A 57,671-nucleotide genomic window follows, 5' to 3' on the forward strand; every position below is an offset into this window, starting at 1 on the left:
CATCTAACGCTTTTTTACGTTCTTCTTTCTTCATATCAGAATGGAGCGTGACAATCGGTGCTGAACGGTATTGTAGTTTTGTTTCCTTCATTAATAATTGATCGATATTATTAACAAAAGCCAACGCTCTTAAACCCTCTGTATGGGAAAGTCGGCGCAGGAAATCCGTTTTATCACGTTCTTCTACCTTCACAAAAGAATGGACAACTTTACCGACCTTTAACATGTCCTCAGGCTTAATTTTAAAACGCAGTGGCTCAAACATCATACGACTTGCCACTAATTCAATTTCCTCTGTAATCGTAGCCGACACAACAACAACTTGTCGGCCATAGGCAGAACCTTCGATAAAGGATTTGATAACAACACGGTATTCACGACTTAGTAATTGATCACATTCATCTAAAATAACTGTTTCGACTTCTTTGAGTTTTAATTTTCCTGCTCGTGCTAATTCGTTTAAACGACCAGGTGTGCCAACAACAATCGTTGGCTTTTTCTTCAACTTTTCAATTTGACGAGCAGAATTGGCACCACCAATCAGCTGTTGAACAGTAATGTCTGTTCCAGCTGTCCACTCACGAATAACTTCTACGATTTGCATAGCGAGCTCTTGCGAGGGAGCTACGATCAGTCCTTGTGTTTGCTTTTTTGCCCCATTCACTTTATTTAATAATGGTAAGACATATGCTAACGTTTTACCTGATCCTGTTGGTGATTCCGCCACAATATCTTTGCCTTCAAGCATAGCTGGTATCATTTCATCTTGAATTTTCATGGGTGTTTCAAAGTTCCATTTTGCTTGTAGTTCTTCTTTTAATAAATTTATGACTGACATGTTATTTCCCACCTTCTATCTACTTGACACTAGTTTAACACACTCCGTAGGTTCCTACTTTATATGTACGTAAGCAATTTTCTAATCGTTTCAAGAGAACATTGCTTCCTTTCATAAAAAATCTGCTTCACTCAACACGGAAAGTAAGCCTGTCCACAACTCTTTCAAGAATTGTAGCTTACCCGTGAAAAGCAAGCAGATTCTTTTCAATTCAACTAATCGACTAATTCATAACCACAAGCTAAAATGGCACATTCAGCTAAAACGATTAATGAATCAATATAAATGTCACTTAGCTTTAAATCTCTGTTTACAACAGATAGCTCTGTACAACCTAATACAATTCGATCACAATTTAGTGCTAGCATCGCCTCTTCTATCGGTTGCCAATCTTCTAGCGTAACATCCTTCCCAGCCTTGACATAATCATAAATGATCGACATCACATAGGATCTCATTTCATTATCTGGAACAACTGGTGTAATACCAAACTCCTCAAGTGCTTCCTGATACATCCGTGATGTTAACGTGCCTGTTGTTGCTAAAATACCTACTCGCTTTGCTCCTAAATCAGCAGCACGCTTCGCTGTTTCGCGAATCATATGCAAGATAGGTATAGGAGAACCCTCTTCAATTTCTTGATAAAACGTATGCGCCGTATTACATGGGATCGCTATTATGTCTGCTCCTACCGAAGCTAGTTTTTTTGCATCCTCAATAATGACTGGAACTGGATTGTCCTTTGTATTATCTAAAATAAAGGCCGTACGGTCAGGAATATTTGTATCATTATCAATAATGGTATGTAAATGATCCTGATCTTTTTGTGCTTTCGTACGTCTTACAATCATTTCTCCTATAAACATTGTTGCAAGTGGACCAACGCCACCAATTATACCTAAAGTTTGTTTTTTCATGTGTTAGACATACCTTTGTTATTAAAATATTTCTTATAGCTACGATAAAAGCTTAAATTATCAAGCGTGACATTCAACCAACGTTTTGCATTCATATCCTTATAATTAAAAATAGAATCTGTAGCCATACCTTGACGAATTAAACTTTTCGCCTCCATTACTAGTTGTTCATTTTGCACATATTTGAACAGCACACCATTCGGTACAATTGTCCAAAGATGCTTGTTCCTCACATATGTTAGTTGTTGTTTACTTCCTCGAACATAATCGTTCGCTACATACTGCATTAAATTAAAGCCACTGGCCGTCACATAATAATTGGAAAGTTCATTATGTAATTCAATACTCAACAATTTATATTGACCATCACGATCATCATATTTCATATCAAATGTGGCAAAGCCTTGAAATTGTATCGCTTCAAGGAATAGCTTAACATTATCCATTAATTCCTGATGATAGGTTGTCATAATCGCTACATAACGTCCTATCCCTTCTGGAGAATGCTCTTCTAAAATAGGGTTTCCTACGGCAAGAAGTTTTGCCTTCCCATCTTGTCCTATATATGCATTAACAACACGCATGTTAGCGTCTTCACCTGGTATATATTGTTGAATCATCAGATCATCACGATAAGCTGATTCTTTATAGATAGCACGTAATATACTGTCCTTTTCGTCCTTATCATATGCAATATATACTTTTTTCTTACCAGGAAAAATACAATTAGCATATTTTGTCATATTCATGGGCTTAATGACAACTGGATAATCAAACGGCATGTTGTAATCTTCATAATCATTCACCGTGCATACATGTGTAGCAGGGTATTGAAAACCAAATTGTGCACATAGCTCATACATGCTTTCACGAGTTAAAAGTTGATGCGCAAGTGTGGCGTCTACATAGGGAACTAGAAAATTCTCTGCTAACTCTTCTTTGTGTTCTACGATTCTTTTGACATAAAATTCATCACAGGCTAATAGCAGTAATTTTTTGTCTCGGAACTCCTCCGCTATGGCTTTTAGGGCGGTCACAAATCTTTCTTCGATATGAAGTCGCGGTATCTCACGAAAAGTCCATAAATCACTTTGTTGAATTTTTTCCATGTTCGTATGGTTTAGTGCAAGTGGCTTCACACCATAGGCTTCGTAAAATGCTCGGGCCATGCCATAAGCATTCATTTCATCTCCAAGTAAAACAGGTAAAAAAACGTGCTCAATGGCCATTCTACTCAACTCACTTTTACTTTTTTATTAGTGTAACATACTAATGATTTATAGCTTATTTATGAACAGCTACAGCTTGTTTGCCTAATTCCTGATAACTTTTGAAAAATTGATCGACATTGTAAGTAACATACCCTTTTAAAGGATCCATTACGACTACCTTATCACCTAAATGTCCCGTTAAGACGACTGCATGTAAGTTCATAAAAGCATCATGTCGAGTCGTTTCCCCTGTATAAATCCAGCCTCTTTCTGCTTTTCGTTTAGGCTTTGATAAATCTAGCGTTACCCATGTCACGACAGGAATACCTTCACGCACAAGCTGTAAAATGTCATCCTGTGAGGCGTTACTCATATTTTTGACATGTAAGTCAGCTTGTTTATCTGTAATAACTGCCTCAGCTGCTTTGACAATTGGAGCAGCAAAAACATACATGCCACGAGCTTTATCACGAGGATTACCTGCAAAAGCTTCATTGGGATTTGGTCCAAAACGTTGATTGCCTACTGTTCGTATTTCTTGCTTTGGTAAATACTTGTCAGTCATTTCGAGTTTTGACACATTCATTCCAAAATAATTTAATACGGCTGTAAGTGAAGTAATTTCACAGCCATGTGGCAGCTCGGGGTTTTGCATGACAACAGGGACATCTAACTCCTGATCGTCTCTTAAAAAGTGTGTTTGCAATCGATAATAGGGCTTTGTTGTATCGTAAGTGAAATTCTCGATTGTTGTATACCCATTATTTGTCGTACTATTTTCAAGTGTCGTTGCCGCAATTGCATATTCTCTCCCTGCCTTTAGCTTCGAAAATATAGCTTCTCCCTCTTCTGAACCAATCGCTTCTTCCACTACATCACCTGTTTGTACATCTGTAACCGTAAGGAAAAGATTTGGAATAGGTGCCCCGCTATTAAATTCTACTGTTAAAACCGTTAATTGATTTTTTTGTTCAGCATCTTGCTGAGAAAATGGCTGACAGCCTGAAAGTAACATAATAATCAAAATGCCAATAAGTAAAAAGCGTTTATACCCCGTCCACAAGACAAATTCCGCTCCTATTCTAAGGCGAAGAGCAGCCCCTTCGCCATTCTCATTATTCAATTTGTCGTAGACTCTATTATACGATACTTTCATAGCCGTTCCTATTTTATCTTGATTTAGTAACTATTTTTTGTACTAATAACGAGTTACACAAGACAGTGAACCCCAAAAATCTGGATAGCAATTATGCCAAAGGATAATTGAACTGTCTTAAATTGTTGTCACTTTCGGCCGTAATGTATGCTTTAGTACCTTCCCAGAGGCATTTCGTGGCAATTCTATTAAAAATTCAATTTCATAAGGTACTTTGTATTTGGCAAGTCGTGTTTGACAATAGGATAGTATCGAATTTTCATCAAGAGACTTCCCTTCCTTTAACACAACAAATGCTTTTGGTACTTCTCCATATACTTCATGTGGCAATCCAACCACTGCTGCTTCTAAAATTTCCGGCATTTGATATAGAACTTCTTCTATTTCGATTGGGTAAATATTTTCTCCACCACGAATAATCATATCTTTTTTTCGATCTACAATATATAAATAGCCTTCCTCATCAAAGCGTCCTAAATCGCCTGAGTACAGCCAGCCATCCCTAATCGCTCTTGCTGTTTCCTCTGGATTGCGTAAATAGCCCTTCATTACTTGTGGTCCTCTTACGCATATTTCGCCCACCTCTCCAGCTGGTACGGTCTTTCCTTCACTATTAACTACGCAAACCTCTGTCTGTGCTAATGGTTTTCCAACTGAGCCAATTTTCGTCAATGCATCCGTATCTAATAAAGAGGTAGCTGCAGGTGAATTTTCAGTTTGACCATAAAGATTTTGAACCTTTACATTCGGAAATGCTTCTTTCACTTGCTTTACAAGCTCATAAGGCATCGGGGCAGCACCGTAACATAATAAACGTAAATGATTAAAGCTATGTTCCTTGAATCCAGGAGTATTTAATATAATGGTATACATAGATGGAACACCAAAGAAAATTGTCGCCTCAGTAGCTACAATTTGAGCTAACGTTTTAGTTGGTGAAAATGCTTCTTCAATGACCACTGTTCCCCCTCTATAAAACATAGGCATAGCAAATACATGAAGACCTGCACAATGAAACAAAGGCGTACAAATAAACATTTTGTCCTTGCTAGACATATTCATAGAAGAAGACCAAATATCTGCTGTAGCCACGATATTCTGATGCGTTAGCATGACGCCTTTGGGTTTACCTGTTGTTCCCGACGTATACATGACCACTGCCGTATCGTCAGCCTCTAATTGCACAATTTTTCTAGCACGATTATCATATTCAATTATGTTTTTCATTTCTTGAAATCCGATTGTATGTTGGAATGAATAAGAAACGTCCTCTAATACCTCTGTTAATCTTTCATCAAAAATTAAGCCCCTTGCTTGTGAATGATTAAAAATAAAATCAACCTCAGGAGCAGCTAATTTAGTGTTAATTGGCATCACAATAAATCCAGCTAATTGGACACCTAAATATGCGATTAAAAATAAATCTGAATTGAGCGTATATAGGGCAATCACATCATCCTTTTTAAAATCTTGTTCCTGCAAGTAAGTCGCAAATCTTTCTACACGTTGGTAAAAATCATGATAGTTTATTGCCTTTCCATCATACAATGTTGCAATTGCATTTGGTTGCTGCCCTGCATAGTCTTCCAGAATATCTGTCATAAACTTCGTCATTATAAGCCCTCCATACTTTCATTTTATTATTATTGAATAAACAAGAATGGGAAACTATTAAACTTCTTAAAATTCTGAAAATTACGATTATATTTTATCAAGCAATGTATTTCTTGGCAATTTTTCCACACATTCAAAATATGTAGCTGAAGTAACGAAATATTCACAGACATTTTACTTTTCTAGTAATTTCTATTAGGTGTATGATACTTGTACGATTATTATTAGGAAAGGCCGGGTTTAAATGCTTTATGCACTTTTAGGAGATTTACATTCTAATATAGAAGACACTAAAGCTGTTCTAGCTCATATTCAACAAACAGCAGAGGAAGCAACAATCATTGGGTTAGGGGATTTATATGAATGCACTGTTAGTAAGAAAAAGGCACAAACCATATCTGGCTTACCTTTGCAAAAGGCGGCCATAGTAGAAAGTGAATTTGAAAAACTGCTAACCTTCCCCTCTATTCGAGGCAATCAAGAAGAACGTATTACTCAGGTCACTGGCATTGAACGTTTTAAAGCTTTACCAGAGACAATAGAGATTGATGGAGCCACGCTTATGCACGGACATCAATTTAGGTGGAATGTAAGCTGGCAACCGACTTTCCCACACTTTCAAAAACCATTATTTTTCTTCGGGCATAGTCACGAATCAGGTCTTTATCATCAACAAAAAAAGCTGCCGATTCGTATTCGCTACGGGCAACCAATTGCGTTACAAGACAAACAATATGGTGTGAATGTAGGCTCTGTTATCAATCACCGTGAATGGTGTCTTTATGATAGCCAAAAGCGTACAGTGACATTTATGTGTGTTCCACCTATTAATCTATAAAAGAGCAAGCTAGTATGTAGACTAGCTTGCTTTCCATTTTTTAATGAATATATTGCTTTTTCTCACTCAATAAAATTTCCTTTAACTCTTTTAATTTTTCAATTACAACATACGATTCATCCGTAATTTCTTTCAGGTATTTTTCAGCGCCCGTTTTATTGCCTACATTGTACTCACGCACTGCTTTTTTTGCTATATCATGCACGTGAATAAATGGTTGTTCTAACTCTGCGTAGACACGCTCATCACCTAACAGTTTCTTTCCTGTGCCGTAGTACCATTCGCCAAGGCGTGATTCTTTTGGAGACCCTACATCCTGCTCCGTCATCGTTTCAAAGCCTAGTAGCAAATTGTAGATTTTCCATCTCCACAATAGGTGATCGGTAATAGCTAATTCAATAATATCCTCTTGGCTAATAATAAAGTTTTTAGAAATTGTTGTGGATCGGTATCCATCAATCATTTTACTTAATTTATAAATGGCGGAGCCCATATCAAAAACGATTACCTTACTTTTTTGCATGCTCTCTGTAATTGTATGGTTACGTTCAGAAATAGTAGTAGCAGATTGTGCCTGTACCTTTGTCGTTGTAGCTATTTCCTCAAAGCGCGCCCCCTGCTGCTGTAAGTTTTTATTTAGCTCAGCTAGCGTCTGTGATATATATAAGGTATCTGTAACACCTTGATGTAAATCTTGGGAAAATTGAGTCGTTAATGAACTAATATTATGGGTAATATGAAGTAGCTCCTGTATATCTGTATGTATAGATTTGACAGATGTACTTGTATCATCAGCAAGTTTCCGAACTTCCTCTGCAACAACCGCAAAACCTTTTCCTGCTTCTCCAGCACGAGCGGCCTCTATTGATGCATTTAAAGCCAACAAATTTGTTTGATCTGCTATTTTTTTTATTAATTCCATTAATTTCGCTACACTATTTACACGCTCAACTAAACGCCTAATATCTTCCTGCATTGATTTATGGCCTTCATCGGTTGTCTGTAAAATAGATGATACTTGTTGTAATGATTCCAAATCCTGATTTAATTTTTTAAAGGCATGCTTTGTTTGCTCTGAAATATCACCCACTGATGTGGCAATTTCTTCAATACTTTCGTCTAACTCATGCATTAATTGATCTGCTGCAACAATCTCCTGTTGCTGAATCTCCTGAAATTCAATCAGTTCCTTAATGGTGTCTAACTGTGTATTATAAGTAATTATTTCACCTAATCCATTTACTACAGATCCTGCTTGAATTTCAATATAGGTCTCCAAAATAATTTGTTGATCAATTGTTACTAAGCTATCGTAAGACAATAAAACATCCAGCATTTTTTCTTCATCACGAGATAGTTCTTTGACAATAAGTGGAATGATTAATTGATTAATCAGTGTATAGGCAGATATCATCCAATTCGGTAGTACACCAATTCTTGCATGAACATAAGCAATTTTACGACGCTTAAAGACATAATCTAAATCTAATTCATCATCAAATAAGCTAATAAAATGTGTATCAAATAATCCTTTTAAGCGCTCTACTGTCGAATGTGTATTGATGACATGATTAAACTCTGGGATTTCCAGTAGACGAGCATAAAAATTATCGAGTATATGCTGTCGATTATTCTCATAAATTTTACGTAAAAACCCAACAGATTCTCTTCTAATTCTAGATAAAGCAAGGAAATCCAATTTTTCTTTAAAGCGTTCATTTGTTTCGATGTCTGAATTTTTCGTAGCCGAAAAATAATCATAACTTTGATTAATCTTCTTCCTTTTGAACATAGCTCCCACTCCTAGTTGTATTCAAGTAAATTAAAATTACCAATATTTTAAAGCCAATTATAGATTTCTCTTCATTACCTTCAACTAATAAAACATATATATTTTACCAACAATAGAATGACAAAAATAGATTCTCATTTAATTCTTTACACTTTATTATTTTTTCGTCCACTTTATTGACAATTTCTTATTTTCTTAGTTAAACACTGTCTTTACGCAGAAAAAGCGCTAAAATCCTGATTGATTTAGCGCCTTCTTCCCATATAAACTTCTCGTTAGTGCTAGCACTCGCAATCGCAATTTTGTAAACTATCCAGTAGCTTTTCCATGGCTTCTAGTTGCTCACACAGCGTTTGAATCATGCAACGTAGGATTGGAATTAACTCTTGACAGATGCAGAATCTAAGCACATTTTGTGCCAGTCGTATACCACCCTGATGATGGACAATCATTTCCCGAAGATAATTGATATTAATGCTATTAGAGACTGGTGGAGCACACATTGCATTGAACATAGCTTCTGTAATTTCTTTGTAAGCACACATATACTCGTATAATTCATACTCTGAATTTTGTACGACACAACATCGATTTTGTATCGCTTCAAGACTCTCAACCATTTCTGTATGTGTGCGAATGATTTCTAAGGCGAGATTTTGCACAGGTATATTCGTTGTATAACGTAAAACATTTTCAGACATTTGTATTGCTGCAACTTGATGAGGGATGATTTGCTTAATAAAATTTTCTGAGATACTACAAGTAATGGTTACATAGGTCATACCCTGCATCATTTTTTTGAGGATTCGCTGATATTCCTCTAAATATGCCTTTGTCACATTACTGAGTTCAATTGGTTTAGCCATTAGACACACTCCTTTCAGAGTAATGTATGCCTGCTAGGTTGTTGTGCGATAGACAATTGTACCAATTGCTCAATTTTTACCAACCTTTATCATCGTAAAAAACTATACTTGCTCTTTCTTATATGTAGCTATGCATGTTGAACAAATGCATAGATTTGGCTCTCTTTGCACTGTAGTTAACAGGGTTTCTGGAATGCTAACTGTCATACACCAGCACTCTTTTTCACCTTTTGCCACGCCACAATGGTTTTCGCCTCCGCATAATGGACATTTTATTTCTCCAGTTGACATGCTTTTACAACTCCTTTATTTTTCATCATTGTAAAATAAAAAGGGAAGAGCGCTCAATACCTTGCTCCTCCCAAAACTTTAATGTTGATGCTTGTGTATATCTTGTTTTACTTCTTCAATGTCAGTGTCACTATAAATAGATGTTCCACGTCCGCCACTTTTTGCTAACAGGGCCTTCACTTCATTATAGGATAATCCTGCCTCTGCATTTTTTTGCTTCACTTCGTTAATATTTGTGCCTGCAGATGTAAACTGGATGTCTTTTTCACGATTCATCATTTTTACCTCCTATAATTCATCTGGCTGCATTTCAATTAATTCGTCGCCTTCTCTTTTTACACGCTTATTGAGTTCCTCTATCGGAATGGCATCTACAGTTTGCATATCCTCATGCAGATCGAAAAGACTAATCGTATCTGATTCAACCATGTCAGGCTTGTCCTTACTATTTAAATTCATGAACATTTTCTTTTCATGTGGTATTTTTTCGATGTCCATTCTGTCACACTCCTTTTCCTATAATGTGTGTAATGCTGAACAGATTATGTGTCTTTCTCTTTCGTACTTTTATCAATTCGATGATACTCAGCTATTTGAATAACTCGTACATGTTTTGTGTGCAGTTCATGGTATATCCCCCTACTATCCGTAAAGGAGATATATTGATCACGTTCATTTTTCACTAATTTTTCTGCCTCTTGTTGCGATTCAATAAAAATGAATCTTCGTACATAATGTACCTCATCAAAAAAATACGTAATTTTAAATTCCTTCATCTTTATGCCCCTTAATCCTGCAATGTCACCGCTTATTCTGTCCAGAAACTGAAAAACCTTGCATTCCTAAAATTACATAAAACATCTGATGCATATAGTAGAGCAATAAACCTTTGCATTGGAGGGAACAATAATTGATTCATACTGTCAAAGCTGGTGAAACCCTTACTCAAATTTCTCAAGATTACCGTACATCTTTGGCATCCATTCTCGCTGCTAATCCAGGAATTCAGCCTGATCATCTTTTCATGGGTCAACAAATCGTCATCCCTGGCTTGCCTGAGCCCGACACAATTCCTTACCGTATTGAGATATCTACCAACAATCGCTGGCTCCGTTTATATAGAGATAATATCCTTCAAAAACAATACCCAATTGCAGTTGGACGCATGCTTCACGAAACACCAGTAGGTAGTTTTATGATCATCAATAAAGCGCCAAACCCTGGTGGTCCTTTTGGCACGATGTGGATGAGTCTTTCTAAACAACACTACGGAATTCATGGCACAAATGATCCTAGCTCTATTGGGCATGCTGTTTCACATGGGTGTATCCGCATGCAAAATCGAGATGTTGAAGAGCTAGCCAGTATTGTGCCAATAGGTACAGAAGTAGTGATTCATCCCTAACTTAAAAGGCTATCTAGTTAGTTTAGATAGCCTCTTGTTTTACTTATCTTGTTCTCTAGCCTGTGCGAGCTTCGTTAAATAGTATTGCTCCTCACGCCACATATGATCCGCCATAGGAGCTGTAAATGAACCTAGCACCTCTGCACTTAGCTCCATTTCTTCTAGTTCTCTTAAAAATGTTTTAAATAATGTCATTTCAAGCTCAACATCTTTACTAAAGCGTTTTAAAGCAGGAAAGGAATTCATATTCGTACGTAAATAGCCTGTTAATTCAACAGCCTTTAAATAAAATTGCTCAAAGTGTTGAGCAAACTCATGGCTCTTTTGCTTCAAACGCTTCTCAACACCATCTAAATCATCATTAATAATGCCTGCATGACCGGAGGCATCTAAAAGCCAAACTAAATGATGATGAAGCTCATGAAAAATAGGTGGTGCTTCTCCTTTTTTTAAATAACCCAGCACATTTTGATATTCTTCTAATTCATTAACCATATGATTGACAAACGTAGGCGTTAAATGAATCCCAATATCCCCCAATAGTTGATGTCTGAGTAGACGAAGCTTGAACTGCTTAAATTGCTCAACATTGTCGTCCACGGACACTGAAAAGGATACAGCATTTGAATCATCGAGTGAAGGGACATAGGTAAGTAGCTGCGAGAATTGATAAATATACGTATGGGCTCTTTGAATATCTTCTTCTTCTGAGGGATAAAGGGCGTCATGAATAAATTGAGCGTGGTTTTGCATGATTTCTAGCCAAAATCTATGCTCGAAAATGGCATGTTGCACAAAATTTGACAAAGGTCTACCTCCTCTTATCTTGATTTTAGAGAAATAAACTAAAAAACTTCCCTCGAGCTGTCTTTGCTTTCTGTTATCTCCCCATTCTATTCTTCGTGCTATACAATTAGTCTTACTGTAAATTTCGTATAGGATGAAATGCTAAAAGCTATACTATCTATGGCAAAACCATTTAGATGGCTTTATTTAAAACTATAGGAGGGAAATACGTTGTCAACAAGTAAACAGCTATTATCCATATTCGCCCTAGGTGGGATAAATGAAATTGGTAAAAATATGTATGTAGTACAATATGCAGATGACATAATTATTATTGATTGTGGAGCAAAATTTCCGGATGAAACCCTGCTCGGAATTGATTTAATCATTCCTGATATTACATTTTTACTTGATAATAAGGAGAAAATTAAGGCATTAATTGTCACACATGGACATGAGGATCATATTGGTGGAATTCCCTATTTACTAAAAAAATTAAATGTCCCTGTGTATGCTACCCGATTCACCCTCGGACTTATTGAGTTAAAGCTTAAGGAACATAAACTTTTAAGAGAAACGGATTTAATTGAAATTCATGCTGATTCAGCACTACATTTAGGACAAATCGATATTAGTTTCTTTAGAACCAATCATAGTATACCCGATTGTTTAGGAATCGTTTTAGCTACCCCTGAAGGAAATGTTGTCCATACGGGAGACTTTAAATTTGATCTAACGCCCGTTAACAACCAGTTTGCTGATATTCATAAAATGGCTGAAATCGGTTCAAAGGGTGTGCTTGTCCTTATTTCTGAAAGTACAAATGCAGAAAGACCAGGTTTGACCCCTTCTGAGCAACTTGTAGGGCATCATATAGAGGAAGCCTTTTTACATGCTGAACGAAAAGTAATCATCTCAACCTTTGCTTCAAATGTTAATCGCATCCAACAAATCGTACATGCTGCAATTGCCACCAATAGGAAGCTAGCTTTAGTAGGGCGTAGCATGGTCAATGTCGTTGATGTCGCGATTGAACGAGGTTATTTATTTGTACCAGAAGATCTGTTAATTGATGCACGAGAGGTCAAATACCTCCCACCAGAAGAGGTCGTGGTCCTCTGCACAGGTAGCCAAGGTGAGCCTCTAGCTGCACTAGCAAGAATAGCAAATGGTAATCATCGCGAAATTAAAGTTTTACCAGACGATACAGTCATTCTTGCGGCTTCACCAATCCCAGGTAATGAAAAGGGCGTTTCTCGCATTGTAGACAATTTGTTTCAGCTTGGTGCTAAGGTTATTTATGGTTCTTCCAGTCATACAGGTATGCATGTATCAGGACATGGTCATCAAGAGGACTTGAAACTTATGCTGACGTTTATGAAGCCTAAATTCTTCATCCCTATTCATGGTGAGTATCGTATGTTACATCAACATCGTTTATTAGCAGAATCTATTGGCGTTCAAAAGGGACATACATTTATTATGAAAAATGGTGATGTAGTTGATATTGAAAATTCAAAGGCAAGGCAGACACGGAAAATTCCTGCTGGGGATACCTATGTAGATGGGATTGGCATTGGTGAGGTGGAAGGTATTGTCCTCCGTGATCGCAAGCAACTTTCAGAAGACGGAATGCTTGTTATTGTATTGACACTCAATAAAGCAGACGGTGCTTTTATTTCAGAACCCGATACCATTTCACGTGGTTTTGTTTATGCTAAAGATTTCGAGGCACTGTTAACTAAAGTCAATGTGCTTACCAAAGAAATCGTCAATGAGCTTCAAGAAGAGGGCAGACAGCAAATACATGTCCTTCGCCGAGAAATTAAAAGAGCTGTTGGACAATATTTATTTACCCAAACAAAAAGAAAGCCCATGATTTTACCAATTATTATTGAAATTTAACAAGTCGGTGCAAGGATTGCCCAATCCATTTGCACCGACTTATGTTAATTGCTCAACCTTTGAAAGGAATCATTTAAGAAATCTCCATTATAAACCTTATGTAACATATCAGCATATAAATATTGGAGCTGTTCAAAGCTATGATGTAAGTTTTTTGAATGCTGATTTACTTGTTTTGACACATTATCGAAATACTGTGGAAGTTTTTCTACCGCTGTGACTAAAGAATCTTTATTCATTAATAAATGTTGAATAGCGTTTAATAGTTGTGCTGCTCTATGTTGTATATCAAGAGGAGGTAATTCAATTATTAAACGAAGGATATGACGCCTCTCTTTATTTATTTGATACCATTTAAAAAAGTGAAATAAATAGTCACTAACAACAATGGATTCATTTGGAATAATGGCAATGATATCATGACCGATGCACACAGCTTTTTTACATTGATAAATAATGGTTTCCTTTAAATTTAATTTGTTGAGAAGAATGCTTTTTGCAGGTACCAGTGACAAATTTAATGAATCAACCGTGTGATCAATCTTTGGCACTTGACTAGCATCATCATCTACCAATAATTTCAATAGTGTTGCTTTGGTGATAAAAGGAGTACCTTCCCTAGTAAAACATTGATCGTTCACAATTAAATGACCAATTTGGACTTTTGCTATTTCTTCTAAAAAAAACTGCTTCACCATGTATGAACCCTCCAATCCTCTGTCCCAATTAATACCCTAAATACAATCTTCATTAACGCATACCTAGTTATTTATTTAGGTCATTTGTCTGGATAAAAGTATTACTCTAAAGATTGTACCATTTTAATGTAACTTTTTCTCTATTATACCACTATAATAGTATAGTCATTTCCATTGTTTTTCACTAGCTTTTAACATAGAGGTGAATCATATGTCAGATTTTTTAAAGCTAGTAGGTGAACAACTTCGGATTATTCGATTATCTAAAGGACTTAGCCAAGAAGAAGTGGCTGAAAGAACAGGGAAGTTAGGTTTCAGTAAAGGAAGAGTTTCCAATATTGAGCATGGACAATCTAATATTACCTTAAGTACTTTGGAAACAATCATGAAGGCATTAGACATTACCCCTGAGGAGCTATTTAATTTTCAAAAATTATCTGGCGTTACTGATATTGAGGAGAAAAACCTCATGCTAGACATTCATCGCTCATTATTAAGAGAACGAAATTTAGACGAGGTAAAATATGTAGTTCGTATAACGAAGGATTTTTTAGATACGATTGATTCTCAATCAAAGAAAAACAGCTCTAACGGTCAATGACCATTGGAGCTGCTTTTTTATTTCAAAGTAACTTTTAGTAGCTACATACCAAACTTTTGACGATAGCCGCATTTTCTACATAATTCTTCCACAGCTTCTCTTCTTGAGAAGCCTTCAACAATCTTATTGGCACGCTCCCCTTCAACAATGTCGGAAAAGGATTTTTCATGTACATTTCCTAAATTAATGACACCTTCCCCATCCAAACAGCAAGGTACTACGGTACCATCCACCAATATAGCTGCTTGACTACGCAGTGCATGGCAAAAACCCTTACCTTCATCCTCTGGCTCTAGGAGACTTGGCCATCTAAACTCATGATCCTGATTTAAATATACATGAGGGGCAATTTTTACACCTTTACCAGGTTCTACTTTTTCTTCTATACGATAATCAAGATGATACTCATTTTCTAATATTTCTAAAGTCTCGCGGTTGCGACGAGCTGCAACATCCGAAACATGATCCTGTTGTAGATTCCATAAACGATAGGAAATAATCGTATTGTATTCCCTAGAATCTCGCACAAAATCCAATATATCCTCTAAATATTTTTCACGATTTTCAGAGCCTTCATGCCCATCAAAGCTATGCAACGAGAAATTAATTTGACGTAATGCTGGCTTTCCTAATATTTTCTCGCGATTTTTTTTGATTAGCGTACCATTCGTTGTAATATTGACTTTGAATCCTTTTGCATGGGCAGCGTCTAATAGCTGATCAATTCTTGGATGTAGTAATGGCTCTCCTTTCACATGCAAATAAATATATTTTGTATGTGGACGAATTTCATCTAATATTTTATTAAATTGTTCGACTTTTATAAGCCCCTTTGCACGCGCTGTAGGTGGACAAAAACTGCATGCTAAATTACAAACACTCGTAATTTCTATATAAACCTTTTTAAATGTTCTCAATGTTGCTTCTCCGTTCCCATTCACTAAATAATCAAATCTCATTCATTTTAACAAATTTATTGGATAGATAGCAAAAATCGTTGAGCTTTCCCTAGACACACCTACCTTTTCTCTAGGTAACATGGCTACACGTACAGGTGGGTTCAAGAAGCGCTAATATCTTAATAGTAATAGGAAAGGAAGGGAGGAGAAACGATGTCTGGTTTTAATTCTAAAAAATTTTATGGACCTGACGAACCTGAGCAGGAATCCTCTAACAAACAAGGGAAAAATCATATAACAATAAACTTCACATTCAATATAGGAAATACAGATTTTCACTTTGAGCAACGTGCAGAAGGCGGAGGCCAAATCAATCATGATGTAGGCACAAATGCCAACCAAGGTGGACAAAATGCTAGTAACGGTAGTCACACACGCAACGTCAATTCGCAATTTGCTGACGGTAATGGAAGAAGTGGTATTGCTGGTAATAATAATGACGAAGCTGGTGGGCAACAAGGCATTAAAGTACGGGATAGTCTTGTCATTGAAAGTGATATTCATTCATCCTCTAACCATAGTGAAAGTAATGAAGAAACTGATGTATTAACTGAAGAAGATGAGTAGATTGGTTTCAAAAAGATCATGTCAGTAGCAAAAAAAAGGCCATTTTACACGAAGAGGCTCTGTGCTCTGCCACTGGAAAGCAAGTAGCCTGCAACCGATTGTTGACCTTTCAAAAAAAATACTATTGATGGTTTTGTTTTTCAACACGATGAAAAAACTTCTATCTGCTTGATGGTACCCTCAACAGATAGAAGTTTTTTTATTATACATTGCGTTTATAATTTTTTGTGCCGTCATATGAATAGAGCATCGGCTTTTTATCGACATAGGTTTCTAAATGAACAGGACGTCCCCATAGCTGGTAAATATAAGGTAATACATTTTCTAAATAGTGTGGATCTAACTCCATCCCTTCATAGCCATGAACTAAATATAGCTCGCCATTCCGCAAATAATCGCCATTTTTTACCACAATATATGGGAAGCCTCCGTTTACACGCATGGATACGAGTTGATCGCGAACTATCTCATGATCCTTATCCGTTATACGGTATTCATTCCCTTTCTTTTGGAACAAGTACAAATCTTCACGCTTCGCTAAATCCTTTGTTAAATAGTTTCGAATAAAGGAAATATCTGATTCTACCTCTCTTACCTCAAAAATCTTTTCACGTCCCGTATTTGGCAAAACACCTAACCGTTTCATTTCCTCGGTAGGATTATTATAGCGATTTTCAATATCCTCGAAAATTTTAATCCCAAGATAATATGGATTAATCGATGTTTTGGAGGGCTGCACAACCCCCGCATTTAATTTGGCATATTCGATAGTTTCAGCAGTAGTTAACTTTAGCTCCCTCATGATTCGTTGATGCCAGAATGAGGCCCAACCCTCGTTCATTATTTTAGTCTCTAATTGAGGCCAAAAATAAAGCATTTCCTCTCGCATCATTGTTAATATATCTCGTTGCCAGTCTTCCAATTCACGGCTATGTTCCTCTAAGAATAACAACAGGTCCTTTTCTGGCTGAGGAGGAAATTGCTTTAATCTGCGTCGAATTGGTTTATAAACTTTTTCTTTTTCTTCTATACTCCATAAATCATCATACGGTGATTTTGTTGGTGGTTTTTCCTCCTCAAGCTCATCCTCTTCACTCCAGGATAGCTTCGGTCTTAAAATTGACGGATCAATATGTTCTTGAATAGCTAAAACAGCATCTAAAAACTGCTCCACCTCATCCTTGCCATACTCTCTCTCATAGCCAGCTATTCGCTCCGCAGTTGCGGTCATACTTTCTACCATATCTCTTCTTGTATTAGAAAAACGTATATTATTTTTGAAGAAATCGCAGTGTGCTAGAACATGGGCAATAATCAATTTATTTTGGGTTAAAGTATTGGTATCGAGTAAAAATGCATAGCAAGGATTTGAATTAATGACAAGCTCATAAATCTGACTAAGTCCTAAATCATATTGAAGCTTCATTTTATGAAATTGTTTTCCAAAGCTCCAATGGGAAAAGCGCGTGGGCATACCGTAGGCGCCAAATGTATAAATAATATCTGCTGGACAAATTTCATAACGCATTGGATAAAAATCTAAGCCAAAGCTTGAGGCAATTTCGGTAATTTCATCTATTGCACGATGAAGCTCTTTTGTGTCCATTTTACGCCCCCTCCTTTGAACGTGGTGCTGAGGATATTTCCATGTTACTCTTCACTTTTCTTGAAAAAGCTCTTTAAGGCGTCATACACATCGCCTTTTTTTCTCAAAATATGGTATCTGAATTTAGGATCATCAATTTTTTTATACGTATACATAAGCGTTGAGAAACGGTTATGCTGATTCACCTCACCATAGCCAAACATGCTGGATACATCCATTAACTCTCCTACTAACTTCAAGCACTTTTCATTGTCCATCGATATATTTTCACCATCTGAAAAATGGACAGGATAAATATTGTAGCGAGACGGATGATATTTATCCTGAATTAATTCCAATGCCTTTTTATAAGCTGAAGAACAAATGGTTCCACCACTTTCGCCCTTTGTAAAAAACTCCTCTTCTGTGACAACCTTTGCCTCAGTATGATGAGCAATAAATTCAATTTCTACTGTTTCATATTTTGACCGTAAAAACTTCGTCATCCAAAAGAAGAAGCTTCTCGCACAATATTTTTCAAATGCGCCCATTGAGCCACTTGTATCCATCATGGCGAGCACTACTGCTTTGGATTCTGGCTTCTCCACTTCATCCCATGTTTTAAAACGTAAATCGTCATTGTGGATTGGCGTTATTTCTGCTTTCCCATGCATCGCATTGCGCTTTAATGCATTTAAAATGGTACGCTTTTTATCGACATTACCCATGAGTCCTTTTTTACGAATATCATTAAACTCTATTTTTTCTGTTTTAATATCTGCCTTTTCTTTTTGCTGTAAATTAGGTAACTCTAGTTCATGAAATAAAACATTTTGAATTTCCTCAATACTGACTTCCGCTTCATAATAATCTTGGCCAGGCTTGTCACCCGCTTCTTTTCCTTTACCTGGAGCCTGATTGGCCTTACTGCCATCCCGCGCTACTACATCTCCAACACTACTATCCCCTTGTCCCTGCCCTACATGCTTAGAGTTATCATAGTTATATCGAATTTTATATTCATCAAGTGACCGAATTGGTATCTTAATAACCTCGCGACCATTGGACATCACAATACTTTCTTCGCTAACTAAATCAGGTAAATTATTTTTAATCGCATCTTTCACTTTTTCCATATGGCGTTGTTGGTCCTGGTGCCCTTTACGATGGAGGGACCAATTTTCCTGAGAAATGACAAAGCGTTTATTTTCGTGTTCAGTCATTTTTATCCTCACCCATCTATCAAATTCGCTTTTTCTATACTATGCTTGTGAGCTAAATTTTTGAACTTTTTTCATAAAATCAATTGTATATTTATCAATCACGCCTCAAACGTCCAGATTTTTTTCGACCATGCTCTAAAGTATCTCTTCAAAGTCTCGGACATCTTCTCCTCCTGATAATAAAAGGAGTGCCCTAAAAATGGGACACTCCTATCTTACTTGGAACAATGAACATCAAGTTATCGATTGAGCAAACTTCCTACATACTGTAGCAACTCATTTGCTGATGTTGTATTATAGCCATGTTCATCAACAAGCCTTGCCACAACCTCATTAATCTTCTTCAGTTGAGATTCATCTGGCATTTTAGAAGAAGTAGTAATTTTAACGATATCTTTCAAATCTGCAAATAATTTCTTCTGAATGGCTTCTCGCAATCTTTCATGAGAATTATAATCAAAACGTTTACCTTTTCGTGCATAGGCAGAAATTCGAATGAGAATCTCTTCACGGAATGCCTTTTTAGCATTTTCTGAAATGCCAATTTGCTCCTCAATCGAGCGCATTAATTTTTCATCTGGATTCATTTCTTCCCCAGTAAGTGGATCATAAATTTTATTTTTATTACAGAATGCCTCTACATTATCAAGGTAGTTATTCATCAATGTTTTTGCTGATTCCTCATAGGAGTACACAAAAGCCTTTTGTACTTCATTTTTAGCAATTTCATCATATTCTCTACGAGCAACCGCAATGTAATTCATGTATTTTTCACGATCCTCTTGAGAAATCGATGCATGCTGATCTAACCCATCCTTCAATGCTCGTAAAACGTCTAATGCATTTATCGATGGTATCTCTTTGCGGATAATAGCAGAAGAAATACGGTTAATAATATAGCGTGGATCAATACCGTTCATGCCTTCATTCGGGAACTCTTTCTTCAGCTCCTCTAAGTCAACGGAATTAAATCCCTCCACATTTTCTCCGTCGTACAAGCGCATTTTTTTAATTAGATCCACACCTTGTTTTTTCGGAACTTCCAAACGAGTGAGAACCGAAAAGATTGCTGCGGCCTTTAAAGCATGCGGTGCAATATGGACATGGGACATATCGCTCTCTTTTATCATCTTTTCATAAATATGCTCTTCCTGACTAACTTTGAGGTTGTAGGGAATTGGCATAACGATAATTCGAGAATGTAATGCCTCATTCTTTTTGTTCGAAATAAATGAACGATACTCTGTTTCATTTGTATGAGCAACGATTAACTCATCTGCACTAATTAAAGCAAATCTTCCTGCTTTGAAATTTCCTTCCTGCGTTAATGATAATAAATTCCATAAGAATTTTTCATCTAGTTTTAGCATCTCCTGGAATTCCATCATTCCTCTATTGGCCTTATTCAGCTCCCCATCAAAGCGGTAAGCACGAGGATCCGACTCTGAACCAAATTCACCAATTGTAGAAAAATCAATACTTCCTGTTAAATCTGCAATATCCTGTGATTTAGGGTCTGATGGTGTAAATGTCCCTATACCCACACGTTTATCTTCTGAAAAAGTAATACGTTCAATCATTACATTTTCAATGCGTCCATCGTATTCCTTTTCAAGACGCATTGTATTTAAAGGCGATAAACTTCCTTCAATTCTAATCCCATATTCCTCAAAGAACTCATTACGCAAATGATGTGGAATTAAATGGAGCGGATCTTCATGCATTGGACATCCCTTAATTGCGTAAACTGCACCTTCATCTGTTCGCGAATATTGCTCTAATCCGCGTTTTAGTAAGGTAACGATAGTTGATTTACCACCACTAACTGGTCCCATTAATAATAAAATACGTTTTCTAACATCTAACCTGCGTGCTGCTGGATGGAAATATTCCTCCACCAGTCTTTCAATTGCTGTTTCAAGCCCAAAAATTTCTTGTCCGAAAAATTTGTACATTTTTTGCCCATCGCGTTCCTCTACACCAGAACTTTTTATCATATTGTAGACGCGTGAATGGGCTGTTTGAGCAACTTCAGGTCTTTCCCTAATGATGTTTAAATAATCTGCAAATGTCCCTTCCCACTTCAGCCTGTTTTCTTCTTCGCGATAGTTTTTCACTTTATCTAAAATGTTAATAGCCTTCCCTCCATTCAGGGCTTGATTTATAACATAGTATGAAGTTAATGGCATGATGATACCATTACTTTTTCTTTGATGAAGTTTCTTCTTATTATTTCTATTTTTGGGGGCAAAAAAATTGCCGATATATCAACTGTTTTCATACATAGAACCTTACTGAATGAAGATAAAAATTTCGGTTATTCTAACGTTAGAAAGGAGGTCCATCATTGCATCGCCATTTTATATTTCTTTTCACATTTTTATTTTTAGGGATTATGCTGTACCCTTCTGCCTCTTTTGCAAAGGAGGATCTTACAGAAGAAGAAATTTTACAGCAGCGTATGTCCTATTATGTACAATTCGATGAATTACTCATTCCCTGGCATTTTTTAGCTGCTATCGATCAGTATGAGAGAAACCTACAATCAGTTCGTAAAGACATCCCTAAACGAGAAGGCTATTTGGCTATCCAATTTTCTGATGAATACTGGTCAGGTGCATTAAATCCTGTAAAGGAAGACACTTCTCCTGAGACAATTAGCTATTTCGGAGGAATGGGCCTTGACGGTAATCATGATGGAATCGCTAGTCCAAAGGATGATGAGGATGTCATTTTTTCGATGGCTAGTTATTTAGGGAAATTTGGAACAACAGATGAGGATTTTAAATTAGCATTATGGGAATATTACGGAAGCGAAGAAGCAGTCAATCAAATATTTACCATCTCCACATTGTACAGACATTTTAAAACTATAGAACTTGATGCACATACCTTCCCGCTAAATATCCGCTCTGATTACAGTTACAGGGGCACTTGGGGCGCCAATCGTGGTTGGGGTGGACGCCGTATTCATGAGGGAACTGATATTTTTGCCAGCTATGGAACGCCTGTATTATCTACCTCTTTTGGAATTGTTGAGGTAAAAGGATGGAATCAATTTGGTGGCTGGCGTATTGGTATTCGGGACAATCATAATTCCTACCACTATTATGCCCACCTCGGTAGCTATCATAAGGAAATTGAAGTAGGTACAATTGTAAAACCTGGTACTGTTCTTGGCTATGTTGGAAGCTCTGGCTATGGAAAAGAAGGTACATCGGGCAAATTCCCTCCACATCTTCATTATGGTATTTATAAATTTAATGGAAAAACGGAATGGGCTTTTGACCCTTATCCTTCCCTTCTACAGTGGGAACGCCAGGCGAAAAATCAAAAACAATAGAGAATCCTTTACTTATGGCACTTGAAGCATTTTGCTTCAGGTGTATTTTCTTTCTATATAGGAAATTCTACATAAACATATAAATTAGTTGTTAGACATCTGTATATATTTAACTATTAAGAAAAGGAAAATAATTATATCATTGTACTAAAAAACTATTTTTAAATATTTCTATCGAAAGGCTTATTAATACGCATAATTAGTTATAAAATAATACTTGTGTTGAAAAAATTTCTCAATGAGATAGTAAAGGGATGGGAAAATGAAAGGCATTATCAAGTTTAAAACACTTAAAACACGAATTTTAAGTGCATTTATTCTTTTGTTAGTTTTAGTAGTTAGCTTTACAACCTACACTTACAATTCCAATACAAATATGGAAAAACAAGCAAAAGATTTAGTGAAAGAAGATTTAGTTGTTTTAGATGCAAGTAAAAATTTAGCACTCTCTATGAGTGTCCGCCTATCTGCAGCGTTAAATTATGTGTTGACAGGTGACGAAAAATACAAAGAATCATTTGATGAGTATCGCAAAATGGCTGAGGAAAATAACGCTATTCTAGACAAATATGAAAAATCAGATGAACGCGATCAACTTGTAGCAATTGCCCGAGATTGGAGTACCCTTGTCAATACAGAGGTATTTGATATCTACCAAAAGGGCAATAAAGAATTAGCTTTAGAAAATTTAATGGATACACATGAACTCGTAACGAAAGTGCGATATGGTTACGAAAAACTGGCAGATGAACGCGCTAAAGCCATTACAGATGTCGGTAATGATGTTGTATCAACTAGCTCTGAGAATCGAACAATTGGTATCGTCTTTAGCTTGATTCTAACTATAGCTGGTATTCTAATTGCCATTATCACAGCCAGTACCATCTCTAAACCTGTTACAGTAGTAGCCGACCGGATGAAAGAATTAGCAGATGGAAATTTGCAACTAGAGCCTTTGCCTGTAAAAACACGAGATGAAATTGGAACGTTAATGGTAGCAGCCAATGACATGAACGAAAAATTAAAACAAACGATCCAATCTATCTACTCGGTTTCTGAAACAGTAGCAGCTAGTAGTGAAGAACTTGCTCAATCATCGAATGAGGTACAAGCAGGTACTGAGCAAATTACAGTAACGATGCAAGAGCTGGCATCTGGTACAGAAACACAAGCATCTACCACAGGTGATTTGGCAGAAACAATGACAGCATTTAAGCGTAGCATTCATGAAACTACACAAGAGGGCATTGAATTAAGCGAACATTCTAGTCATGTTCAAAAATTAACGGTTTCAGGGAAAAGTTTAATGGTGCAATCTACCAAACAAATGGCTACAATAAATGAAATTGTATTAGACTCTGTGAAAAAGGTAGAAAATTTAAATGAACAGTCTGCTGAAATATCCAAGCTAGTGTCAGTTATCGATGATATTTCAAACCAAACAAATTTACTTGCATTAAATGCAGCAATCGAAGCAGCACGAGCAGGTGAGCATGGCAAGGGCTTTGCTGTTGTGGCAGATGAAGTCCGAAAGCTTGCTGAGCAAGTACAGTTCTCTGTCACGGATATTGCAACAATTGTCCAGCGTATTCAAGGTGAGACTGGCAATGTAACATCTGCCCTTCAGACTGGCTATGAGGAAGTAAAAAGAGGAACCACACAGCTCGATGAAACTAATGAAACATTTGAAAAAATTTCTGATGCTGTTGGGGATATGATAGTTAATATTTCAACGATTACAACGAATTTAAATCAGCTTGCTCAAAATTCGGAAACCATTAATGCTTCTATTGATGATATGGCCTCCATTTCACAGGAATCCGCTGCTGGCGTTGAGCAAACAACAGCAACTGTTGAGGAAACCGCCGCTACAATGGATGAAATCGCTAGAAGTGCAAATCAGCTTGCTGGAATGGCCGAAGAGTTAAATACGCAGCTACAGCAATTTAAAATTTAATCATCTAAACAACAAAGGCTATCTCAAATTTTTCTATTTTGAGATAGCCTTCTCTCTTATTGCCAATGACTTATTGGCACTCGTTCCAGTTCATGACGTTTAATAATAACACTTATCTTTTGAAACCATTTCTCACAAAGCTCTATGGCTTCTTTATAGTCGTCCTCCTCTTTTGATATTGGATCTTCACTATTATCCATGAACATATATTCTTGAATAGGCTCTGATAAATGATCTACTACTAACTTTAGCGATAGCTGTGAAATTGTATCTTCTTCTACCTCCTCTTCTTCTATTTCATCTGCTTCAGCAAGTAAGGAACCACTCATTAGATGATTCTTTGTTCTAACCGTAAATACTTCATCTTCCATGATGGCAACCTCATATATTCTGTTAAATGGAACCTCTATAATTTTTAGTTCTTCGTCTAAAGCTTCTCTTCGGGCGAAAATAAGCATGTTTGTCTGTTCATTTAACAGTAAAGCATTTAAAGCATCATTGGAAACTGTACATTGTGTATGAGGAATAGCCATTATCTCCTCCTCACTAGCTTCCGTCATGGCTGTCAAAGTTTGTATGGAAATATAACGCTCTTTTAAATAACGGATACTCCCTAGACCGACTAAAGCCAGCCCGATTAAAAAAAATAGTTGCTTAATAATGACTAATTCAATGGCATTTGCTAGATAAAGATAGACAATCCCTAATAAAATGAAGAAAATATTTTTCATCCAATTCCCGCCTTTATCAAGATAATCACTAGAAAAATTCAGATGATGTACTAGCAATAGTATTCTTGATTCTATCGTTTCATTCTAATAAAAAACACGAATTCATTGAACTTTACAATGAATCCGTGCTTTTGCTTTTAACGACCAATTAGCTCTTCTTTACTACTTACGTCGTCTAATGTTTTATCTTTTTCTATTTTATGCATCTCAAGAACATGCTCAGATGGCGGAACGAGTATGCTCACCACGACAATTGTGATACCAGTTATAACAACACCTGAAAATACAGGAGCCTGCCATAATTCATTTAATAGACCTATGAAGCCTTCTGATTGGATTGTCAGACTAGGTACGAATGTTAGTGATGTCACAATGTAATAAACTAAGCCAACGGAAATACTTGCCCAAACTGCTGGTGTACTGACACGTTTCCAAAATGGTCCTAAAACGATTGGCCAGAATATTGTTACGAATATAATATCCCAAGCTAAATAAGCTAAATCAATTACTTTTTGGAAGCTTACAGCTAGCACTAAACCTAATAAAGCACTAGCTAGAATAATAGATCTCGAAAATCTTAATAGCTTCTTAGGATCAGGATTGTGATTAATAAAATCTAAATAAATATTCTTTGTCACAATCCCTGAAGTCGCTACATAACATGCAGCTACTGTAGACATCCCCATGGCTGCCATGGCTGTTAAGAAAATAGCTGCTAATAAAGGAGGAAAATAACCTTGTGCAAAGGTAAGCATCAATGTTTCTGGGTTTGTGCTTTCAGGATAAATAGACTTAAAGGCTTCCCCTAGCATCCCTGGAATCCAGCTAATTGCAATGACAATAATACCAGCAATAATCATGCTTCGTTGTGCCACCCGTGGACTTTTTGCAGCAGCTACCCTCTGCCCAAGGTCAACTGCAGGGATATCTCCAAGTGCTAGTACAAGATACAAAGTCCAGAATTCTGCTCCTGCCTTCTCAAATAATGTACTGATATTCCACCACTCGGGATTAAATGTAACGTCTGGATAGTAAAACAAAATAAAAATGGTAATACCCAAAATACCTGCCACTGCAAGTGCACCTTGTACGATTTCAGTATAGGCTACTGCCCATAAACCACCAATAACTGAATAAATAGCCGTTAGCGATACAAATAGAAGCGCCGCAGGTATAAAATCAATTTGCAATAATTGCTGAATAATATACGTTCCACCAACTGTTAACGCCGCTGCATTAAAAACTCCAAAAGCAATTGCCATAACAACCCCTGTATAGGCTCCTAGCTTTTTACTGCCATAGCGTAAACCGTAGTAATCTGCTAATGTCCAGCCCTTTAAACGTCGCAATGGCTTTGTCCAAATGAGTGCTCCAAGAATCATACAAGTCCCTAAACCACCCATTGTTGCCGAACCTTCAAAGCCACCACTTGTATAGCCAGAGCCTACCGCTGCAAAAAAGAAGGGAGCTGCTAATAATGCAGCGACTAAACTACCCGTGACAACGGATAAAGGCATGCTCCAGCCAGCAACAATTAAATCCTCGGCTGTGTTGACACGCTTATAGCCTTTATAGCCAATATAATAGATAAATAATAAGTATAAGCAAAAGATAATAATATTTAACATTATTTACTCCTTCGTTTTCCATTAACCGTTCATTACGACCCCACCATTTGGCGTTAAAATTTGACCTGTATAGAAGTCAGCATGATTAGAGGCTAAAAATAATACACTTTTCGCAACTTCTTCTGGTTGTGCTAAACGTTTTAATGGATATTTTGCGGATTCTTCCTCCACATAGTTATCGCCAAACTCTTGTAGAATGTCCGTAAATGTTCCACTAGGAGCAACTGCATTGACAAGTATAGAAGGTGCTAATTCTCTTGCTAAAGCCTTTGTAAAAGCATTAATAGCACCCTTTGCAGCTGAATAATGCGTGAATTCTTCACAACCCAAGCTACCAATATCAGATGAAATATTGATGATTTTTCCTGTATTACGTTCCTTCATTCTTTTTGCTGCTTCACGGCAATTATAGAAACAGCCATATAAATGAACTTTAATCATACGATCCCACTGCTCATCCGTTAAATCTGTAATGCTGGAACCCTGTGCAAATCCAGCGTTATTTACAAGAATATCAAGATTCCCGAGATGCTCGTCCATAAATTGATGCATCGCTTGTACTTCTTGAGAGTTAGAAACATCTGCGTGGAATATTAAAGCTTTCACACCCAACTTTTCTGCTTCTGCACGTACAGCTTCTGCCTCTTGCTCATCCCCAATATAATTAATTAAAATATTGGCTCCATGTTGCGCAAAGCCTAAAGCAATTGCTTTACCGATTCCTTTACTAGAGCCTGTAATTAAAACATTTTTTCCTGTAAAATTAATGTCCATTATGATCATTCTCCAATTTGAATTTTGCCACTAGACCTTGCAGCTCTTCTGCTGTTTTGCCCAGTGATGAAGAGGCATCCTTTACTTCCTGCATGGTAGATAATTGCTCTTGTGTAGAATTCGAGACATTTGAAGAGAACTCTGCTGACTGCTCTGCAGATTGTTTAATATTATTAACAGATGCCGCCACTTCTTCTGAGGATGCAGAAATTTGTTGTGAGGCTGCTGAAATTTCACGTATTTGGCTAGCTACTTCTTCTGAGGAAGTAAGAATTTCTTTAAAGATTTCGCCTACTTCATTGGTAAATGCCATCCCTACCTTAACATCCTCTTTACCTTTCTCCATAACCGTGATAGAAGCGTTTGAATCAGACTGAATAGAACTAATTAAATTGTAAATTTCTGTTGCTGATTGAGAGGATTGTTCAGCTAAGCGTCTCACTTCATCCGCAACAACGGCAAAGCCTTTACCGTGTTCACCTGCTCGTGCCGCTTCGATCGCAGCATTTAAAGCTAATAGATTTGTTTGATCAGCTATAGCAGTAATTAAGCTAACAATTTCACTTATTTTTTTAGTATTAACATGTAGTCCATTAATGGTTGTCCCTATTTGTTCAACAGAATCATTAATTAACTCCATTTGAGCAATAACTTGTTGTACAACTTCATTGCCTCGTTCAGAAGCCTGTGATGCTGAAATAGAGGATTCCGCAGCTACATTTGCAGAATCAGCAATTTGCTGAATACCTGTTGCAGTTTCTTCCATAGCAGCAGCTGTTTCCTCTGTCATGGTCATCGAGGCCTCAGCATTTTGTGTAATTTGATTCATGTCTAGTGCAATATTTGTTGAGCTGTTATAAGTTTCACCAGCATGTACCGTTAATTGATTGGCTGCTGAAGAAACGTGATTGGATGTATTGCGTATGTTTAAAATAATATGTTGCAAATTAGCCACCATTGTACGAATGGATTCAGATAATTTACCAATTTCATCCTTCGATGTCTCTAAATCCACATCTATTAATTCACCATTTGCCACTTGATTGGCAACGTTCACTACTTTTTTCAGTGGCTTTAATAGTCGATCTATAATTATGTAAACTAAAACTAATAAAATTAAAATGCCGATAATGGCAATGACAATTTGCTTAATCACACTTGTTTTAATAATCGTATTGATATAATCAGCGGAGTAATCAATCCCTAATAGGGCAATCAGTTGGCCATTATCATCTTTAATAGGACTAAAAACCGTTCTCCAAGAACCAAAAGGATCCTCGAATATATCAGTTACCTCTGTACTATTATTTTCAATAGCTAATTTTGCTGTTTCTACATGTTCATCCGCTAAATCAGTAAAAATTTCACCGGCTTCATATACTTCATTTAGATTAGAGGTATAGCCAATTGGATTGACGCCACCCTCATCCTTGACATCCCAAATATAACTCCAGCTCATAATACCTTGCTGGTCCTGAATCATATCAAGTTGCTTTTGGATCTTTGTAAACTTTGCGTTTGTTTCCCCTTTTTCGGACAGCAAATCTTTTACTTCATCACTGTCTAAGTTCATAGCTGTTAATAAACCAACACTTTTTAATTCTTGCTCCAAATCCACATTCATCCGATTATTCAATTCACTAATACTTTGCGTCGTAATAATAGCGATAAGCAGTAATACAACGATAGAGACTGTTAGTAAAAGCTTATTTTTTAATGATGTGTTTTTTAACAACTTCATTTCCCCTTTTCCTCCTTTGAACTTTACTTGCAAAAAAATGCCTATTTCAAAAGAAATAGGCATAAAAGAACAAAAACTAGAATGAGAATGATACAACTAGCACTCTTTTGCAACCCAGCCGCCATAGCATTTATTGCCTTAGACCTGTAGCTTTGCGTCTTTACTTTTCAGTAAATTTGCCTATATTTCCCTACCAAAATTAACACAGTAGGTAAAAGTAGTCAATGCTCTCTACTTAAAACATACATATTTTATACTAGCTGTTCCTTCATTAATAATTATATAAATTACTTAATTATGATTCATCTATTGAACAAAATAAAAACAGCTACAACCTCAATTAGCGTTGTAGCTGTCCACTTTCAATTCACTTACCCCTAAGTGTTTGAATAAATTATACGTTTTGTGTGACAAGTAATACGGAAGGTATAAAGGATAACGCAAACATAGCGATATACCATACGGAAGTACGACGTAATGAAAAGCGTACTTTTTTTCGTTCCGCATAAAAAATATCTAACATAACTGCAACAATAAAAGGCATTGTAATACATGCAATAGCTACTAATAAGATGTCAAAATAAATCATACAAGCACCCCTTTGTCTGTGAACATTTTTCATCTTTTTTGTGAACATTTTGTGATAATTTTATTGTACACATTTTCGTCACAAATTGTCAACGAGTTTTAAAGAAAAAAATGGCACTTTATGATTGATATCCATTGTGCATTATGCTCTATATTTATATGTTAGGCCCCTTAAAAAATTTCGTACGAATGAATCGCCACACTCTTTATAATTACGATGACTTGGATTTCTTAAAATAGCACCTAATTCACCTTTTGTAACTTTAATGCCGCCGTCATATAAAATCTCAAGCATCTCCTCAGTTGTTAAAGCTAAAGCAATTTTTACTTTCTTTAGCAGCATATTATTTGGGCTTTCTTTACCTGACACAGGTAAAGGTCCAACAGCCTGTCCTTCTCTTGGTTTCTGAGGCCCGCGTTTAAAAGTAATTAATCCATTTAAAAATGCCTCTAACATTTTATTATTACATTTGATGTATTCCTCTGGCGCTTCTTCCTCATCATTAATCTTAATCAGCATATTTAATACTTCTTCCTTTGAATAATCCATGCCACCAAGTTTAAAAATTTCTACCATATCTACATTTTTTATATCGAACGCATAGCGTAAACGAATTAAGATATCATTATTTGTCATTTATATGTTCCTCCTTTAATTAACCTTATATAGTAAAGAGCCAGGCTTAATTATAACAGAGAGTTTGCTGATTATTGCTAGCTTTCCACAAGTTGTTGTTGTTAGCAAATAGCGTGTGCATTTCCTACTTTTTAAATGTATGAAAAATTTAATCGCAACCATTCTAAGGTCAAGGAGGTGAGAACAATGGCTAACAATAACCGCAGTTCAAATAAACTTCTAGTACCTGGAGTACATGAGGCTGTCAATCAAATGAAATATGAAATTGCACAAGAGTTTGGCGTTCAGCTTGGGCCAGAAGCATCTTCTCGCGCAAATGGTTCCGTTGGAGGAGAGATTACAAAACGCCTTGTTGAAATCGCTGAAAAACGTTCAAAAGGTTTATTATAATTAAATACTAATAAGAAAAGAACGAATCCCATTTACATAATTGGAATTCGTTCTTTCGTGCTCTATAAAATTATGCTGTTTGCAATTCCTTCCCTGAGCTCTTAAGCGTTAGCATAACGATAAAGGAAATACAATACAGTGCTGCTAAGTAAATCATCACGACAGTCATATCGTAGCTTTGTAAAATAAAGCCTACAAAGATTGGTGAAAACCCACCTATAGCTCGTCCAAAGTTAAAAATGGTGTTTGTTGCTGTACTGCGAATTTGTACTGGATAAAAGCTACTAATTAATGCACCATACCCTGCAAACATACCATTAGAGAAGAATCCTACAACCGCACCGCCTACTAATATCGCTACTGCACCTGTTGCAAACGAGTAAAAGAATACAGCACATGAAGAGGCTACTAAAAAGATCCCGAATGTTCGCTTTGCACCAAAACGATCCATAAATCTGCCAAACGTCAGCATTCCAATGATCATGCCAACTGCGGTACTAATTGTCCACAATGCTGAGCTTGAAACCGATAAACCTTGCGATTTCTGTAACATCGAAGGTAGCCAAATCATTAGACCATTATAGCCTGCAATTTGAACAGTTGCCATTAGAATTAGGGAGAGTGTTGTCATGGTGATACGAGGTGAAGCAAATAATTGTGCTAATTTCCCGTTCTCTTGCTTATTATTTTGTTGTTTCTGCGCTGCTAACCATTCTGGTGATTCATCAATATTTTTACGTACGATAAAGGCGAAAATAACTGGTAGTAATCCTACAAAGAATAATGCACGCCACCCTAAAGTTGGTAAAATAATAGCACTTAATAAAGCAGCTAAAATTACTCCATATTGTGCACCTACACTGACATAAGAGGATGCTCTACCTTGTTTATTCTTTGGCCAGGCCTCCGCCACAAGCGCCATCCCAATACCATATTCTCCGCCAGCACCTAAACCAGCGATAAATCTATAAACATAAACTTGTTCAATACTTGTTGCTACTCCTGTTAAGGCCGTTCCGATGGCAAACAAAATAATCGTATACGTAAACACTTTTACTCGACCATATTTATCTGCTAATACACCGAAAATAATACCACCCAGTAGCATCCCAATATTCGTGATGGATGAAATCAATCCACCTGTTGCAAGATCAATATTAAATTCTGCAATAATCATTGTCATAGCAAAGGAAATAAACATAATGTCCATTCCTTCTAGCGTTAGCCCTGCCACTGAAGCAACCACGGTTTTTTTACGATAATCCATTCTTTTTAGCCTCCATTTTCTAGTTGTCGATCTCTTTTAGTGAATGGATTATAGCTGTCTTGTCCATTCTCTTTTGAAGCCTCACGGGACTTCCTTTAAAAGAGGGGTACGAAACAATAATAAAAGCCCTTCCGTCACAGAGGACAAAAGGGCATGACAAAGCAAAGATATTAGCTTAAAAATATCACATAGCCCTTTTCAGCCTCTCTGGACCGTATTAAAGGATTTATATATCGTTCATTTATACCGTTCTACATTCTATAAGATTACTGAAGAAAAAGCAATGGTCGAATAGTGGAAATTCAACACGGTATTTCTATAAAGTTTTGAGCAAACTGATAAATTAGATTGGCAGGTACAGCCAAATTAAGGTTTTGACCATCATCGAAGCCTGCTGTAATCAGACCAACCAATCGCCCATGCATATCCAATAAAGCACCACCTGAACTGCCATTTGATATAGCGGCTGTAAATTGAATCATAGACATTTGCCGAATATCACGAAAACCCGAAACAATCCCATCAGAAACTGAGTTAAACAATCCTAACGGACTGCCAATCGCCACAATTTTTTGCCCTCGAACTAATTGTCCATCCATTTTTACAGGTAAAGGATGGCTTATTCTGTCTACCTTCAAAATAGCCAAATCATGCATATCATGATATTTTACAAATTGATGGGTAATATACTCGTTGGTATCATTTTCATAGAGCACAGAATAATATTTTCCACCACCCACAACATGCAGGTTTGTTAAAATATATCCATCTTGGTGGAGAACGACACCAGAGCCATAGCATAAAACCTTGTCATCCTCCCCGAAGGTCTTAATCATCACAACAGATGTGGCTAAGGAGGCTAATTGCTCATAACTCCACTCCTCTGTCGCATTCGTTTTTTGAGCAGGAATGTTCAATTGTCTTGAAGTACTTTTAATAGGCAATGTTATTTCTTTTTCATAGAAATGACGACACATATGTAAGGTAGAAGACGCTTCTATTATAGGGTACATATTGGCAATATCTCCTTTGGGATTCATGTAACAAATATCGCACCCCAGTGACGATAAGAAATATAAAAATAGTAATTCATGCTGCGTAATGTCACCTATAAAAACAATTTTGGGGGACGTTGGATTTTCCTCCGAAAAAATTTGTGGTAAATAATAATCCATCCAATACAAAAATTTAACTGCAAAATTTTTTAACAACGTTTCATTAGGATAAGGCTGATTTTCTTTAAATAGTTGAATCATCTGTTTAAAGCTTAGCTTTTTTGTCCATTCAAGTTGATCACTCGCTAATTTACTGCACAAAGATAGCTTATACAGTAATTGCGGGTTTTCAGCAGCAGTCTGCCACATTCTCCAACTTTCCGACAATCTATCTACATCTTCCTTATTACGAATGACCTCAAGCTTATGCAGTCGTAAATAAAAAATGCTTTGCTTGGAGAAATACTCCTCCATTTTTAGAATCTCATCTTTATAAAAATCTACAGAATCAGGTATACCGATATATCGTAGAAAAACAACTTCCTTCGTAAGAGAATGTTTGTTGTGATTAATTTGCATAAACTCCTGAAAAGTATTTGCTGATTTATTGTATTTAATTTTTAACGGTCTAGTTGTCACAATCATCTTCATACAACTCCTATAAGCTCTTCATTACATATAATGGTACTTATATACAATTCTCTGATGTTTCTCTAAATCCTCTATTGATTGCAAACAAAAAAACCCGACTCTATAAAGAATTGGACGTAGCTTTGGAATAAAGATTTAGAATAACAACTCCCAATGTTTTCTAGTTGTTCATTAGTATTCCATTAGTTGTTAATGCCACTCTAACATAATTAAAAACTAAAAAGATGTTTTATCCATTCAATTTAGTGGAATAGATTGAATGTGAACATATATAGGAGGGATCAATAATGACAGTCAAATTGACAGTAGAAAACGTAGTACAGGCGAAACAAGAAGTGGAGAAATTAGAAGCGCAAGGATATCTTCGAGATAACATTTACATCTTTGCGCACTATGAAGAACGTGAAGATGATATTAACGAAGCACTCGGGACTGAAGAAGCTGGTATTAGCGAGCAAGGGTTCCTGACTTCTCTGAAGAACCTGGTGAATTCCCGTGGAGATGAACTCCGCAACAAGTTAGCTTCTGTCGGATTAAGTGAATCGGAAGCTGCTCAATTCGAGAAGGAACTGGATACAGGTAAATTGGTCATAGTTGCCAATAAGTAAAAACAAACCCGGGAATCCAATCCCGGGTTTGTTTCATTTTACACCTTCGTCTCTGTATTCAAGATAGCCTTTCAACTATTGTCAATGATCTGCTCGAGGAAATTTTCTTCTTCTTCATTAAAGAGTCTTCTTTAGCAATATGGTCCTATTCATAAAGAATGACACTTTTCCTTATTACGGAAAAGCACCCGATAATGGAATAACTAAATATGATTTCCATCAGATTATTATTTCTCCCAAATTAATACTGCACGTTCTAAAACTGAATCCCAAGAATCCTTTCCTCCAGGAACCATCTCTTCTGAATCAAATTCCACATAATATACCGCATCGTTATTTCCACTTTCAGGTAGAACAAAGGTATCTTCTTGTCCAAGCCTCTTTTCATCATCAATCAGGTTTCTCGAAGGTGAATCAGTCATTGTTTTTGTATAATAAATAAAACTCACAATCTTTTTCTCTCCATCAATTTCAAATTCCTTAGGAAACGTTCCGTGAACACCTGCACGGCTTTTGCCATAATATCGGGAAACCAACTGATGATCATTTTGTCTTTCGATTTTGATCAAATCTTCCGAATAAGGAATAACCGTTTCAAAATAGAAAACAGACAAATAGGTCCCCAATAAAATAAGTGCCGTTATGAAAACCGAAGTAATGGAAATGATCACTTTTTTCTTACGCCATTTTTTACTGATCTCTTTAAATTGAAAAGCCTTATTTTCTGCCGGGATATAAAGTTCCTGTTTCATGGCTTCATATTCTTTTTGACATTTTTCACAATGCTGTAAATGTTCGTCTACCATTTCTTTTGTATCTTCACTAACTACCTCATCAACATACAGAGGTAAAACATCTTGAATAATTGTGCATTTAATCTCTTTCATAATTCATCGCCTCCATATACTCGATAATTTGTTTTCTCGCTCTGTAAAAGGTAACCCTTGCCCACCCTGCACTTTTTCCAAAAAGACGTCCTATCTTTTCAAAAGGTAATTCTCCAAAAGTACGTAATGAAAAGACCTCCTTATATGGCTCATTCATCGAGTGAAGAAACTGATGAACCATGAAGGCATCTTCTTCATTCATCAAATGCTTTACAATTTGCACTTCCATACTTGATTCTTCTACTGCACCTGAATCTACTTGTCGTTTCTTTCTTTTGTAGTGTGAGAAATATGTATTTTTCGCAATTGTAAAAAGCCATGCTCGAATATCCTTAGAACCATCAAATTTTTTTATTGCTTTTAATGCCTTAAAAAATGCTTCTTGTGTTATTTCCTCGGCTATGCGCTCATCGTGACTTAATGATAGGATATATAAATAAACTTCTTTAAAGTATTCGTGATAGATTTCCTCAAAGTCCACCTATTTTCACCCCTTTCACTTATATAACTCTTAGAATTTAATTACGTTACAAAAATATGTTATTTTCGATTACCAATCTACAAATGATTCAGGGGCAATATTGTTATTTTCACAAACATAAAAACAAGAGCCCCCTAGCATCTGACAAAACCTCAATAGCGACAAATTGAAAGGAGCAAAGAAAGGGAAATCTCATCCCAAAATCTTTGCTCCTATTTCTACTGTTATTTACTTGACTTTATTGGTAGTTCCATCATTTCATTGTCATTCAATATTGTTTGATTCAAAGTTGTCCAGTAATACACGCACTTCATCCGTTGATTTTGTGTTCATCAATTGACTTCTTAATTCACCAGCTCCTCTGAATCCTTTGACATAAATTTTGAAGAAGCGATGAAGTCCTGTGATGGAACGTGGTAGTTCTTCCGCGTATTGATCTTGAAGATCGAGCTGCAGTCTTAAAAGATTAAGATACTCTTTACTGCTATGCTCTTTTGGCTCTTTTTCAAAAGCAAAAGGATTTTTAAAAATACCTCGTCCAATCATCACGCCATCAATCCCGTATTGTTCAGCTAGTTGGAGTCCCGTTTGACGGTCAGGAATATCTCCATTGATCGTCAGTAGCGTATTAGGTGCAATACGGTCACGAAGTTTTTTGATTTCCGGAATAAGCTCCCAATGCGCATCTACTAGGCTCATTTCCTTTCTTGTTCGTAGATGAATCGAAAGGTTCGCAATATCCTGCTTTAATATATGCGTTAGCCAATCCTCCCACTCATTTACATCCTTGTAGCCAAGCCGTGTTTTCACGCTAACAGGCAGTCCGCCCGCTTTTGCTGCTTGAATTAATTCTGCGGCCACATCTGGTCGGAGAATAAGGCCACTCCCCTTCCCTCTTGATGCTACATTCGGTACAGGGCAGCCCATGTTAATATCAATGCCTTTAAAACCTAGCTCTGCCATCCCAATACTCATTTCACGGAAATATTCGGGATTATCTCCCCAAATATGTGCCACCATTGGCTGCTCATCTTCTGTAAAGAGCAAACGACCGTGCACACTTTTCTTTCCCTCTGGATGACAGTAGCTATCCGAATTTGTAAACTCAGTAAAAAACACATCTGGTCGACCTGCTTCACTTACAACGTGACGAAAAACAACATCCGTTACATCTTCCATCGGTGCAAGCACAAAAAAAGGCCGTGGTAAATCGCGCCAAAAATTATCTATCATGTTAATTCCAAATCCTCTCACTATGGACATATTGATATATTTACCTCATTACCTAATAGAGGTAGAAGCATTATTTATCAAGAGCTAATGTAAAAATCAACAATGTTTATTTTAACGAAAATCAGTCCTAAATGGTATTTTAACAAACAAAAAAGTAGATGGTATAGATTATTTCTACCTCATCTACTTTTATTATACCTAATTTTCATTTCTATATTTTTTCGAATGGATCCATTTGTGAGGTGGATTTAAACAAAATAGATAATATGACTGCAATACTATCGGGTGGAACTCAAATATTTACTTTCTATATTTGAGTTCTGCCGTTATCTTCTTGCATCTGTTTATTATACTGTACCTCTGGTTTCTCTGGTTTTTTCGACCAATAGGTAGCGAGAATCGGACCAGAAATATTATGCCAAACAGCCCCAAGTACACTAGGTAGGGCCGCTAAGGGACCGAAGTGGGCAGTGGCTAACGCTACACCCAGACCAGAGTTCTGCATTCCAACTTCAATTGAAATAGCTCTTCGATTGCTTTCATCAAGGCCTAATACACGGGCTGTTATATAACCAAATAACAATCCGAATGCGTTATGAAGCACTACAGCTGCAAAAATAATGGAGCCTGCCGAAGCGATGGTATCGACATTACCAGCAACAACAGCAGATACAATAATCATAATAGCAACTACTGAAATAAGAGGAATCACATTAATACTTTTTTCTACGATTTGAGGAACAACTCTTCTGATAATAATCCCTAGGATAATAGGGATAATAATTACTTGAATAATTGAAGTAAACATTGCTATTGGATCAACTGGCATCCATTTACCTGCAAGTAATAATAGGATGATTGGTGTGGCAATTGGAGCTAATAATGTCGAAAAGGATGTCATTGTGATGGACAAAGGTACATTTCCTTTAGCTAAATACACCATGACGTTTGAAGCAGTTCCACCAGGTACAGATCCAAGAAGGACTAGCCCTGCAGCTAATTCTGCTGGCAAGTTCATTATATAAGCAATTAAAAAAGCGGAAAGTGGCATGATAACATATTGAGCACATACACCAATAATGACTGGTACTGGATTCGTGATAACCAATTTAAAATCAACTGCTTTTAACGTCAGACCCATGCCAAACATAACAATGCCTAGCAAAATCGTGATATACCCGCCAAATATTAAAAAGGGTTCTGGAGCTATAAAGGCAATAACAGCAATACAAATAACCCATATAGCAAAGTATTTTCCAGCAATCGTACTAATCGCTTCTAAAATTTTCATATTTCCACTCCCTATATTTTTATTTTCAATATTTTATTCGGATTGAAAAGTGTGTCAGGGTCAAGTGCTTGTTTAATCTTTTCCATCACTAGAAGTGCTTTACCGTGTTCTTTCTCTTGATATTTCTGCTTACCAATGCCCACACCATGTTCTCCTGTGCAAGTTCCTCCTCGTTCCAGTGCATACATCACAATCAACTCATTTAATTCATCAGCTTTCTTTATTTCCTTTGGATCATTCATATCAATCATTAATAGTACATGGAAATTTCCATCACCAACATGTCCAACAACCCCACCTGTAAGCGCTAACATATCAAGTGCTTCTCTTGCATGTTCAATAGCACCTGCTAACTCGGATATCGGTAAGCAAACATCGGTTACCATTAGTTTTTTTCCTGGATGTCCATGGACATAGGCGTAAGCTAAATTATGGCGAGCTTCCCATAATTGATTTCGGGCTGCATTATCCATCTCAAATTCAATATTTTTGCAATTATGAGCCGCTACAATCTCTTTCATAAATTCTACATCCTGCCTTAAGCCAGCCTCATTTCCCTCAAATTCCAAAAATAAGGTTGGTTGTTCTTCATAAGCTGTTTGACTATACAAGTTCACTTGTTTCATTGAAGGTTCATCTACAAGTTCAACTCTTGCAATGGGAATTGCCGCTTGTAGAATACTCACAACTCCTTCCACAGCATCATTCACTGTTTCGAAGGACGCTCTAGCAGCCATGACACATTCAGGAATACCATAAACTCTTAACGTCAACTCAGTAAAACAACCAAGTGTTCCCTCTGACCCAACAAAGAGACCGTTTAAATGATAGCCCGATGAAGATTTCTCTGCTAAATTCCCTGTATGAATCACTGTTCCATCTGACAGAACAACCTCTAAATCTCGAACTTGATCGCGCATAGTACCATATTTAACAGATGTTGTCCCACTAGCATTTGTTGCGGCCATTCCTCCAATTGTCGCATCTGCTCCTGGGTCTACGGAGAAAAATAATCCATATTTCTTCAACTCTTTATTCAATTGAGAACGTGTCACCCCTGGTTGAACTTTCACAAGAAAGTCCTTCTCTCTAACTTCTACTATTCTGTTCATGAGTGAAAAATCAATTGTTATCCCATGATTATAAGGAATCACATGTCCTTCTAAGCTTGTTCCTCTTCCAAATGGCACTATTGGTACTTTGTATTGATTTGCTATGTTCATTATCTTACTTACTTCTTCTGTCTTTGTCGGAAATACCACAATATCGGGTAGACAGGCACTATGATAGGATTCATCACTGCTATGCTGTTCTAAAATCGTTTGATTGATTGTCACTTCAATTTCTGGAAGAACACTTCGTAGGGCCATCACTAATTCTTCATTTGTAGTAATCATTTTTTCCTTCCCCTTTTGCTCTCATAGTATTTGGATGGTTTAATTAATAATTTTATATGTCATACCAATTTTCTATATTCTTAAAATTGGTCCAACCTTTTTACATTGTACTAAATATTCAGAAAATATCAACTATTATTTTTTTTCGTAAATTGATAAACATGCTGTATTTCTGTATGATTAAAGCGTTTATAGTACTATGTATTTAAGGTGGTGAGATAGGTAATGCCTCAACCAAAGAAAAAAGCGTATCAAGTAATTGTTGATCAAATAAAGGAATATTTTTTAAATGGTGAATTACAGCCTGGGGATAAACTCCCGACAGAAAGAGAATTAGCGAGTCGTTTTAATGTCAGTCGAACATCGGTAAGAGAGGCACTTCGAAAGCTTGAAATAAAGGGATTTATTGAAATTAAACAAGGCAGTGGTAGCTTTATTAAAACAGCAGAGTCTCATACTTTAGGTGAAGAACTTTCCTCTACAGTTATTAATACTGAAAAAAAATTAATTTATGAAATGTTGGAGCTTCGCCAAGCACTTGAAGTGGAGTGTGCCTTTTTAGCTTCACGACGAGCTACTTCTGTAGACTTAGAACGAATTAGCCAAGCATTAGACATGATGGATCAAGGTAAAAATGATGTAGAATTAGGAATTCAAGCAGACCTAAGTTTCCATCTTAATATTGTTCTCGCCTCACATAATTCAATATTTTTACAATTGTTTCAAACCCTTAGTGAGCATATGCAAGACACAATCCGAGCTACCCGCAGACAACGCTTGGAAGATCCAGAACGAACGCAAGAAACCATCGATGAACATAAAAAAATTTACTTAGCCATTGCTTCTGGAGATGCGAACCAAGCTAAGCAACTCATGGAAAACCATATCACGCAAATAAGACGAGAATTGACAGAGTCTCTTTTAAGTCATATTGGAGAAAAAAACAATTAAAACTAGAGATTCACAATTATATATAGTTTATAAGTGATGAGATGTTCTGAAAGGTTTTTGTCAGTGGGAATTGGCTCAATTAGTGAATGTTTCAGATGGATGAAATTACATCGAAAAAAACTCGGATTCTATTTGATCGAATCCGAGTTTTTATTGATTTTAACTGAATTCCGTCCTAAAACGGTAATTTTTATATTGTATAGATGAGTTTAGTAATGTGTTACACATTTAACTTAAGCCATGCCACGGCTTCACAATGTGTGGAGTGCGGGAACATATCCACTGGCTGGATTTCCTGTGTGTGATAGCCGCCATCCTCTAAAATGCGAAGATCGCGTGCTAGTGTGGCTGGGTTACAGGATACGTAGACCACTCGTTTTGGTCGTTGCTCTAGAATAGTAGTTAGCAGTGCTTCATCGCAGCCTTTGCGCGGTGGATCAACTACTAGTACGTCTGCTTCCTTGCCTTCTTTATACCATCTTGGGATAACTTCCTCTGCTGGGCCTGCCTCAAAATAAGTATTTGTAAAACCATTAAGCAGTGCGTTGCGTTTGGCATCTTCAATCGCTTGTGGGACAATTTCCACACCCATGACAGCCTTTGCTTTTTGAGCAAGGAATAAAGAAATCGTACCAATTCCACAATACGCATCAATGACACGTTCATCTCCCTGTAAGTCAGCATAATCTAGTGCTTGCTTGTAGAGGACCTCTGTTTGCTCTGGGTTGACTTGATAGAAAGAACGAGCAGAGATTTCAAAACGTACATTACCGATAGTATCAATAATAACGTCTTTACCCCAAAGGTTGATTGTGTCATCACCAAAAATAACATTGGTTTTCTCACTATTCACATTTTGCATAATTGATGTAACGTTTGGCACTAGCTTTTGGATTACTGCAATAGCTGCCTCTTTTTGTGGGAACTTTTTCTTTTTCGTTACAAGGACAACCATGACTTCTCCTGTTGCTCGTGCTTTACGGATAACGACATGACGCAACATGCCTTCATGTGTATGCTCATTGTAAGAGCGAACACCTAACGTTGCTAATTCCTTTTTCAAGCCTGCAAGAATAGCATCTGCTTCTCCTGTTTGAATTAAACAGCGATCCATATCCACAATGCTATGCGTTTTTGTTTTATAAAAGCCTGCAATCGCTTGTCCAGCTTCATTTTCAGAGAAAGGAATTTGTGCTTTATTACGGTAGTGCCAAGGTTCTTTCATACCTTTTACTGGGTGAACAGGTGCATGAATTTTACCAATCCGCTGCATCACATTGCGCACCATATTTTCTTTCCATTTTAGCTGCCCCTCATAGGATAAATGCTGTAATTGACAGCCGCCACACTGCTTGAAGTAATCACATGGAGCTTCAACACGGTCTGGAGATGGCTTGATAATATCTATTACCTTTGCAAAGCCATAGTTTTTTAATGTTTTTAACACATGGATTTCAGCCGTTTCGTTTGGCAGTGCGCCTTGTATGAATAGTGGATAACCTTCAACCTTTGCGACACCATTGCCATCATGCGTTAGATCTTCTATATAAACTGAAAGTCGTTCATTTTTTTTCACGGGTGCTGACATTCGTACATCCTCCATTTCAATCTCCTTATTGTAGCATGTGTTGGCGAATGAAAAAAGAACAAGACTTGGCTGTTGCGCGTCTCTGCTAATTAACTTGAAAAAAGAGTCGCTATTCGCGACTCTTTTCCTGCTCTTTTGTAATATGATAATCCCTTGGTGCCCACCAAAATGCACACAAGATCCCAAGAATGACGACAATAAAAGGTGCATAAAAAATTAAAAAACTTTGCATATGTGCTTTCCTCCTATGCGTGATTGTCTTCTTTTCCTGTCACATATTTTTTATTGAATAAAAATAGTTTCATCAATAAATAAAGTGAAGGAAGAAGAAGACACAGTCCTAAAATAAATGCGATAACTAAAGCGATCGCCATTTGTGTGCTTGTAAAGCTATCGTAAATGGTTAAATACGGATACAGTAGGTATGGATATTGAGCAATTCCATAAGCAAAGAAGGCTACGGCAAATTGAGCAATCAGGAGCCCAACTGCAAGTCCGTACTTTTTACGCATGGCAATGAGTACGACTGTGACAATAAATAAGACAGCTGAAATCGCAAACATCCACCATAAATTTACCATATGACTGTAGCTCTCTGGGTTGATGGATTTCATTTCATACATAATGCCAAGCGCACTAATCATTAGCGGTGCTGCCCACACAAGAGCATATTTTCTCATTAGTTTCGTTGCTTCGCTATCATTTGCTTTATGCGCGTACCATGTTAAAAATACGGCTGAAATATACAATACCGCAGCGATACTTAGTACCACAATGCTCCAAGCAAATGGACTTGTATATAAAGTCCAGTAGTTCAGCACAGGCTGCCCATCAATTACATCAACATAGCCTCCACCAGCAATGGCAAAGACAACGGATAAAGAAGCGGGAATTAATAAACCTGCTACACCATATGTCAGTGTATATCCGATATGGCCTCGTGTACCATACGATTCAAAGGCATAGTAGGAGCCTCGAATTGCCAATAGTACAAGCGAAATACTAACGGGCACAAGTAAAATCGTTCCGTAATAAAAAGCGGTTTGCGGGAAAAAACCTACGATTCCTACAAAGAAGAATACTAAAAAGACATTGGTAACTTCCCAAACAGGCGATAAATAACGTTTAATAATATTTGTTAAAATATGATTTTTTCCAATAAGTAGGCTGTATGCATTAAAGAAGCCAGCACCAAAATCGATTGATGCGACTATGACATAGCCAAATAGGAATATCCATAATACTGAAATACCTAAAATCTCTAACGTCATAGGATGTCACCGCCTTTTTCAGAGTGGCGATCTTCAATCTCGCGTTCGATTGGGTTCTTTTTAAACATTCTTACCAATACGACAATACTTCCCACTGCTAATACTGCATAGACTCCTGCGAATAAAAGCAGCATTAAATCCACATGGTCGCTCGTCGTAGCTCCCTCAGGTGTACGCATTAGTCCATAAAGTATCCATGGTTGACGTCCAACTTCGGCAAGCCACCAACCTGCTTCAATCGCGATAATTGATAGTGGTCCTCCCGCTACGATAATCCATCTATACCATCGTGAATGAATAAACTGCCAGCCCCGTGCTTTCCCTACAACATAAAGTAATGAAACTAGCATCATAAACATACCAATGGAAACCATGATATCAAAGAGATAGTGAATATAGAGTGGTGGTAGATCCTCTTCCTCAAATTGATCTAAGCCGATTACCTCTGCATTAGGATTAAAATGTGCAAGAATGCTTAAAGCATACGGAATTTTGATAGCATATTTAACTTCTTCTCCATCTAAGACACCAAATAATACAAGAGACGCCTTACCTTCTGTTTCAAAATGCCATTCTGCTGCTGCTAGTTTTTCGGGTTGATATTCAGCTAAGTATTTTCCTGAAAAATCTCCAATCACAGCGGCTGCTATGGAGAAAATCAAGCCAATTTTCATTAGTAAAAGTAGTGATTTTTTATGGTATACATGCTTCGAGCCTTTTAACATTCTAAATCCTGCAATAGCTGCTAGCACAAATGCCGATGTCATGTACGCTGTCACTAGTACATGTGCAACCTTCGTTGGCATGGCGGGGTTAAACATTGCAAGAAAAGGTTGAATATTAACAAGTTCTCCGTCTACGATATCAAATCCTCTTGGTGCGTTCATAAAAGCATTAACGATTGTGATAAAGACTGCCGACATCGATGCTCCGACAGCAACAGGGATTAACAGAAGCATATGCTTTTTCTGACTATCAAAGCGATCCCAAGTATATAAATAGATGCCCAAGAATATCGCCTCAAAGAAAAATGCAAACGTTTCCATAAAAAGTGGTAACGCAATTGTTTGACCAGCGAGTTGCATAAAATTAGGCCACAATAATGATAGTTGTAAGCCGATTGCGGTTCCAGTTACCACACCGACTGCTACAGTAATGACAAAACCACGGGCCCAACGTCTTGCCATTAAGATATAATGTTCATCATTCTTTTTATACCCAGTCCATTGAGCAATCATAATCATTAACGGGACACCCACACCAATTGTTGCATAAATAATATGGAACGATAATGTTAACTCCGTTAATGCTCGGCTCCAATAGACCGCTGATTCATTAATCATCTCATTGCCCCCTTAACTTCCAAATATTCTTCCAAGAATAGAAAGTAGCATAATGATTGCAACACCAAAGCTTAGCCATATAAGCTTCTTTTCTTGTGACTTATACAAAGGCAACACTTCCTTTCCCTTATCCATACCCTCATTTTCCACTATTCCAACGAAAAAAACCTTAATAACGGACCGAAACTTCAGTCTATTATTAAGGTTTCAAATTTTGTTCAAGTAATATACGCACATTTGCCAAACATTTTTCTAATTTCATTCACATTCTTACTTCTAAAGCTTAGTTTATGGGATTTAGCCAGTTTTATTCTAATGATGGAATTTTAATTTGGAGCGGCCTCTCCTTCTTTGAGAGCACTTCAAGCAATCAAAAAATACAAAATAAAGCTCATCCACAATAAAATCGGATGAGCTTTTCGGGTTCATTAAATACGGTCTTCCTCTCGAATATCTGCGAGTGGAACAAAGATTTCGATGTGACGCTTTAGGTTTTCAAATGTAGCAGGAGCGTCTCCGCCATATTCGCCATCGAGGTTAAGGTGGACCTCATTTTCTGTAGTAACTTTGACAACGCTAGCTTTTTTGTAGATGACACGATCATCATTTAAATGTTCGCCTCTTAGTGCCATGGCTGCTAGTTGAATAAATTCAGGAAGACTTACCTTCTTTAGCACTATTAAAGTAAAGTAACCATCATTAATGCTTGCATCAGGAGCTAGTTTTTCAAAGCCTCCTACTGAATTCGTTAACCCACATAGGAACATCATAGCGTCGCCATCAAATACTTCGCCATCATATTCAATTCGCATATGTGAGGCTTTGATGGATGGAATCATCTCAACTGCCTTTACATAATAGGCTAACTGACCAAGCATTGTTTTCATTTTGCTTGGTACTTCGTATGTTAGCTCTGTAATACGTCCGCCAGCAGCAATATTGATGAAATAGCGTTCGCCATTTAAGAGACCAACATCCACTGGCAATGTGTCGCCTTGAATAATAATGTCTACTGCCTCTTCAATATTTCGAGGGATATGCACGGCACGGGCAAAATCATTTGTAGTGCCCATTGGAATTAGACCAACTTTCGGACGGTTTTCAAATGGACTTACACCTGAAACAACTTCATTTAATGTGCCATCTCCACCAACTGCGATGATGATATCAAAACCGCGTTCTACCGCATTTTTTGCTGCAAGCGTTGCATCGCCTTCACATGTTGTTGCGTGACAGGATGTCTCATAGCCTGCTACCTCTAGTTTTTCCAACACCTCTGGTAGATGTTTCTTAAACACTTCGCGTCCAGATGTAGGATTATAAATGATTCTTGCTCGTTTCATAACATACCTTCCTGCTTCATAAGATTCTACTTCATTCAACGATTTGTACGTTGAAATGTTGCAATACTCTTGTTATTTTTGTAATGCTTCTGTTACTTGCTTCTTAAAGTCCTCATAAACAAATGTCCAATATGTTTGATTGGAGATATTTTCTTCACGAATTTCTGCATAAAGAGCCTTTTGTGCCTCTTCAAATGTTGGATCTTCTTTATCTGGTAAGCTTGCTCGTTTCGTTACGACGAACTCTTGTAATTCTGGTGCGCGTGGTCCCCATTTTCCAATCACTTCTCCAGCATCATCTAATAATAGATAAACTGGAATTGCACGACCACCGTTTGTTAAATAACGATCAATTAGTTCTGTATCAGCATCACGGAAAACGGTACGCATATCTAATCCTGCCGCTTCAGCAATACGGCGAATAATTGGATTATTTAACATTGCGTCTCCGCACCAATCCTCTGTAATCGTTAAAATTTTAGGTTGTTTTTCCTTTAATAACTCAATAAAATCATCGTTTGTTGGTACTTCAAAGCCATCATAAATACGAAAGCTTTCTTCTTTTAACGTCGTCATGTTCTCCATATATTGCTGTATTGATATAGCTTCATTAAAATACTGTTGTTCTGTTTTCATTGGCTCGTCCCCCTTATTACTGTCTATTCTATATTTTGCTATGAATACTCTTTTTAAACAACTATTAAGTTTCGCAAAATGCAAATTTGTTACATTTTTGAAAATTAATAGCCGAGGGAGCAATGAAGCTCTCTCGGCTATTATGTTACAACGAGTATTATCGTTTGGCAATTTCTTGTTGTAATAATTTATTAACCATTGGTGGGTTAGCTTGACCTTTTGTTGCCTTCATAATTTGACCAACTAAGAAGCCAATCGCACGGTCTTTACCATTTTTGAAGTCCTCGATAGATTGAGCATTGTTATCTAAAACTTCTGTTACGATTGCTAGTAATGCACCTTCATCAGAAATTTGCACTAAGCCTTTTGCTTTCACAATATCCTGTGCAGAACCGCCATTTTCTACCAATTCAGCAAATACTTTTTTACCGATCTTAGAAGAAATTGTACCGTCTGTGATTAATTTCACCATTTCAGCAAGGTTTTCTGGTGTTAATGCAGTATCTTTTAGATCTTTTTGCTCTGCGTTTAAATAAGCAGAAACATCTCCCATTAACCAGTTAGCAGAAAGCTTAGCATCTGCCCCATTTGCTACCATTGCCTCAAAGAAGTCTGAGATCTCTTTAGAGATAACAAGAACTCCAGCATCATAAGGTGTTAAGCCTAGTTCTTCAACATAGCGTTTTTTACGAGCATCTGGAAGCTCAGGAATTTCAGATTTCACACGCTCTAACCATGCATCATCAATTGAAAGACGAACTAAGTCTGGCTCTGGGAAGTAACGGTAATCGTCTGTTCCCTCTTTAACACGCATTAAAATTGTTTTACCTGTTTTTTCATCAAAACGACGTGTTTCTTGCTCAATCACGCCACCAGATAATAATACATCTGCTTGACGTAATTCTTCATGTTCTAAACCACGACGAACATAGTTGAAGGAGTTCAGGTTTTTAAGCTCTGTTTTTGTACCAAATTCTTCTTGACCATAAGGGCGAATAGAAATATTGGCATCACAACGTAATGAGCCTTCTTCCATCTTACAATCAGATACATCAGTATATTGAATAATCGATTTTAATTTTTCGAGATATGCATATGCTTCGTTTGGTGTACGAATATCTGGCTCAGAAACGATTTCAACAAGCGGTGTTCCTTGACGGTTAAAGTCAACTAGTGAATGGTCACCAGCATGTGAAAGTTTACCAGCATCTTCTTCCATATGAAGACGTGTGATACCGATACGTTTTGTATAGCCGTCTACTTCAATATCAATCCAACCATTTTTACCGATTGGTTTATCGAATTGTGAAATTTGATAAGCTTTCGGATTATCTGGATAGAAGTAGTTTTTACGGTCAAACTTTGTTTCTTGCTCGATCTCCATATTGAGTGCAAGTGCTGCACGCATAGCGAAATCTACTACATTTTTGTTCAGGACTGGTAGGACCCCAGGATAGCCTAAATCGATTACTGTTGTATTTGTATTTGGTTCAGCACCAAAGTGAGCTGGTGCTGGTGAGAAGATTTTTGAGTTAGTCTTCAACTCAACGTGTACTTCTAAACCAATGACTGTTTCAAAGTTCATGTTATTTTCCCTCCCACATTTGAGGAACTTCTTTATGGAACTCAGTTGCTTGTTCAAAAGCATGAGCCACACGGTAAATAGTTGCTTCATCGAAATATTTACCAATTATTTGTAAACCTAATGGTAGGCCGTTTTCAAAGCCACAAGGAATTGAAATCGCTGGTACACCTGCTAAGTTCATCGGGATTGTTAAAATATCGTTTGCATACATTGTCATTGGATCATCAACATTTTCACCAATCTTGAATGCTGGTGTTGGAGCTGTTGGTCCAATGATAACATCAAAGTCTTCAAATACTTTATCGTAGTCTGCTTTGATCAATGTACGTGCTTGTTGTGCTTTTTTGTAGTACGCATCATACGTACCTGCACTTAGTGAATAAGTACCTAGCATGATACGTCGTTTTACTTCATCACCAAAGCCTTGTGCACGTGTTTCTTTATAAAGGTCCATTAAATTTGTAACGTTTTCTGCACGGAAACCATAGCGGATACCATCGAAACGAGATAAGTTAGAAGACGCTTCAGATGAAGAAAGGATATAGTACGCAGCTAGTGCATATTTCGAGTGAGGAAGTGATACCTCTTCTACAGTAGCACCTAAGCCTTTTAATACCTCTAATGCCGCAAGCACTGATTGACGAGCTGCTTCACCAACTCCTTCACCAAGGAATTCTTTTGGCACAGCGATACGTAAGCCCTTAACATCACCAGTAAGAGCTGCAGCGTAATTTGGCACCTCAACATTCGCAGAAGTCGAATCATTTGGATCTAATCCAGCGATAGCTTCTAGTAATAGCGCATTATCTTCAACATTGCGTGTAATTGGTCCAATTTGATCTAGAGAAGATGCGAATGCAACGAGACCAAAACGAGATACACGACCATATGTAGGTTTCATCCCTACAACACCACAGTAAGCTGCAGGTTGACGGATTGAACCACCTGTATCTGATCCAAGAGAGAATGGTACTTCACCAGCTGCTACAGCTGCTGCAGATGCACCTGAAGAACCTCCTGGTACGTGGTTTAAGTTCCATGGATTTTTTGTTGTTTTATAGTATGAGTTTTCGTTTGAAGAACCCATTGCAAATTCATCCATGTTTAATTTACCAACTGTAATCATGCCAGCTTCACGTAGCTTGTTGACAACAGTTGCATCATAGATCGGCATAAAGCCTTCTAGAATTTTAGAGGCACATGTTGTTTCTAAGCCTTCTGTTACGATGTTGTCTTTCACACCGATCGGTAGACCGAATAATGGTCCACGCTTTTCAAATGGTACTTTATCCATTTCAGCAGCTTGAGCAGTTGCTTTTTCTTCGTTTGAAGCAAGGAATGCTTGTACATCGCCATCAAGCTTTGCAATACGCTCGTATGCTTCTTTCGTTAAGTCAGCGATAGATAAGTTACCCGCTTTAATTTCTGCTTGTAACTCCTTAGCTGAACGTTCAAATAGCGTCATGAGGAATCCTCCTATGTTTTAGTATTACATGATAGCTGGTACTTTTACTTGACCATCTTCTTGTTCTTTTACGTTTAACATCATTACTTCGCGGTCTAAACCTTTTACTGCTACGTCTTCACGCATTACATTCACTAATGGTAAAACGTGCGTTGTTGGTTCAACATTTGTTGTATCCAGTTCATTTAACTGCTCCGCAAAGTCTGTAATTTTACCAAGCTGTTCAGCAAATTTCTCTGCTTCTTCTTCTGTAATTGCAAGACGTGCTAAATTTGCCACGTGCTTTACTTCTTCTTTTGTTAATTTAGCCATTTTTCACACCTCCGAATACTTGTTCAATTCATTGTTTTTATTGATAACAATAGGGTTGAATAAAGTTAACCATGCCAATAATCATAACATTTTTCATTTTAAAAATCACAACTTTCACTAAAAATATAGAAACTTTCACTACTATAACAAAGTGTTGTCTCTATCATCCTGTTGAGTTCCTCTATTTCAATCCATTACCATAAAAAATATAGTCAACACAAAGGCTGACTATATTAATCATAGACATGCACGTAAGGGTCCTTGTCATTGGCCTTTTTGATGATTAATGCCTCAGGACCATTCACTGAAGTAACACTCACTTCCACATGAATATTATCAAATTGATTGATTAAAATCCCTGTTAAATATTGCGTAAATCCTATAATCTCTGCTTTGCCGAAAAATTGGATTGGGATTTCAATCGAAAGGTTTTGTATTTGTTTATTACGATAGAAACCAGTTCCGATCACACTTGTATAGTTAGAAAAATATTTATCAACATCTTGCTTGAAGTTCTTGAAGTTATTGTTGACATCTCGGTATACATCTTGTGAATCATCTGTTGGGAACAAGACGTAATTTTCATCTATACCTTCCCAATCAGCGATGCTGTTCTGCCCAGCTTTTGCTACACCATAGCTAAAGTATGTCCCTGGAATAATTTGATTACGGGCTTGCTGCTTAAACAGACCGACTACAATCGGTACATCCTTTAACTCTTCACGTGAACGTAAACGAGAAACGATTTCAGCAGCCATTTTTTTGCCCTGCTCAATAAGAGTAGACTCTGAAATTGGTTCCTCGTAATATTCGCCATACTGTTCTTTTTGATAGTAATAGATAGAATTTAAGGCAAGACCGATTGAAATCCCGCCTAGTTTCACTTTATTATCCTTCGTTTTTGTTAAGTAGTTTTGCTCTACAATATGGGATAAATAAACTGGAGCCTTTGTTGCTCGCTCCTCAGGTGTCATTGTGTCTGTTGTCGGTGGATTTAATCCATCCTCTGTTTGTGAACTACGAGCAAGCCAAGAGCTTACTGTACTTTCAGCTAAATATTGACCTTCTTGGAAGTAGTAGTTTTCTGTGTCGAACTCGTTTTGAGATAAACGCATTAAACCTGATTCAACTTCCTTCATATCATATTTCGTATAAATGTTAGATACCACTAGACCTCTACTTGCACTCTCTTTATAAGGGATAAGCGTCTTATAATAAGATTCATCAATTTGTATGCTTGGGATAATTGTTGTTTCAGCTTTTTCTTTCTGTTGCGTTTCCTGTGTAAGCTCTGTCTCCTTCTTGTCAGAAGGCACACAGCCGACTAGCATTGCAGCAGCTACGATTGCTGGAATGAGTCGAAAAGACTTCATTATTTAGTGCTCCTTTACTAATAGTCAATTTTAGGTCGACGAATCTACTCGACGCCTTGTTGTAACGGTTGTGCACTCAACATTGCCTCCTATTCATAAAAGGGAGGATATCATGCACTTATTAAATGAGGTTAAGTTGTTCAATTAAGTTATCTTCAGTCCAAACTTCGATACCCAATTGCTCAGCCTTTGTTAGTTTAGAGCCTGCATCCGCACCTGCGATCACTAGATCTGTTTTTTTGCTGACACTACCCGTGACTGTACCACCTAACTCTTCTATTTTCGCTTTTGCTTCGTTGCGTGTCAATTGCTCAAGTTTACCAGTTAAGACAATTGTTTTACCTGCAAAAGGACTATCACCTATCGCTACTTCTACTTTTTTACCTTTGTATGTCATATTCACGCCTGCTTCAGCAAGACGCTTAATGACTGCTCGTGCATCTTCATTTGAGAAATACTCCACTAACGATGAAGCCATTTTATCTCCAATTTCATAAATTGCCACAAGCTGCTCCTCTGTTGCAGCCATCACTGCTTCCATTGAACCAAATTCCTCTGATACGATTTTGGCTGCTTTTTCACCAACATGACGAATTCCTAGTCCAATTAATAAACGCTCCATCGAATTTTCCTTCGATGCTTGAATGGCATTTACTAAATTAGTTGCTGATTTTTCGCCCATACGCTCCAATTCCACAAGCTGCTCTACCGTTAAATGATACAGGTCAGAAACATCATGTATTAAATCTGCACGTAATAATTGCTCCACTACTTTATCCCCAAGACCGTCAATATTCATCGCGTTTCGAGAAACAAAATATTTTATGCTTTCTGCAATTTGCGCAAAGCAGGCAGGATTTACACAACGCAGGGCAACTTCGCCTTCAATCCGAATCAATTCACTATCACAAACAGGGCAATTTTTTGGCATGACAAAAGGGACTGAATCCTCAGGACGTTGTTCTATTAGCACACCCACAACTTGAGGAATAATGTCACCAGCTTTTCGAATAATAACTGTATCACCAAGACGAATATCCTTATCTCGAATTAAATCTTCATTGTGTAAAGAAGCACGTTGAACCGTCGTTCCCGCTACTTGTACGGGGGTTAAAATCGCTGTAGGAGTAACAACACCTGTACGACCTACTGTTAAATCAATATCAAGTAACGTTGTAACAACTTCCTCTGCGGGAAATTTATAGGCAATCGCCCAGCGTGGACTCTTTGCTGTATAACCTAGTTCATCTTGCTGAGCATAACGGTCAACTTTAATAACAATTCCGTCAATCTCGTAAGCTAATTTTGGACGATTTTCTGTCCAATGTTCTATAAAGGCCATTACCTCTTCAATAGTAGAGCATCGTTGGCGTTCTTTATTGGAAGGGAAGCCTAAGCCTTCTAAATAATCAAGCATTTCTGCATGACCGTCGATACCATATACTTCACCGTCTCCGCCAATGGCATAGATAAACGTTGATAATTGGCGACTGGCCGCAATTTTAGGGTCTAACTGACGTAATGAGCCAGCAGCAGCATTCCGTGGATTAGCAAACAACTCCTCACCATTGTCTGCACGTTGGGCATTTAAGTTTTCAAAGGATTTTTTTGGCATATACGCCTCACCACGTACTTCAATCGTAATAGGTTCCTTTAAACGAAGGGGAATCGCACGGATTGTCTTTAAATTGGCGGTAATATCTTCTCCTACCACACCATCTCCTCTTGTAGCCCCTTGTACAAACATGCCATTTTCATATTTTAATGAAATAGCTAAACCATCTATTTTCAGCTCACATACATATGAAAATTGATCTCCGATAGCCTGACGCACTTTACGATCGAATTCTCGTAAATCCGCTTCATGAAAAGCATTTGAAAGACTAAGCATTGGGTAATCATGCGTCACTTTTTTAAAACCCTCTACCACTGCTCCACCAACACGCTGCGTAGGAGAATCGGGGTAAATAAGGGATGGGTTCGCTTCTTCTAATGCAATCAGTTCCTGTAATAGCTGGTCATAGACACTATCTGCTACGACAGGTTTATCTAACACATAATAGGCATAACCATATTCATGCAGTAATTTATTTAACTCCGCTATACGCTGTTCTATTTCGTTCATTTACGTTCCTCCGCTTACGCTTTTTCAATCGGTGCAAATTGAGCAAGTAATCGCTTTATACCAATTGGTTGTGGGAATGCGATATCAAGCTCTGTACTATCACCTTCACCTTTTACACTAACAACCATACCTGTTCCCCATTTTTTATGAATCGCCTTATCTCCAGCCTTCCATCCAAATTGATCTCCCCCCGTTGCTTGTAAACGTGCTGTGGCAGGTTGTGTTTGCTGAATAGCACCCAGCGTACGCTTTTGATGGCCACCGGTTGAACGATTGTTAGTAGCAAATGGTACTGTTGATGTTGTCCCTGCCTTAGAAATTGACTCTGTAATATCTTGAGAAATTTCACCTAAAAATCGGGATGCATTATTAAAGCTTGAACGACCAAAAATCGTTCGGCTTTGGGCACATGTTAAATATAGACGTTCCTCAGCACGGGTCACACCTACGTACATAAGGCGGCGTTCCTCTTCCATTTCTTCTTGATCGTCTAGTGAGCGGGAATGTGGGAAGATGTTTTCCTCCATACCGATAATAAAGACAACTGGGAACTCTAAGCCTTTAGCTGCATGCATCGTCATTAAAATAATATTGCCTTTAGATGCATCCTCTTTGTCGAGTGCATCAATATCAGCTATAAGGGCTAAATCTGTTAAAAAGGCAATTAAGCTTTTATCATCACTGCGCTCTTCAAAAGCCTTTGTGACAGATAAAAACTCTTCAATATTTTCTAAACGGCTTTCTGCTTCAATTGTTTTTTCGTTTTGTAACATTGCTCGATAACCCGATTTATCAATAACTTGCTCCACAATTTCAGTGACAGATAGATATTCCTGCATTTGTGTAAAGCCTTTAATCATGGCATAAAATTGCTCAGCCGAATTTGCTGCTTTCCCTGATAATCCCATGAAAACAAGATCATTCATCGCATCAAAAATCGAACGATCCTGATCTATCGCATAACGTGCCATTTTTTCAAAGGAAGTTGCACCAATACTGCGCTTTGGCTCATTAATAATACGTGCTAGTGATAAATCATCATCATTATTAGCAATAAGTCGTAAATATGCTAGTAAGTCCTTTATCTCTTTTCGATCATAGAACTTTGTTCCGCCTACTATTTGATAGGCCATATTGGACTTAACAAGTACTTCCTCCATTACACGAGATTGAGCGTTTGTACGATATAAAATAGCAAAGTCATCAAATGAACGATTTTCTTTTTCAATTAACTGTTGAATCGTTTGTACAATAAATTGCGCTTCCTCCTGCTCGTTATAAGCTTTATATAGTGCAATCTTTTCACCTTCTGAATTTTCTGTGCGTAATTCTTTTGGGTAACGTGTTGTATTATTTTGAATGACGTCATTGGCTGCCTGTAGGATGCGTTTAGTTGAACGATAATTTTGCTCTAGCATAATCACCTTTGCAGTTGGATAATCCTTTTCGAAGGATAGGATATTCCCAATATCTGCACCACGCCAACGATAGATAGACTGATCGGAATCACCTACAACACAAATATTTTTAAATTTCTTTGCTAGTAACTGTACAAGTAAATACTGAGATTTATTGGTATCTTGATATTCATCGACATGAATATATTGAAATTTATTTTGATAATATTCAAGCACTTCAGGTACACGTTTAAACAACGTAATCGTCGTCATAATCAAATCATCAAAATCAAGGGATTGGTTGCGGCGTAATCTTTTCTCATAGCCTTTATAGACACGTGCAACTGTTTGTTCATAAGGATTCTTATCATTCATTTGGCCTGCGTAATCATCCACTGCTATACACTCGTTTTTTGCTGCACTAATAGCATTTAAAATTGCTCGTGGCTCAAAACGTTTTGGGTCAATATTTTCTTCCTTCATCACATTTTTGATGACTGAAAGCTGATCCGTAGAATCTAAAATAGAGAAATTGCGAGAAATGCCTAGATGATCGATATTACGACGTAAAATTCTTACACACATAGAGTGGAAAGTAGAAACCCACATACTATCGCCCGTACCATTACCAAGAATGCCATCAATACGTTCACGCATTTCTCGTGCTGCTTTATTTGTAAATGTAATCGCTAAAATTTTAGAAGGATATACTTCCTTTTCGATAACTAGGTAAGCAATACGATGTGTTAAAACTCGTGTTTTTCCTGACCCAGCACCTGCCATAATGAGTAATGGTCCTTCAGTTGTTTTAACTGCTCTTTCTTGTTCAGGATTCATGCCTGCTAGTAAATTTTTTGTTAACTGTTCCATTTCGCACCGCCTTACAAACATTTGTTCTAAAATTATAACGTATTTTTAACAGCCTTAACAGTCGCAAGTGCAGCTTTTAAATCTTCGTAAATAATATTTCCAACTACTACCGTATCTGCAACGCGTGCCATTTCCTCTGCTTGCTTTACAGATGTTATGCCACCACCGTAAAAGAGTTTAGTATGCTTCAGTTCGTTTTTCACAGCACTAACTACCTCTAGATTGCCATACATTCCACTGTACTCTAAATAAAAAACAGGCAGTTTAAAGAAATTCTCTGCCATGCGTGCATAAGCTACCACGTCATCAATCGTTAAATCTGTTTTCGCACCCGTTACATGGGCTACTTTACAATCAGGATTTAAAATACAATATCCTTCCGCTACTAATTCATCCCATACCATAATATCGCCGTATTCTTTAATAGCCTCATGATGTAAATTTTTAATCCATTTTGGATCATCACTATTTAATACCGTTGGGATGAAATAATAGTCGTAACCTGGTGTTATCGCATCGATCGTAGAAATTTCAAGTGCTATCGGCACCTCAAAACGACGCACTCGAACAAGTAAATCTAATACCCCATCCAACGTTACATTATCTGTTCCCCCAACTAAAATAACATCTGTCCCAGACTCGCAAATTTTTTCTAATGCTTCATCGGAAATGTCCTTCGCTGGATCTAGCTTGAACACATGTCTCCATTCTAAATAATCCATCTATGTTTACCACCTATCATTTTCTATCTATTCGTTTACAAGTATAGCTTATGATTCACGACAAAAAAATGAAAAAGACCGAGTAGAACTTCTACTCAGCCTTTTTTCTGACTATTCTTTTGGTGCTTGGAATGGTTTTTCATCTGGATACAAACGACCTAACATTTCATCATATGTATCATTCCCATAATCGAAGCAGCGACGCACGCGCGAAATAGTTGCAGTACTTGCCCCTGTTTCCTTTTTAATGGATTCGTAGGTTTTCTTTAATCGTAATAAATGTGCAACCTCAAAGCGTTGTGCCAACGATTGAATTTCACTAATCGTACATAAATCATCAAAAAACTTATAGCATTCCTCGATGTCCTTCAACTCTAACACTGCTTTAAATAATTGATCTGTTTGATGCCCCCGAATTTTTTCGATTTGCATACAATTTTCCTCCCTTTAAGGCTGCGTTTTCACCATTGCTTGTAACCCTGGCGAAGATGGTACGAAATGAACCCACGACTTTCCTGGTACAAGCTTTACAGGATCCCCTGTTTGCTCTACAGCCATTGGTATTCCATTAACATTAGCCCATTTGACTTCCCTCAAATAGCCATTTTGAAATACATACGCATTTCCACCAGACGTTAAATCAATTGCTTGGCGACCAATATCATCAATTGTTTGGTGATCCATTTCGAAAAATAGAACATTTGCTAATGACACTGTTTCGCCTGTTAACATATCTTTTGTGTCCACGCTAGCCGATTGTCGTTCATAGTGATTCGTTTGATGATTATACACATACGCGTTATGGAAATCTTCATTATTTCCGTAATAAATGTCAACTT

Annotated in this window: 55 protein-coding genes and 1 riboswitch (2 of these 56 cut by a window edge); of the genes, 10 read left to right on the forward strand and 45 right to left on the reverse strand. The window is 37.3% G+C overall.

The window, feature by feature from the left end:
* From VK91_RS18125 to VK91_RS18145, 5 genes are all read right to left on the reverse strand, one after another.
* Positions 1 to 838: the 5' portion of a DEAD/DEAH box helicase gene (locus VK91_RS18125; protein WP_004225614.1), read on the reverse strand. Its footprint begins 311 nt before the window's first position; only the first 838 of its 1,149 coding nucleotides appear in the window; the start codon lies at positions 836 to 838; its stop codon lies off the left edge, out of view.
* Between the two features lie 215 nt (positions 839 to 1,053).
* Positions 1,054 to 1,755, reverse strand: coding sequence for an aspartate/glutamate racemase family protein (locus tag VK91_RS18130; RefSeq protein WP_048394818.1), 702 nt, complete (start codon positions 1,753 to 1,755; stop codon positions 1,054 to 1,056).
* A complete protein-coding gene (locus tag VK91_RS18135) occupies positions 1,752 to 2,984 on the reverse strand; it encodes a hypothetical protein (RefSeq protein ID WP_048394820.1) in 1,233 nt (410 codons plus the stop codon). Before VK91_RS18135 ends, VK91_RS18130 begins: the two co-directional genes overlap by 4 nt.
* Positions 2,985 to 3,039: 55 nt before the next feature.
* The gene (locus tag VK91_RS18140; RefSeq protein WP_231595727.1) at positions 3,040 to 4,122 is read right to left on the reverse strand and encodes a C39 family peptidase; all 1,083 of its coding nucleotides are present in this window, start codon (positions 4,120 to 4,122) and stop codon (positions 3,040 to 3,042) included.
* 117 nt (positions 4,123 to 4,239) lie between these two features.
* Positions 4,240 to 5,736, reverse strand: a complete 1,497-nt coding sequence (locus VK91_RS18145) for a class I adenylate-forming enzyme family protein (protein WP_048394822.1) — start codon at positions 5,734 to 5,736, stop codon at positions 4,240 to 4,242.
* A 244-nt stretch (positions 5,737 to 5,980) separates the two neighbouring features.
* Between VK91_RS18145 and VK91_RS18150 the strand changes: the two genes are divergently transcribed.
* Positions 5,981 to 6,574, forward strand: coding sequence for a metallophosphoesterase (locus VK91_RS18150; protein ID WP_048394823.1), 594 nt, complete (start codon positions 5,981 to 5,983; stop codon positions 6,572 to 6,574).
* Between the two features lie 40 nt (positions 6,575 to 6,614).
* Here the strand turns inward: VK91_RS18150 and VK91_RS18155 are convergent, their stop codons facing one another.
* The 6 genes from VK91_RS18155 to VK91_RS18180 all read right to left on the reverse strand — a co-directional run bounded on the left by VK91_RS18155 (position 6,615) and on the right by VK91_RS18180 (position 10,299).
* Positions 6,615 to 8,366 (reverse strand): methyl-accepting chemotaxis protein, encoded by a 1,752-nt coding sequence (locus VK91_RS18155; RefSeq protein ID WP_004225627.1) that lies wholly within the window; start codon positions 8,364 to 8,366, stop codon positions 6,615 to 6,617.
* 281 nt (positions 8,367 to 8,647) lie between these two features.
* Positions 8,648 to 9,232 (reverse strand): DUF305 domain-containing protein, encoded by a 585-nt coding sequence (locus VK91_RS18160; protein WP_004225628.1) that lies wholly within the window; start codon positions 9,230 to 9,232, stop codon positions 8,648 to 8,650.
* Between the two features lie 102 nt (positions 9,233 to 9,334).
* Positions 9,335 to 9,523 (reverse strand): cysteine-rich CWC family protein, encoded by a 189-nt coding sequence (locus tag VK91_RS18165; RefSeq protein ID WP_048394824.1) that lies wholly within the window; start codon positions 9,521 to 9,523, stop codon positions 9,335 to 9,337.
* A 78-nt stretch (positions 9,524 to 9,601) separates the two neighbouring features.
* The gene (locus VK91_RS18170; RefSeq protein ID WP_048394825.1) at positions 9,602 to 9,799 is read right to left on the reverse strand and encodes a hypothetical protein; all 198 of its coding nucleotides are present in this window, start codon (positions 9,797 to 9,799) and stop codon (positions 9,602 to 9,604) included.
* A 12-nt stretch (positions 9,800 to 9,811) separates the two neighbouring features.
* Entirely contained in the window at positions 9,812 to 10,021 is a 210-nt protein-coding gene (locus VK91_RS18175) for a hypothetical protein (RefSeq protein ID WP_004225632.1), read from the reverse strand.
* 44 nt (positions 10,022 to 10,065) lie between these two features.
* A complete protein-coding gene (locus tag VK91_RS18180; protein WP_048394826.1) occupies positions 10,066 to 10,299 on the reverse strand; it encodes a hypothetical protein in 234 nt (77 codons plus the stop codon).
* A 134-nt stretch (positions 10,300 to 10,433) separates the two neighbouring features.
* On the opposite strand from VK91_RS18180, the gene VK91_RS18185 reads away from it, so the two are divergent.
* Positions 10,434 to 10,928: a L,D-transpeptidase family protein gene (locus tag VK91_RS18185; RefSeq protein WP_048394827.1), complete on the forward strand. Its 495-nt coding sequence runs from the start codon at positions 10,434 to 10,436 to the stop codon at positions 10,926 to 10,928.
* 39 nt (positions 10,929 to 10,967) lie between these two features.
* Here VK91_RS18185 and VK91_RS18190 read toward each other — a convergent pair whose 3' ends face one another.
* Positions 10,968 to 11,735, reverse strand: a complete 768-nt coding sequence (locus VK91_RS18190) for a DUF2935 domain-containing protein (RefSeq protein ID WP_048394830.1) — start codon at positions 11,733 to 11,735, stop codon at positions 10,968 to 10,970.
* A gap of 210 nt (positions 11,736 to 11,945) precedes the next feature.
* On the opposite strand from VK91_RS18190, the gene VK91_RS18195 reads away from it, so the two are divergent.
* Positions 11,946 to 13,619 carry a ribonuclease J gene (locus VK91_RS18195; protein ID WP_048394832.1) on the forward strand — a complete coding sequence of 558 codons (1,674 nt, stop codon included), beginning with the start codon at positions 11,946 to 11,948 and terminating at the stop codon, positions 13,617 to 13,619.
* 44 nt (positions 13,620 to 13,663) lie between these two features.
* Here VK91_RS18195 and VK91_RS18200 read toward each other — a convergent pair whose 3' ends face one another.
* Positions 13,664 to 14,317: a hypothetical protein gene (locus VK91_RS18200; protein ID WP_048394834.1), complete on the reverse strand. Its 654-nt coding sequence runs from the start codon at positions 14,315 to 14,317 to the stop codon at positions 13,664 to 13,666.
* Positions 14,318 to 14,528: 211 nt separating this feature from the next.
* Between VK91_RS18200 and VK91_RS18205 the strand changes: the two genes are divergently transcribed.
* Entirely contained in the window at positions 14,529 to 14,918 is a 390-nt protein-coding gene (locus tag VK91_RS18205) for a helix-turn-helix domain-containing protein (protein ID WP_004225641.1), read from the forward strand.
* Between the two features lie 41 nt (positions 14,919 to 14,959).
* On the opposite strand, the gene VK91_RS18210 is transcribed toward VK91_RS18205, so the two are convergent.
* Complete coding sequence (locus tag VK91_RS18210) at positions 14,960 to 15,835, reverse strand: radical SAM/SPASM domain-containing protein (RefSeq protein WP_048394836.1); 876 nt, start codon at positions 15,833 to 15,835, stop codon at positions 14,960 to 14,962.
* 195 nt (positions 15,836 to 16,030) lie between these two features.
* On the opposite strand from VK91_RS18210, the gene VK91_RS18215 reads away from it, so the two are divergent.
* The gene (locus VK91_RS18215; RefSeq protein WP_048394838.1) at positions 16,031 to 16,444 is read left to right on the forward strand and encodes a hypothetical protein; all 414 of its coding nucleotides are present in this window, start codon (positions 16,031 to 16,033) and stop codon (positions 16,442 to 16,444) included.
* 202 nt (positions 16,445 to 16,646) lie between these two features.
* Here the strand turns inward: VK91_RS18215 and VK91_RS18220 are convergent, their stop codons facing one another.
* The 3 genes from VK91_RS18220 to VK91_RS18230 all read right to left on the reverse strand — a co-directional run bounded on the left by VK91_RS18220 (position 16,647) and on the right by VK91_RS18230 (position 21,387).
* Complete coding sequence (locus tag VK91_RS18220) at positions 16,647 to 18,050, reverse strand: SpoVR family protein (RefSeq protein WP_048394841.1); 1,404 nt, start codon at positions 18,048 to 18,050, stop codon at positions 16,647 to 16,649.
* 44 nt (positions 18,051 to 18,094) lie between these two features.
* Positions 18,095 to 19,252, reverse strand: a complete 1,158-nt coding sequence (yhbH, locus tag VK91_RS18225) for a sporulation protein YhbH (RefSeq protein ID WP_048394843.1) — start codon at positions 19,250 to 19,252, stop codon at positions 18,095 to 18,097.
* Positions 19,253 to 19,491: 239 nt separating this feature from the next.
* Positions 19,492 to 21,387, reverse strand: a complete 1,896-nt coding sequence (locus VK91_RS18230; RefSeq protein WP_039884612.1) for a PrkA family serine protein kinase — start codon at positions 21,385 to 21,387, stop codon at positions 19,492 to 19,494.
* A gap of 212 nt (positions 21,388 to 21,599) precedes the next feature.
* Here VK91_RS18230 and VK91_RS18235 point away from each other — a divergent pair, with 212 nt between their 5' ends.
* A complete protein-coding gene (locus VK91_RS18235) occupies positions 21,600 to 22,595 on the forward strand; it encodes a M23 family metallopeptidase (RefSeq protein ID WP_082148176.1) in 996 nt (331 codons plus the stop codon).
* Between the two features lie 262 nt (positions 22,596 to 22,857).
* On the forward strand, positions 22,858 to 24,552 hold the full coding sequence (locus tag VK91_RS18240; RefSeq protein WP_048394846.1) for a methyl-accepting chemotaxis protein: 1,695 nt from the start codon (positions 22,858 to 22,860) through the stop codon (positions 24,550 to 24,552).
* Positions 24,553 to 24,608: 56 nt separating this feature from the next.
* Here VK91_RS18240 and VK91_RS18245 read toward each other — a convergent pair whose 3' ends face one another.
* The 6 genes from VK91_RS18245 to VK91_RS18270 all read right to left on the reverse strand — a co-directional run bounded on the left by VK91_RS18245 (position 24,609) and on the right by VK91_RS18270 (position 30,651).
* Positions 24,609 to 25,283, reverse strand: a complete 675-nt coding sequence (locus tag VK91_RS18245; protein WP_048394848.1) for a hypothetical protein — start codon at positions 25,281 to 25,283, stop codon at positions 24,609 to 24,611.
* A gap of 137 nt (positions 25,284 to 25,420) precedes the next feature.
* The gene (locus VK91_RS18250; protein ID WP_048394850.1) at positions 25,421 to 26,911 is read right to left on the reverse strand and encodes a sodium:solute symporter; all 1,491 of its coding nucleotides are present in this window, start codon (positions 26,909 to 26,911) and stop codon (positions 25,421 to 25,423) included.
* 21 nt (positions 26,912 to 26,932) lie between these two features.
* A complete protein-coding gene (locus tag VK91_RS18255) occupies positions 26,933 to 27,685 on the reverse strand; it encodes an SDR family NAD(P)-dependent oxidoreductase (protein WP_048394852.1) in 753 nt (250 codons plus the stop codon).
* A complete protein-coding gene (locus tag VK91_RS18260; RefSeq protein WP_009374258.1) occupies positions 27,675 to 29,426 on the reverse strand; it encodes a methyl-accepting chemotaxis protein in 1,752 nt (583 codons plus the stop codon). The genes VK91_RS18255 and VK91_RS18260 overlap by 11 nt, the downstream gene beginning before the upstream one ends.
* A gap of 105 nt (positions 29,427 to 29,531) precedes the next feature.
* Positions 29,532 to 29,617, reverse strand: a riboswitch (cyclic di-GMP riboswitch).
* Between the two features lie 203 nt (positions 29,618 to 29,820).
* Entirely contained in the window at positions 29,821 to 30,015 is a 195-nt protein-coding gene (locus VK91_RS18265; RefSeq protein ID WP_004225659.1) for a hypothetical protein, read from the reverse strand.
* A gap of 141 nt (positions 30,016 to 30,156) precedes the next feature.
* Positions 30,157 to 30,651 carry a DUF1456 family protein gene (locus tag VK91_RS18270; protein WP_048394854.1) on the reverse strand — a complete coding sequence of 165 codons (495 nt, stop codon included), beginning with the start codon at positions 30,649 to 30,651 and terminating at the stop codon, positions 30,157 to 30,159.
* A gap of 186 nt (positions 30,652 to 30,837) precedes the next feature.
* On the opposite strand from VK91_RS18270, the gene VK91_RS18275 reads away from it, so the two are divergent.
* Positions 30,838 to 31,041, forward strand: a complete 204-nt coding sequence (locus VK91_RS18275; RefSeq protein ID WP_004225662.1) for an alpha/beta-type small acid-soluble spore protein — start codon at positions 30,838 to 30,840, stop codon at positions 31,039 to 31,041.
* A 70-nt stretch (positions 31,042 to 31,111) separates the two neighbouring features.
* Here the strand turns inward: VK91_RS18275 and VK91_RS18280 are convergent, their stop codons facing one another.
* Together VK91_RS18280 and VK91_RS18285 are read right to left on the reverse strand one after the other, a co-directional pair.
* The gene (locus tag VK91_RS18280; RefSeq protein ID WP_048394857.1) at positions 31,112 to 32,308 is read right to left on the reverse strand and encodes an MFS transporter; all 1,197 of its coding nucleotides are present in this window, start codon (positions 32,306 to 32,308) and stop codon (positions 31,112 to 31,114) included.
* Between the two features lie 302 nt (positions 32,309 to 32,610).
* Positions 32,611 to 33,948 carry a trypsin-like peptidase domain-containing protein gene (locus VK91_RS18285; protein WP_009374259.1) on the reverse strand — a complete coding sequence of 446 codons (1,338 nt, stop codon included), beginning with the start codon at positions 33,946 to 33,948 and terminating at the stop codon, positions 32,611 to 32,613.
* A gap of 293 nt (positions 33,949 to 34,241) precedes the next feature.
* Between VK91_RS18285 and VK91_RS18290 the strand changes: the two genes are divergently transcribed.
* Positions 34,242 to 34,562, forward strand: coding sequence for a general stress protein (locus tag VK91_RS18290; protein ID WP_048394859.1), 321 nt, complete (start codon positions 34,242 to 34,244; stop codon positions 34,560 to 34,562).
* Between the two features lie 227 nt (positions 34,563 to 34,789).
* Here VK91_RS18290 and VK91_RS18295 read toward each other — a convergent pair whose 3' ends face one another.
* The 5 genes from VK91_RS18295 to VK91_RS18315 all read right to left on the reverse strand — a co-directional run bounded on the left by VK91_RS18295 (position 34,790) and on the right by VK91_RS18315 (position 39,851).
* A complete protein-coding gene (locus tag VK91_RS18295) occupies positions 34,790 to 35,449 on the reverse strand; it encodes a zf-HC2 domain-containing protein (protein WP_048394860.1) in 660 nt (219 codons plus the stop codon).
* A complete protein-coding gene (locus VK91_RS18300; protein ID WP_048394861.1) occupies positions 35,436 to 35,930 on the reverse strand; it encodes an RNA polymerase sigma factor in 495 nt (164 codons plus the stop codon). Before VK91_RS18300 ends, VK91_RS18295 begins: the two co-directional genes overlap by 14 nt.
* A 264-nt stretch (positions 35,931 to 36,194) precedes the next feature.
* The gene (locus tag VK91_RS18305) at positions 36,195 to 37,163 is read right to left on the reverse strand and encodes a tRNA-dihydrouridine synthase (protein WP_048394862.1); all 969 of its coding nucleotides are present in this window, start codon (positions 37,161 to 37,163) and stop codon (positions 36,195 to 36,197) included.
* 307 nt (positions 37,164 to 37,470) lie between these two features.
* On the reverse strand, positions 37,471 to 38,454 hold the full coding sequence (locus tag VK91_RS18310) for a bile acid:sodium symporter family protein (protein ID WP_048394864.1): 984 nt from the start codon (positions 38,452 to 38,454) through the stop codon (positions 37,471 to 37,473).
* Positions 38,455 to 38,465: 11 nt separating this feature from the next.
* Positions 38,466 to 39,851, reverse strand: coding sequence for an FAD-binding oxidoreductase (locus VK91_RS18315; RefSeq protein ID WP_048394866.1), 1,386 nt, complete (start codon positions 39,849 to 39,851; stop codon positions 38,466 to 38,468).
* A 225-nt stretch (positions 39,852 to 40,076) separates the two neighbouring features.
* Here VK91_RS18315 and VK91_RS18320 point away from each other — a divergent pair, with 225 nt between their 5' ends.
* Positions 40,077 to 40,802: a FadR/GntR family transcriptional regulator gene (locus tag VK91_RS18320; protein ID WP_048394868.1), complete on the forward strand. Its 726-nt coding sequence runs from the start codon at positions 40,077 to 40,079 to the stop codon at positions 40,800 to 40,802.
* Positions 40,803 to 41,022: 220 nt separating this feature from the next.
* Here VK91_RS18320 and rlmD read toward each other — a convergent pair whose 3' ends face one another.
* The 15 genes from rlmD to VK91_RS18390 all read right to left on the reverse strand — a co-directional run.
* Positions 41,023 to 42,390: a 23S rRNA (uracil(1939)-C(5))-methyltransferase RlmD gene (gene rlmD, locus VK91_RS18325; protein WP_048394906.1), complete on the reverse strand. Its 1,368-nt coding sequence runs from the start codon at positions 42,388 to 42,390 to the stop codon at positions 41,023 to 41,025.
* A 109-nt stretch (positions 42,391 to 42,499) separates the two neighbouring features.
* Positions 42,500 to 42,622, reverse strand: coding sequence for a hypothetical protein (locus VK91_RS23260; protein ID WP_004225690.1), 123 nt, complete (start codon positions 42,620 to 42,622; stop codon positions 42,500 to 42,502).
* A 13-nt stretch (positions 42,623 to 42,635) separates the two neighbouring features.
* Complete coding sequence (locus tag VK91_RS18330; RefSeq protein ID WP_004225693.1) at positions 42,636 to 43,661, reverse strand: cytochrome d ubiquinol oxidase subunit II; 1,026 nt, start codon at positions 43,659 to 43,661, stop codon at positions 42,636 to 42,638.
* Positions 43,658 to 45,004 carry a cytochrome ubiquinol oxidase subunit I gene (locus VK91_RS18335; RefSeq protein ID WP_048394871.1) on the reverse strand — a complete coding sequence of 449 codons (1,347 nt, stop codon included), beginning with the start codon at positions 45,002 to 45,004 and terminating at the stop codon, positions 43,658 to 43,660. Before VK91_RS18335 ends, VK91_RS18330 begins: the two co-directional genes overlap by 4 nt.
* A gap of 428 nt (positions 45,005 to 45,432) precedes the next feature.
* Positions 45,433 to 46,347, reverse strand: coding sequence for a diacylglycerol kinase (locus tag VK91_RS18340; protein ID WP_004225701.1), 915 nt, complete (start codon positions 46,345 to 46,347; stop codon positions 45,433 to 45,435).
* 72 nt (positions 46,348 to 46,419) lie between these two features.
* Entirely contained in the window at positions 46,420 to 46,983 is a 564-nt protein-coding gene (locus VK91_RS18345) for a thioredoxin family protein (RefSeq protein ID WP_048394872.1), read from the reverse strand.
* Positions 46,984 to 47,140: 157 nt separating this feature from the next.
* Positions 47,141 to 48,568 carry an Asp-tRNA(Asn)/Glu-tRNA(Gln) amidotransferase subunit GatB gene (gene gatB, locus VK91_RS18350; RefSeq protein WP_048394874.1) on the reverse strand — a complete coding sequence of 476 codons (1,428 nt, stop codon included), beginning with the start codon at positions 48,566 to 48,568 and terminating at the stop codon, positions 47,141 to 47,143.
* Between the two features lies 1 nt (position 48,569).
* Positions 48,570 to 50,033: an Asp-tRNA(Asn)/Glu-tRNA(Gln) amidotransferase subunit GatA gene (gene gatA, locus VK91_RS18355; protein WP_004225706.1), complete on the reverse strand. Its 1,464-nt coding sequence runs from the start codon at positions 50,031 to 50,033 to the stop codon at positions 48,570 to 48,572.
* A 24-nt stretch (positions 50,034 to 50,057) separates the two neighbouring features.
* A complete protein-coding gene (gene gatC, locus VK91_RS18360; RefSeq protein ID WP_004225708.1) occupies positions 50,058 to 50,345 on the reverse strand; it encodes an Asp-tRNA(Asn)/Glu-tRNA(Gln) amidotransferase subunit GatC in 288 nt (95 codons plus the stop codon).
* Between the two features lie 233 nt (positions 50,346 to 50,578).
* On the reverse strand, positions 50,579 to 51,718 hold the full coding sequence (locus VK91_RS18365) for a CamS family sex pheromone protein (protein ID WP_048394876.1): 1,140 nt from the start codon (positions 51,716 to 51,718) through the stop codon (positions 50,579 to 50,581).
* 121 nt (positions 51,719 to 51,839) lie between these two features.
* The gene (ligA, locus tag VK91_RS18370; RefSeq protein WP_048394879.1) at positions 51,840 to 53,843 is read right to left on the reverse strand and encodes an NAD-dependent DNA ligase LigA; all 2,004 of its coding nucleotides are present in this window, start codon (positions 53,841 to 53,843) and stop codon (positions 51,840 to 51,842) included.
* Positions 53,844 to 53,857: 14 nt separating this feature from the next.
* Positions 53,858 to 56,110 (reverse strand): DNA helicase PcrA, encoded by a 2,253-nt coding sequence (pcrA, locus tag VK91_RS18375; RefSeq protein WP_048394881.1) that lies wholly within the window; start codon positions 56,108 to 56,110, stop codon positions 53,858 to 53,860.
* A 32-nt stretch (positions 56,111 to 56,142) separates the two neighbouring features.
* Positions 56,143 to 56,832: a heptaprenylglyceryl phosphate synthase gene (locus tag VK91_RS18380; protein WP_048394883.1), complete on the reverse strand. Its 690-nt coding sequence runs from the start codon at positions 56,830 to 56,832 to the stop codon at positions 56,143 to 56,145.
* Positions 56,833 to 56,943: 111 nt separating this feature from the next.
* Complete coding sequence (locus VK91_RS18385) at positions 56,944 to 57,264, reverse strand: YerC/YecD family TrpR-related protein (RefSeq protein ID WP_004225717.1); 321 nt, start codon at positions 57,262 to 57,264, stop codon at positions 56,944 to 56,946.
* A 15-nt stretch (positions 57,265 to 57,279) separates the two neighbouring features.
* Positions 57,280 to 57,671, reverse strand: the end of a protein-coding gene (locus tag VK91_RS18390) for a DUF3048 domain-containing protein (protein ID WP_048394885.1). Its footprint extends 664 nt past the window's final position; 392 of the gene's 1,056 nt are visible here — the last part of the coding sequence; its start codon lies beyond the right edge, outside the window; it ends in the stop codon at positions 57,280 to 57,282.

It is taken from the genome of Lysinibacillus sp. LK3 (assembly GCF_001043675.1).
GTDB classification, from domain to species: domain Bacteria; phylum Bacillota; class Bacilli; order Bacillales_A; family Planococcaceae; genus Lysinibacillus; species Lysinibacillus capsici.

What these genes read in the sequence shown, in the direction of transcription:
- VK91_RS18130 (WP_048394818.1), bottom strand. Translation starts at nt 1,755, where the DNA reads ATGAAAAAACAAACTTTAGGTATAATTGGTGGCGTTGGTCCACTTGCA.
- VK91_RS18135 (WP_048394820.1), bottom strand. Translation starts at nt 2,984, where the DNA reads ATGGCCATTGAGCACGTTTTTTTACCTGTTTTACTTGGAGATGAAATG.
- VK91_RS18140 (WP_231595727.1), bottom strand. Translation starts at nt 4,122, where the DNA reads ATGAAAGTATCGTATAATAGAGTCTACGACAAATTGAATAATGAGAAT.
- VK91_RS18145 (WP_048394822.1), bottom strand. Translation starts at nt 5,736, where the DNA reads ATGACGAAGTTTATGACAGATATTCTGGAAGACTATGCAGGGCAGCAA.
- VK91_RS18150 (WP_048394823.1), top strand. Translation starts at nt 5,981, where the DNA reads ATGCTTTATGCACTTTTAGGAGATTTACATTCTAATATAGAAGACACT.
- VK91_RS18155 (WP_004225627.1), bottom strand. Translation starts at nt 8,366, where the DNA reads ATGTTCAAAAGGAAGAAGATTAATCAAAGTTATGATTATTTTTCGGCT.
- VK91_RS18160 (WP_004225628.1), bottom strand. Translation starts at nt 9,232, where the DNA reads ATGGCTAAACCAATTGAACTCAGTAATGTGACAAAGGCATATTTAGAG.
- VK91_RS18165 (WP_048394824.1), bottom strand. Translation starts at nt 9,523, where the DNA reads ATGTCAACTGGAGAAATAAAATGTCCATTATGCGGAGGCGAAAACCAT.
- VK91_RS18170 (WP_048394825.1), bottom strand. Translation starts at nt 9,799, where the DNA reads ATGAATCGTGAAAAAGACATCCAGTTTACATCTGCAGGCACAAATATT.
- VK91_RS18175 (WP_004225632.1), bottom strand. Translation starts at nt 10,021, where the DNA reads ATGGACATCGAAAAAATACCACATGAAAAGAAAATGTTCATGAATTTA.
- VK91_RS18180 (WP_048394826.1), bottom strand. Translation starts at nt 10,299, where the DNA reads ATGAAGGAATTTAAAATTACGTATTTTTTTGATGAGGTACATTATGTA.
- VK91_RS18200 (WP_048394834.1), bottom strand. Translation starts at nt 14,317, where the DNA reads ATGGTGAAGCAGTTTTTTTTAGAAGAAATAGCAAAAGTCCAAATTGGT.
- VK91_RS18205 (WP_004225641.1), top strand. Translation starts at nt 14,529, where the DNA reads ATGTCAGATTTTTTAAAGCTAGTAGGTGAACAACTTCGGATTATTCGA.
- VK91_RS18215 (WP_048394838.1), top strand. Translation starts at nt 16,031, where the DNA reads ATGTCTGGTTTTAATTCTAAAAAATTTTATGGACCTGACGAACCTGAG.
- VK91_RS18220 (WP_048394841.1), bottom strand. Translation starts at nt 18,050, where the DNA reads ATGGACACAAAAGAGCTTCATCGTGCAATAGATGAAATTACCGAAATT.
- yhbH (WP_048394843.1), bottom strand. Translation starts at nt 19,252, where the DNA reads ATGACTGAACACGAAAATAAACGCTTTGTCATTTCTCAGGAAAATTGG.
- VK91_RS18240 (WP_048394846.1), top strand. Translation starts at nt 22,858, where the DNA reads ATGAAAGGCATTATCAAGTTTAAAACACTTAAAACACGAATTTTAAGT.
- VK91_RS18245 (WP_048394848.1), bottom strand. Translation starts at nt 25,283, where the DNA reads ATGAAAAATATTTTCTTCATTTTATTAGGGATTGTCTATCTTTATCTA.
- VK91_RS18250 (WP_048394850.1), bottom strand. Translation starts at nt 26,911, where the DNA reads ATGTTAAATATTATTATCTTTTGCTTATACTTATTATTTATCTATTAT.
- VK91_RS18255 (WP_048394852.1), bottom strand. Translation starts at nt 27,685, where the DNA reads ATGGACATTAATTTTACAGGAAAAAATGTTTTAATTACAGGCTCTAGT.
- VK91_RS18260 (WP_009374258.1), bottom strand. Translation starts at nt 29,426, where the DNA reads ATGAAGTTGTTAAAAAACACATCATTAAAAAATAAGCTTTTACTAACA.
- VK91_RS18265 (WP_004225659.1), bottom strand. Translation starts at nt 30,015, where the DNA reads ATGATTTATTTTGACATCTTATTAGTAGCTATTGCATGTATTACAATG.
- VK91_RS18270 (WP_048394854.1), bottom strand. Translation starts at nt 30,651, where the DNA reads ATGACAAATAATGATATCTTAATTCGTTTACGCTATGCGTTCGATATA.
- VK91_RS18275 (WP_004225662.1), top strand. Translation starts at nt 30,838, where the DNA reads ATGGCTAACAATAACCGCAGTTCAAATAAACTTCTAGTACCTGGAGTA.
- VK91_RS18280 (WP_048394857.1), bottom strand. Translation starts at nt 32,308, where the DNA reads ATGGATTATCGTAAAAAAACCGTGGTTGCTTCAGTGGCAGGGCTAACG.
- VK91_RS18285 (WP_009374259.1), bottom strand. Translation starts at nt 33,948, where the DNA reads ATGATTGTGACAACTAGACCGTTAAAAATTAAATACAATAAATCAGCA.
- VK91_RS18290 (WP_048394859.1), top strand. Translation starts at nt 34,242, where the DNA reads ATGACAGTCAAATTGACAGTAGAAAACGTAGTACAGGCGAAACAAGAA.
- VK91_RS18295 (WP_048394860.1), bottom strand. Translation starts at nt 35,449, where the DNA reads ATGAAAGAGATTAAATGCACAATTATTCAAGATGTTTTACCTCTGTAT.
- VK91_RS18305 (WP_048394862.1), bottom strand. Translation starts at nt 37,163, where the DNA reads ATGATAGATAATTTTTGGCGCGATTTACCACGGCCTTTTTTTGTGCTT.
- VK91_RS18310 (WP_048394864.1), bottom strand. Translation starts at nt 38,454, where the DNA reads ATGAAAATTTTAGAAGCGATTAGTACGATTGCTGGAAAATACTTTGCT.
- VK91_RS18315 (WP_048394866.1), bottom strand. Translation starts at nt 39,851, where the DNA reads ATGATTACTACAAATGAAGAATTAGTGATGGCCCTACGAAGTGTTCTT.
- VK91_RS18320 (WP_048394868.1), top strand. Translation starts at nt 40,077, where the DNA reads ATGCCTCAACCAAAGAAAAAAGCGTATCAAGTAATTGTTGATCAAATA.
- rlmD (WP_048394906.1), bottom strand. Translation starts at nt 42,390, where the DNA reads ATGTCAGCACCCGTGAAAAAAAATGAACGACTTTCAGTTTATATAGAA.
- VK91_RS23260 (WP_004225690.1), bottom strand. Translation starts at nt 42,622, where the DNA reads ATGCAAAGTTTTTTAATTTTTTATGCACCTTTTATTGTCGTCATTCTT.
- VK91_RS18330 (WP_004225693.1), bottom strand. Translation starts at nt 43,661, where the DNA reads ATGACGTTAGAGATTTTAGGTATTTCAGTATTATGGATATTCCTATTT.
- VK91_RS18335 (WP_048394871.1), bottom strand. Translation starts at nt 45,004, where the DNA reads ATGATTAATGAATCAGCGGTCTATTGGAGCCGAGCATTAACGGAGTTA.
- VK91_RS18340 (WP_004225701.1), bottom strand. Translation starts at nt 46,347, where the DNA reads ATGAAACGAGCAAGAATCATTTATAATCCTACATCTGGACGCGAAGTG.
- VK91_RS18345 (WP_048394872.1), bottom strand. Translation starts at nt 46,983, where the DNA reads ATGAAAACAGAACAACAGTATTTTAATGAAGCTATATCAATACAGCAA.
- gatB (WP_048394874.1), bottom strand. Translation starts at nt 48,568, where the DNA reads ATGAACTTTGAAACAGTCATTGGTTTAGAAGTACACGTTGAGTTGAAG.
- gatA (WP_004225706.1), bottom strand. Translation starts at nt 50,033, where the DNA reads ATGACGCTATTTGAACGTTCAGCTAAGGAGTTACAAGCAGAAATTAAA.
- gatC (WP_004225708.1), bottom strand. Translation starts at nt 50,345, where the DNA reads ATGGCTAAATTAACAAAAGAAGAAGTAAAGCACGTGGCAAATTTAGCA.
- VK91_RS18365 (WP_048394876.1), bottom strand. Translation starts at nt 51,718, where the DNA reads ATGAAGTCTTTTCGACTCATTCCAGCAATCGTAGCTGCTGCAATGCTA.
- ligA (WP_048394879.1), bottom strand. Translation starts at nt 53,843, where the DNA reads ATGAACGAAATAGAACAGCGTATAGCGGAGTTAAATAAATTACTGCAT.
- pcrA (WP_048394881.1), bottom strand. Translation starts at nt 56,110, where the DNA reads ATGGAACAGTTAACAAAAAATTTACTAGCAGGCATGAATCCTGAACAA.
- VK91_RS18380 (WP_048394883.1), bottom strand. Translation starts at nt 56,832, where the DNA reads ATGGATTATTTAGAATGGAGACATGTGTTCAAGCTAGATCCAGCGAAG.
- VK91_RS18385 (WP_004225717.1), bottom strand. Translation starts at nt 57,264, where the DNA reads ATGCAAATCGAAAAAATTCGGGGGCATCAAACAGATCAATTATTTAAA.